This window comes from Schinkia azotoformans (assembly GCF_035811335.1).
GTDB lineage: Bacteria > Bacillota > Bacilli > Bacillales > Bacillaceae_J > Schinkia > Schinkia azotoformans.
Map to the genome: position 1 here is coordinate 57,672 of NZ_JARSMD010000029.1, position 57,671 is coordinate 115,342.

General features: G+C 37.5%; 48 protein-coding genes and 2 riboswitches (2 of these 50 cut by a window edge). Of the genes, 28 read left to right on the forward strand and 20 right to left on the reverse strand.

Going from position 1 to position 57,671, the window contains the following annotated elements; all coding sequences use genetic code 11:
• The 3 genes from P9E47_RS18420 to P9E47_RS18430 all read right to left on the reverse strand — a co-directional run.
• Window positions 1-1,421, reverse strand: partial view of a glycoside hydrolase family 31 protein gene (locus tag P9E47_RS18420; RefSeq protein ID WP_326164295.1) — the 5' portion only. Its footprint begins 961 nt before the window's first position; the window shows 1,421 of its 2,382 coding nt (coding positions 1-1,421); the start codon lies at window positions 1,419-1,421; the stop codon falls past the left edge of the window.
• A gap of 120 nt (window positions 1,422-1,541) precedes the next feature.
• Window positions 1,542-2,135, reverse strand: coding sequence for an energy-coupled thiamine transporter ThiT (gene thiT / locus P9E47_RS18425; protein ID WP_326164296.1), 594 nt, complete (start codon window positions 2,133-2,135; stop codon window positions 1,542-1,544).
• 88 nt (window positions 2,136-2,223) lie between these two features.
• Window positions 2,224-2,333: riboswitch (TPP riboswitch) on the reverse strand.
• Between the two features lie 35 nt (window positions 2,334-2,368).
• The gene (locus P9E47_RS18430) at window positions 2,369-2,638 is read right to left on the reverse strand and encodes a hypothetical protein (protein ID WP_003331486.1); all 270 of its coding nucleotides are present in this window, start codon (window positions 2,636-2,638) and stop codon (window positions 2,369-2,371) included.
• A 143-nt stretch (window positions 2,639-2,781) separates the two neighbouring features.
• On the opposite strand from P9E47_RS18430, the gene P9E47_RS18435 reads away from it, so the two are divergent.
• The 7 genes from P9E47_RS18435 to P9E47_RS18465 all read left to right on the forward strand — a co-directional run bounded on the left by P9E47_RS18435 (window position 2,782) and on the right by P9E47_RS18465 (window position 13,474).
• On the forward strand, window positions 2,782-3,213 hold the full coding sequence (locus P9E47_RS18435; RefSeq protein ID WP_003331485.1) for a rhodanese-like domain-containing protein: 432 nt from the start codon (window positions 2,782-2,784) through the stop codon (window positions 3,211-3,213).
• Window positions 3,214-3,316: 103 nt separating this feature from the next.
• On the forward strand, window positions 3,317-4,072 hold the full coding sequence (map, locus tag P9E47_RS18440; RefSeq protein ID WP_003331484.1) for a type I methionyl aminopeptidase: 756 nt from the start codon (window positions 3,317-3,319) through the stop codon (window positions 4,070-4,072).
• 102 nt (window positions 4,073-4,174) lie between these two features.
• Window positions 4,175-5,461 (forward strand): efflux RND transporter periplasmic adaptor subunit, encoded by a 1,287-nt coding sequence (locus P9E47_RS18445; RefSeq protein WP_326164298.1) that lies wholly within the window; start codon window positions 4,175-4,177, stop codon window positions 5,459-5,461.
• 8 nt (window positions 5,462-5,469) lie between these two features.
• Window positions 5,470-8,577 (forward strand): efflux RND transporter permease subunit, encoded by a 3,108-nt coding sequence (locus P9E47_RS18450; protein ID WP_326164333.1) that lies wholly within the window; start codon window positions 5,470-5,472, stop codon window positions 8,575-8,577.
• Window positions 8,578-8,831: 254 nt separating this feature from the next.
• Window positions 8,832-9,293: a chemotaxis protein CheW gene (locus tag P9E47_RS18455; RefSeq protein ID WP_003332986.1), complete on the forward strand. Its 462-nt coding sequence runs from the start codon at window positions 8,832-8,834 to the stop codon at window positions 9,291-9,293.
• Between the two features lie 5 nt (window positions 9,294-9,298).
• Complete coding sequence (locus tag P9E47_RS18460) at window positions 9,299-11,869, forward strand: chemotaxis protein CheW (RefSeq protein WP_326164300.1); 2,571 nt, start codon at window positions 9,299-9,301, stop codon at window positions 11,867-11,869.
• Window positions 11,870-11,887: 18 nt separating this feature from the next.
• On the forward strand, window positions 11,888-13,474 hold the full coding sequence (locus tag P9E47_RS18465) for a methyl-accepting chemotaxis protein (protein WP_326164301.1): 1,587 nt from the start codon (window positions 11,888-11,890) through the stop codon (window positions 13,472-13,474).
• A 58-nt stretch (window positions 13,475-13,532) separates the two neighbouring features.
• On the opposite strand, the gene P9E47_RS18470 is transcribed toward P9E47_RS18465, so the two are convergent.
• The 5 genes from P9E47_RS18470 to P9E47_RS18490 all read right to left on the reverse strand — a co-directional run bounded on the left by P9E47_RS18470 (window position 13,533) and on the right by P9E47_RS18490 (window position 18,064).
• Window positions 13,533-14,417, reverse strand: a complete 885-nt coding sequence (locus P9E47_RS18470; RefSeq protein ID WP_326164302.1) for a DUF1002 domain-containing protein — start codon at window positions 14,415-14,417, stop codon at window positions 13,533-13,535.
• A 336-nt stretch (window positions 14,418-14,753) separates the two neighbouring features.
• Window positions 14,754-15,884, reverse strand: a complete 1,131-nt coding sequence (locus P9E47_RS18475) for a bifunctional cystathionine gamma-lyase/homocysteine desulfhydrase (RefSeq protein ID WP_326164304.1) — start codon at window positions 15,882-15,884, stop codon at window positions 14,754-14,756.
• The gene (locus P9E47_RS18480; protein WP_003332981.1) at window positions 15,877-16,821 is read right to left on the reverse strand and encodes a PLP-dependent cysteine synthase family protein; all 945 of its coding nucleotides are present in this window, start codon (window positions 16,819-16,821) and stop codon (window positions 15,877-15,879) included. The genes P9E47_RS18475 and P9E47_RS18480 overlap by 8 nt, the downstream gene beginning before the upstream one ends.
• A gap of 124 nt (window positions 16,822-16,945) precedes the next feature.
• Window positions 16,946-17,407, reverse strand: a complete 462-nt coding sequence (locus tag P9E47_RS18485) for an S-ribosylhomocysteine lyase (RefSeq protein WP_003332980.1) — start codon at window positions 17,405-17,407, stop codon at window positions 16,946-16,948.
• 18 nt (window positions 17,408-17,425) lie between these two features.
• A complete protein-coding gene (locus tag P9E47_RS18490) occupies window positions 17,426-18,064 on the reverse strand; it encodes a class I SAM-dependent DNA methyltransferase (RefSeq protein ID WP_326164306.1) in 639 nt (212 codons plus the stop codon).
• Between the two features lie 168 nt (window positions 18,065-18,232).
• Here P9E47_RS18490 and P9E47_RS18495 point away from each other — a divergent pair, with 168 nt between their 5' ends.
• Window positions 18,233-19,006 carry a glycerophosphodiester phosphodiesterase gene (locus P9E47_RS18495; protein WP_003332978.1) on the forward strand — a complete coding sequence of 258 codons (774 nt, stop codon included), beginning with the start codon at window positions 18,233-18,235 and terminating at the stop codon, window positions 19,004-19,006.
• On the opposite strand, the gene P9E47_RS18500 is transcribed toward P9E47_RS18495, so the two are convergent.
• A complete protein-coding gene (locus tag P9E47_RS18500; protein ID WP_003332977.1) occupies window positions 19,003-19,935 on the reverse strand; it encodes a DMT family transporter in 933 nt (310 codons plus the stop codon). The two genes, P9E47_RS18495 and P9E47_RS18500, sit on opposite strands and share 4 nt — an antisense overlap.
• A gap of 180 nt (window positions 19,936-20,115) precedes the next feature.
• Between P9E47_RS18500 and P9E47_RS18505 the strand changes: the two genes are divergently transcribed.
• Window positions 20,116-21,858 carry a phospho-sugar mutase gene (locus P9E47_RS18505; protein WP_326164307.1) on the forward strand — a complete coding sequence of 581 codons (1,743 nt, stop codon included), beginning with the start codon at window positions 20,116-20,118 and terminating at the stop codon, window positions 21,856-21,858.
• A 57-nt stretch (window positions 21,859-21,915) separates the two neighbouring features.
• On the opposite strand, the gene P9E47_RS18510 is transcribed toward P9E47_RS18505, so the two are convergent.
• Window positions 21,916-22,266, reverse strand: a complete 351-nt coding sequence (locus tag P9E47_RS18510) for a hypothetical protein (protein WP_003332974.1) — start codon at window positions 22,264-22,266, stop codon at window positions 21,916-21,918.
• Window positions 22,267-22,373: 107 nt separating this feature from the next.
• On the reverse strand, window positions 22,374-22,613 hold the full coding sequence (locus tag P9E47_RS18515; RefSeq protein ID WP_003332973.1) for a YhdB family protein: 240 nt from the start codon (window positions 22,611-22,613) through the stop codon (window positions 22,374-22,376).
• A 178-nt stretch (window positions 22,614-22,791) separates the two neighbouring features.
• Here P9E47_RS18515 and P9E47_RS18520 point away from each other — a divergent pair, with 178 nt between their 5' ends.
• The 6 genes from P9E47_RS18520 (at window position 22,792) to P9E47_RS18545 (ending at window position 29,732) form a co-directional block, all read left to right on the forward strand.
• Entirely contained in the window at window positions 22,792-23,007 is a 216-nt protein-coding gene (locus P9E47_RS18520) for a DUF5370 family protein (RefSeq protein ID WP_003332972.1), read from the forward strand.
• 329 nt (window positions 23,008-23,336) lie between these two features.
• On the forward strand, window positions 23,337-24,995 hold the full coding sequence (locus P9E47_RS18525) for a spore germination protein (protein ID WP_326164309.1): 1,659 nt from the start codon (window positions 23,337-23,339) through the stop codon (window positions 24,993-24,995).
• Window positions 24,992-26,206 carry a Ger(x)C family spore germination protein gene (locus P9E47_RS18530; protein ID WP_003332969.1) on the forward strand — a complete coding sequence of 405 codons (1,215 nt, stop codon included), beginning with the start codon at window positions 24,992-24,994 and terminating at the stop codon, window positions 26,204-26,206. The genes P9E47_RS18525 and P9E47_RS18530 overlap by 4 nt, the downstream gene beginning before the upstream one ends.
• A gap of 13 nt (window positions 26,207-26,219) precedes the next feature.
• Window positions 26,220-27,314 carry a GerAB/ArcD/ProY family transporter gene (locus tag P9E47_RS18535; RefSeq protein ID WP_003332968.1) on the forward strand — a complete coding sequence of 365 codons (1,095 nt, stop codon included), beginning with the start codon at window positions 26,220-26,222 and terminating at the stop codon, window positions 27,312-27,314.
• Window positions 27,315-27,470: 156 nt separating this feature from the next.
• Window positions 27,471-28,892, forward strand: coding sequence for a SpoVR family protein (locus P9E47_RS18540; protein WP_326164311.1), 1,422 nt, complete (start codon window positions 27,471-27,473; stop codon window positions 28,890-28,892).
• Window positions 28,893-29,015: 123 nt separating this feature from the next.
• Window positions 29,016-29,732, forward strand: a complete 717-nt coding sequence (locus P9E47_RS18545; protein WP_326164313.1) for a hypothetical protein — start codon at window positions 29,016-29,018, stop codon at window positions 29,730-29,732.
• A gap of 60 nt (window positions 29,733-29,792) precedes the next feature.
• Here P9E47_RS18545 and P9E47_RS18550 read toward each other — a convergent pair whose 3' ends face one another.
• A complete protein-coding gene (locus P9E47_RS18550) occupies window positions 29,793-30,494 on the reverse strand; it encodes a DsbA family oxidoreductase (RefSeq protein ID WP_326164335.1) in 702 nt (233 codons plus the stop codon).
• A 244-nt stretch (window positions 30,495-30,738) separates the two neighbouring features.
• Here P9E47_RS18550 and P9E47_RS18555 point away from each other — a divergent pair, with 244 nt between their 5' ends.
• Window positions 30,739-31,497: an NRDE family protein gene (locus P9E47_RS18555; protein ID WP_003332947.1), complete on the forward strand. Its 759-nt coding sequence runs from the start codon at window positions 30,739-30,741 to the stop codon at window positions 31,495-31,497.
• Here the strand turns inward: P9E47_RS18555 and P9E47_RS18560 are convergent, their stop codons facing one another.
• The gene (locus P9E47_RS18560) at window positions 31,498-32,376 is read right to left on the reverse strand and encodes a cation diffusion facilitator family transporter (protein ID WP_326164315.1); all 879 of its coding nucleotides are present in this window, start codon (window positions 32,374-32,376) and stop codon (window positions 31,498-31,500) included. It abuts the gene before it with no gap.
• A 140-nt stretch (window positions 32,377-32,516) separates the two neighbouring features.
• A riboswitch (cobalamin riboswitch) is annotated at window positions 32,517-32,703 on the forward strand.
• Between the two features lie 133 nt (window positions 32,704-32,836).
• On the opposite strand from P9E47_RS18560, the gene P9E47_RS18565 reads away from it, so the two are divergent.
• The 5 genes from P9E47_RS18565 (at window position 32,837) to P9E47_RS18585 (ending at window position 40,904) form a co-directional block, all read left to right on the forward strand.
• On the forward strand, window positions 32,837-36,778 hold the full coding sequence (locus P9E47_RS18565; RefSeq protein ID WP_326164316.1) for a DUF4430 domain-containing protein: 3,942 nt from the start codon (window positions 32,837-32,839) through the stop codon (window positions 36,776-36,778).
• Window positions 36,779-36,861: 83 nt separating this feature from the next.
• Window positions 36,862-37,674 (forward strand): DUF4430 domain-containing protein, encoded by an 813-nt coding sequence (locus tag P9E47_RS18570; RefSeq protein ID WP_326164318.1) that lies wholly within the window; start codon window positions 36,862-36,864, stop codon window positions 37,672-37,674.
• Window positions 37,667-38,551 carry an energy-coupling factor transporter transmembrane component T gene (locus tag P9E47_RS18575; protein ID WP_003332942.1) on the forward strand — a complete coding sequence of 295 codons (885 nt, stop codon included), beginning with the start codon at window positions 37,667-37,669 and terminating at the stop codon, window positions 38,549-38,551. The genes P9E47_RS18570 and P9E47_RS18575 overlap by 8 nt, the downstream gene beginning before the upstream one ends.
• On the forward strand, window positions 38,533-40,215 hold the full coding sequence (locus P9E47_RS18580) for an ABC transporter ATP-binding protein (protein ID WP_003332941.1): 1,683 nt from the start codon (window positions 38,533-38,535) through the stop codon (window positions 40,213-40,215). The genes P9E47_RS18575 and P9E47_RS18580 overlap by 19 nt, the downstream gene beginning before the upstream one ends.
• Window positions 40,191-40,904: an ECF transporter S component gene (locus tag P9E47_RS18585; protein WP_051015830.1), complete on the forward strand. Its 714-nt coding sequence runs from the start codon at window positions 40,191-40,193 to the stop codon at window positions 40,902-40,904. Before P9E47_RS18580 ends, P9E47_RS18585 begins: the two co-directional genes overlap by 25 nt.
• Window positions 40,905-40,941: 37 nt before the next feature.
• Here the strand turns inward: P9E47_RS18585 and P9E47_RS18590 are convergent, their stop codons facing one another.
• Window positions 40,942-42,060 carry a TIGR04053 family radical SAM/SPASM domain-containing protein gene (locus tag P9E47_RS18590; RefSeq protein ID WP_326164337.1) on the reverse strand — a complete coding sequence of 373 codons (1,119 nt, stop codon included), beginning with the start codon at window positions 42,058-42,060 and terminating at the stop codon, window positions 40,942-40,944.
• 243 nt (window positions 42,061-42,303) lie between these two features.
• Between P9E47_RS18590 and P9E47_RS18595 the strand changes: the two genes are divergently transcribed.
• The 4 genes from P9E47_RS18595 (at window position 42,304) to P9E47_RS18610 (ending at window position 47,301) form a co-directional block, all read left to right on the forward strand.
• Window positions 42,304-44,340: a sensor domain-containing diguanylate cyclase gene (locus tag P9E47_RS18595; protein WP_003332938.1), complete on the forward strand. Its 2,037-nt coding sequence runs from the start codon at window positions 42,304-42,306 to the stop codon at window positions 44,338-44,340.
• Window positions 44,341-44,438: 98 nt separating this feature from the next.
• Window positions 44,439-45,257, forward strand: a complete 819-nt coding sequence (locus P9E47_RS18600) for a tyrosine-type recombinase/integrase (RefSeq protein ID WP_407697206.1) — start codon at window positions 44,439-44,441, stop codon at window positions 45,255-45,257.
• 178 nt (window positions 45,258-45,435) lie between these two features.
• Window positions 45,436-46,395, forward strand: coding sequence for an alpha/beta hydrolase (locus P9E47_RS18605; protein ID WP_003332936.1), 960 nt, complete (start codon window positions 45,436-45,438; stop codon window positions 46,393-46,395).
• 15 nt (window positions 46,396-46,410) lie between these two features.
• Window positions 46,411-47,301: a LysR family transcriptional regulator gene (locus tag P9E47_RS18610; protein WP_326164319.1), complete on the forward strand. Its 891-nt coding sequence runs from the start codon at window positions 46,411-46,413 to the stop codon at window positions 47,299-47,301.
• A gap of 80 nt (window positions 47,302-47,381) precedes the next feature.
• Here the strand turns inward: P9E47_RS18610 and P9E47_RS18615 are convergent, their stop codons facing one another.
• From P9E47_RS18615 to P9E47_RS18635, 5 genes are all read right to left on the reverse strand, one after another.
• Window positions 47,382-49,562: a malate synthase G gene (locus tag P9E47_RS18615; RefSeq protein ID WP_003332934.1), complete on the reverse strand. Its 2,181-nt coding sequence runs from the start codon at window positions 49,560-49,562 to the stop codon at window positions 47,382-47,384.
• Between the two features lie 214 nt (window positions 49,563-49,776).
• Window positions 49,777-50,004 carry a hypothetical protein gene (locus P9E47_RS18620; protein ID WP_003332933.1) on the reverse strand — a complete coding sequence of 76 codons (228 nt, stop codon included), beginning with the start codon at window positions 50,002-50,004 and terminating at the stop codon, window positions 49,777-49,779.
• A 95-nt stretch (window positions 50,005-50,099) separates the two neighbouring features.
• Complete coding sequence (locus P9E47_RS18625) at window positions 50,100-52,622, reverse strand: EAL domain-containing protein (protein WP_003332931.1); 2,523 nt, start codon at window positions 52,620-52,622, stop codon at window positions 50,100-50,102.
• The gene (locus tag P9E47_RS18630; RefSeq protein WP_326164320.1) at window positions 52,603-54,048 is read right to left on the reverse strand and encodes an extracellular solute-binding protein; all 1,446 of its coding nucleotides are present in this window, start codon (window positions 54,046-54,048) and stop codon (window positions 52,603-52,605) included. The genes P9E47_RS18625 and P9E47_RS18630 overlap by 20 nt, the downstream gene beginning before the upstream one ends.
• Before the next feature lie 100 nt (window positions 54,049-54,148).
• Window positions 54,149-54,901 carry a YkgJ family cysteine cluster protein gene (locus tag P9E47_RS18635; protein ID WP_003332929.1) on the reverse strand — a complete coding sequence of 251 codons (753 nt, stop codon included), beginning with the start codon at window positions 54,899-54,901 and terminating at the stop codon, window positions 54,149-54,151.
• Between the two features lie 131 nt (window positions 54,902-55,032).
• Between P9E47_RS18635 and rarD the strand changes: the two genes are divergently transcribed.
• Window positions 55,033-55,971 carry an EamA family transporter RarD gene (gene rarD / locus P9E47_RS18640; RefSeq protein WP_326164321.1) on the forward strand — a complete coding sequence of 313 codons (939 nt, stop codon included), beginning with the start codon at window positions 55,033-55,035 and terminating at the stop codon, window positions 55,969-55,971.
• A 128-nt stretch (window positions 55,972-56,099) separates the two neighbouring features.
• On the forward strand, window positions 56,100-56,873 hold the full coding sequence (locus tag P9E47_RS18645; RefSeq protein WP_326164323.1) for a CPBP family intramembrane glutamic endopeptidase: 774 nt from the start codon (window positions 56,100-56,102) through the stop codon (window positions 56,871-56,873).
• Between the two features lie 46 nt (window positions 56,874-56,919).
• Here P9E47_RS18645 and P9E47_RS18650 read toward each other — a convergent pair whose 3' ends face one another.
• Window positions 56,920-57,066 (reverse strand): FbpB family small basic protein, encoded by a 147-nt coding sequence (locus tag P9E47_RS18650; RefSeq protein ID WP_081585771.1) that lies wholly within the window; start codon window positions 57,064-57,066, stop codon window positions 56,920-56,922.
• Window positions 57,067-57,480: 414 nt separating this feature from the next.
• Between P9E47_RS18650 and P9E47_RS18655 the strand changes: the two genes are divergently transcribed.
• A protein-coding gene (locus tag P9E47_RS18655; protein WP_326164339.1) for a TetR/AcrR family transcriptional regulator crosses the window boundary here: on the forward strand, window positions 57,481-57,671 show its 5' portion. It continues 364 nt past the right edge of the window; the window shows 191 of its 555 coding nt (coding positions 1-191); the start codon lies at window positions 57,481-57,483; its stop codon lies beyond the right edge, outside the window.

The following is a 57,671-nucleotide window of genomic DNA, read 5'->3' on the forward strand; positions in this document are numbered from 1 at the left end:
ATGCCGGCAAAGCCTGCACGGGTGAGCAGGAAGGGCCGCTTGCCATTTAGCTGCTGCTCTAAGCCCTCATATGTGGCCTTTCCCATTAATAAACCATATACATTGTGAAGTTCATGATGAGTTTTTAAGTCACCATCATTATTGTGAATCACATCAAGATCCATCGTTTTTGTTTTGTTAAAAACAGCAGGTTCATTCATATCATTCCAAATTCCTTCAATTCCTAAATCGGTGTAAAAGGAATGCTTTTCCCCCCACCATTTTTGCGTTTCAGTATTTGTGAAATCAGGAAAGGCACTTATTCCCGGCCAAACTTCATCGAGGTAAAGATCGCCTTCCAGGTACTTGCAGAAATGGTTTTCGAGGACACCTTCTTTATAAATATAGTAATTTGGATCTTTTTTGACACCTGGGTCAACGATTGGTACAACATGGATACCTTCTTGTTTTAAATCATGTATGAGTTGTTTTGGATCTGGAAAGGCAGCACGATCGAACGTAAAAACTCGATAGCCGTCCATATAATGAATATCTAAATAAATCGCGTCAATTGGGATTTGCTTTTCGGCAAATTTACTAGCAAGCTCTCTAACTTCTTGCTCCGATTTATAGCTATATTTGGACTGATGGTAGCCTAGTGCCCATTTAGGAGGAAGAGGCATCCGCCCTGTTAAATCGGTATATTGCTCGATCACATCTTTAGGCGATGGACCTGCCAAAATGTAATAATCAAGCTGCCCATCCTCGGCTAAAAATGAATAAGCATCATTGTTTGATTTGAAGTCAAATGTTGTTTTAAATGTATTATCAAAGAAAATCCCGTGGGCTTTCCCGTCTCTTATAGTCATGAAGTAGGGAATTGATTGATATAACGCATCAGTTTCAGGATTGTGCGGGGCATAGACATCTGAATTCCACATCGTCATTTTTTCTCCCCGCTTATCAAGAAAACCCGTTTTTTCACCAAAACCGTAAAAATGGTCATCCGCATCCATATCTTTAAAACAAAATACAGCATTCGTACTTGTACACCCCATTCCCAAATTGGATTCGGTAACAAGGATATTTTCATTTTTATCTTTGACGCAAACACGTAGCGGTGATTTTTGAAGTTCGACAGTAAGTTTAGGCGACGCTATGATGATCTTTTCATCAAGCTCTTCTAGTTGGACTTTTACAGGATCTGGCTGTTTAACCAAAGCAACACTGCTCTTTAAGGAAGGCTCTGAAGAAGGGTCCATGATTATTCTTACAATATCATCGCTATAAAAAAGTAAACTAACAAATCCGTGTTGACAGTGAAAAGTGAATATTGATTCGTTTTGCTGCAAAGTGAGGAGCGACCCAATATCGAAATACTTAATCTTCGTCAGGTTCTTTGTAGAATCAGGACGTATCGCAAAGCTTGAATCTTCTAACATAAATAAACCCTCCCTCAAATTTATTTTCTCTATGTAGAATATTTTACCATAATGGGAGGGAGGGGGCACCAAAACAAAACAGCCATCCCCAAGGGGACGGCCATTACCAAGCAAGCATAATTAATAATTGAACTTTGCATTTGTAACATCGAAATACTTCGGAGCAGTGTTAATAAGCAATGACACAAAAATGGCACTTAAAATAAAGGCTGGAAGCATATAAGTGCCATTATATAAAAGTGAGTATAGGGCTACAGGAGTTCCTGATGGTGCGTATTCACCGAAGAAGACAATCCCGCCGATAACATGGGCTGCATACCGCAAAACGCTTCCTAATAGTGTTCCGGCAATAACATAGGTAGTAACTTTACTTTTTGAGTGCTCATTAATAGCATGCTGTATTTGTTTCATGAACACACCAGCGAGTCCAATAACGATAAAAGCAATGAAGTAATCTAATAGACCTTGGATAGGGTGTACAATATACGCTTGCCCGGTTAAAACCTGAAGCCCACCAAGTAAGAGACCCGAAAGCATGCCACCTTTAATCCCCCATCTGAAAGCAATTAGGAAAACGGGAACCATGGCAATGGAGATAGAACCACCTTGTGGCCAAATTCTTAATGAAACCATATTTGCTAATAAATCAAAAACATAAGCCAATGCTGAAAATAAGGCAACTTCGACTAAAAATAACGTTTTACTCCTCTTCATAAGTAAAAATCCTCCCCAAAAAAATAAAATAAAATAAAAAAAGCTACCCACAGGGTAGCCAGCTAAAAGCGTAAAAAGTATGAAAACATTCAAAGTAAATGTTCATTCCTACGCTGGCATTACCCAGATCAGGTTAAACGGGTCGATACGGACTAGTATCCTCTCAGCCAAGTTCCCTTAGCTCCCCTTACATTTTCACTATAACAGTAGTGACATCGTTTGTAAATTTTAAATTAATCAAGATGAATTGCGATTGATTCTGCTTGCGTCTGAGCAGTCTGATTTATTAGCATTTCATTTGATCTAAATTTAATTAGTTCGATTGATATTTGGTGAATGAGCTTTTCGTAGCTGGAAAGTTCCATCATAATGGTAGAATAAAAATCGGACTTTATACTGTATAAAGTACACACAGCCTTATTTTCTTCTACTTCCAAACTTTTATAAAAAGGAAATTCACAGTCTAAAAATGCCTTTTTTACATCATCAAGATTAAGGCTCAAGAGCAATCACTCCCTCATGAGTATCACGTCAAATGTTAACATAATTCACCGAGAAACAACAGTGATAGTGAAAAATACTTATATTCGTATTACTATTATCGTGTAAAATTAAAGTTGTACAGCAAAACAAAAGGAGACTTTTTATGAAGAAATTACTAACTATATTCGTTCTGGCAGCAGCCATCACAACAGCCGGTTGTTCCGGAGCAGGAAATACTCAAACAGAAACATCATCACAGCCTCCACGAAATGCAGAAAGCGTTGAAGAAGGCGCGTATACTAATGTTGATGTAAATGAGGCGGAAAAGCTGATTGAACAAGGGATCACAGTTATTGACGTGCGAACTCCGCAAGAATATGAAGAGGGCCATATTCCTGATGCGAATTTAATTCCGCTACAGGAAATGGAGTCACGTCTAAATGAATTTTCCGAAGATGAGCAATACTTAATTGTCTGCCGTTCCGGAAATCGTTCCGCTCAAGCTAGTGAAATCTTAGTGCAAAATGGAATGAAGCAAATTTATAATATGACCGGGGGCATGAATGAGTGGACTGGGGAAGTAGTCACAAAATAATAATAGAGCACCTTTGTAATTTGCATAATATGGATATATGGATTACAAAGGATTTTTAGATTAAAATAGTAATATTAGAAATAATATTGAAAAGAGGCATACAATGATTACTTTAAAATCACAAAGAGAAATTGAATTAATGCATGAGGCTGGAAAATTATTAGCGAAAGTCCACCTTGAAATTGCAAACATGATTAAACCGGGAATTACAACGAGTGAAATAGATAGTTTTGTTGAAGATTTTCTTGCAAAGCACGGTGCTACACCTGAACAAAAAGGGTATCAAGGCTACCAATTTGCAACCTGCGCATCAGTTAATGATGAAATTTGCCATGGCTTTCCGAGAAATGAACCATTAAAAAATGGTGATATTGTAACCATTGATATGGTTGTAAATTTAAATGGAGCACTTGCGGATTCGGCTTGGACATATCAAGTGGGCGAGGCAACTGAAGAAACAACAAAATTGCTTGATGTAACGAAAAAAGCCCTTTACCTTGGAATCGAACAAGCAGTTGTTGGAAATCGGGTTGGAGACATTGGTCATGCCATTCAAAAGTATGTTGAAGGGGAAGGCTTCTCGGTTGTTCGTGAATTTACAGGACATGGCATTGGCCCAACGATCCACGAGGAACCGATGATTCTTCATTATGGTCAACCTGGAAAAGGCACAAGACTTAAAGAAGGTATGGTCATCACAATCGAGCCAATGGTTAACGTTGGTGAATGGAAAAGTACAATGGATGATAACAAATGGACGGCCCGCACCATTGACGGAAAACTTTCTGCTCAATATGAGCATACCATTGCCATTACAAAAGATGGTCCAGTTATTTTAACTGACCAAGATAATCTATAAAAAGAAATGGCGGGGACTATGTTCCCGCTATTTTTTTTACAAAAATTATAATATTATAAGTAGTGGATTTTCCATTTTTAAGAAAAACGGGGGAAGAAAGGTATGCGTTCAAATAGGCACAACGCTTTTGCTTCAATTGCTTTTTCGCTTTTGTTATTAACCGGTTGTAATGCAGAACCAGCCGTGACGAAGGAAGAGATAAAGGTTGTCGCGGTAGAAGCTGTGAAAAAAGAAAAAGGGGTGGAGTATTCAAGGCTATCTGGAACACTTACACCCAAGGAAGAAACAATCATTTCTTTTGAGATTGGTGGAAATATTAAGTCCCTTCAATTTGATGAGGGCCAATTTGTAAATTCAGGAGATGTCCTAGCAAACTTGGACAGGCGGGATTATGAGCTTCAGCTCGAGAAGGCAAATGCAGCCATTCAGTCATCCAATGCCAGTTTATCGGCTGCTGAAGCAAGTTTAGAAGAGGCAACGAACGGAGCCCGCAGTCAAGAAAGGTCACAGATTAAGCTCAATGTCGATCGGGCTGAAGAGGCTTATAAAAATGCCACCGCAGATTATGAACGAATGAAAAACCTGTTTGAAGCGGGGGCCATTTCCGCACAGGCACTTGAAGGTGCCAAACTTAATTATATAAATGCACAAAATAGCTATGAAAGTGCTAAACTAGCATACTCGTTAATCGAGGAAGGAGTTCGTCCAGAGAAAGAAAAACAAATAAAAGCTGGAGTGAATCAAGCGCAAGCGGGACTCTTAAACGCACAAGTTTCAAAAGAACAAGCCCAGTTAGCGCTGGCGAAAACATCCTTAAAAGCGCCGTTTTCAGGTGTGATTACGGCAAAGCTAGCATCAAGGGGACAATTAATCGGCCCGGGAGTCCCGATATATAAACTTTCACAAATGGATACATTGAAGGTGCTACTCCCGGTTCCTGATTATCAAATTGCTGACTGGGAAAAAGAGAAAGAGGTAACAGTCGATCTATATGGTGAGAAAAAACAAGGAAAAGTGATCAATGTTTTCCCGTCCACTAATCAAAACACCGGAACTATTAGTGTTGAAGTAGAGGTTCCAAATCAGGATCATAAGTGGTTCCCCGGTCAGGTTGTGAAAGCTGAAGCAAAACTTAAGGAACAACTCGGACTTTTTGTGCCTGTTGAAGCAGTCATAAGCACAGGGACCAATAACAAGCCTTATGTATTTTTACTCCAGGATGGAAAGGCAGTAAAAACAGAAGTAACGGTAGGAAAGTTATTTGAAAATAAGTTAGAAATTACTTCAGGTCTTTCAGAACAGGACCAAGTGATCACGAAAGGTGCTGACCGTTTATTTGATGGGGACTCGGTTACTGCCCTCCAGAATGAAGGGACGAATAAGCCATGATTGCAGCCATGATTGCCTATACAATTAAGAAGCAAAAAATCACATTGCTGTTTTTTGCAATGGTTGTTATTATTGGTTTTTTCAGTTTCTTTCAGTTACCAAAACAGGAGATGCCGGACATCATTGTAAACGTCGCCACGGTAACAACGATTTATCCCGGAGCCTCTCCGGAAAAGGTTGAGCAAAATGTTACTAATATTCTTGAAGAAAAAATAAATGAAATTGAAGATTTAAAATCGATCGAATCAACGTCATCATTAGGACGTTCCGTACTTGTTATTGAAGCAAATGCCGACGTCGATCCAAAACAAAAATGGGATGAGCTGCGAAAAAAGGTAAAAGATGCTGAAAAAGACCTTCCCGAAGATGCCATCCTTCCATTCATCAACGATGATTTAAATAGATCGTTTATTCAATCCTTCAATATAACAGCGCCAACGATAAATGATCTTTATAGTTTGCGAGATAAAGTGGAGGATTGGAAGCAGCAATTAAGGGCGATACCAAATGTTGCCGAGGTGCAGATTCAAGGTCTTCCGGAAAAAGAAGTGCGGATTGAAATTGACCTTGAAAGGTTATCAGCCTATCATTTGTCTTGGACACAAGTATTACATGCAATCAAACAAGAAAATGAGAAGATTCCATTAGGCAACTTGGATATTAATGAGCGTACCTATCAATTAAAGCTTCCAGAATTATATCCAGTAGAGAACCTTGAAAATGTAATTATTACAAGGACCGTCCAAGGCTTTCCTGTCTATCTGCGGGATATTGGTAAAGTCGAATTAACAACTGAAAAAGCTGATTATTTTGCTTATCATAACGGAGTTCCGGCGATTTCTATTAATATCAATGGAGAAGTCGGCAGTGACGTACCATCAATACAAAGAGAAATAGATCCTCTAATCGATCGATTATCGAAGGATTTACCGGAATGGGCTGAGGTGCACCCTTTATTTTCACAGAATGAGAGAGTAAAAGAACTATTCGGTGAACTTGGAAGAGAGATGGTAATTGCGATTGCTGCCGTTTTGTTTGTCTGTACGCTTGGCTTAAATTTATCATCATCCCTTGTTGTCGCTCTAGCTATACCGATCTCACTGGCATTAGGATTAATGTTTTTACCATCCTTAGGCATTACCCTTAATCAAATGTCACTTGTCGGTTTAATCATCGTTCTCGGGATTTTAGTGGATGATGCTGTTGTTGTGAACGATAATATTGAACGAAGACTTCGGGTACTTGGGGAAACGCCGGAACAGGCAGCCGTTAATGGTGCGAAAGAGGTTTCTATTTCGATCATTACAGCCACCTTGGCAACGATCGCTTCGTTTGCCCCATTATTATTTTTAAAAGGAAATGTTGGTTTTTTCATCAAGCCGGTTCCAACGATCATTTCGATGACAATGCTGGCATCAATGGTGATGTCATTAACAATCGTTCCGATTTATCGACGCTGGCGAGAAACTAGAAATCTTCAATTCAATAAAACTCAAAAAGAAAAGCGGTATGCAGGGTTATTAGGAAAACAATTATCTTCTTTAACGAATTGGTATTCAAAGCGGTTAATGCCCAAAATTCTTAACCGCCCGAAACAGGCAAGTATCGTTGGTGTGTTAATTGGTACATGCGCCTATGTTTTAATACCATTTATCCCGATTGATCTTTTTCCAGTTGATGACCGCCCTGAATTTCTCGTTGATATTAGGGTGCCGACAGGACAAAACATTAGAGCGACAAATGAGGTTGTTCATAATGTAACGGAATTTCTGCTAAGAAAAGAAGAGGTTAAAACTGTATCCTCCTATGCAGGTGGTAGTGCACCTAAAATGTTCTTGGGAGACACTGGTGCCGGTGAAGGGATAGAAGTGGGCCAGCTCGTTGTCATTCTAGATAAAAATAAAAAACTGCCGATAGAAATTGAACATGAATGGTCAGAGGAGTTTAAAAAACAGTTTCCAGGTGTACTGATTACGCCAAAGGTTCTTGTTACTGGACCACCGGTTGGAAAGCCGATTGAAATCGAAGTATACGGTGAGGACATTGACGAACTCCGAAATTTATCGCAGCAAATTAAGGAACAAATTGCAGCACTCCAAGGAACTTACAATATCAATGATAATTTTGGTATTGATCGCTATGCGCTTGATTTTAATGTGAATAAGGAATTAATGGATCAAAAATTAGTAAGCTATAATGATTTATCGAAAACACTTCGACTTGTAGGTGAAGGGATTACCATTTCTAAATTTGACGATGGAAAAGATCTTGTCGACATGCAGTTATATGCAAATAATGGAGGGGATGATCCACTTGCTATTTTTGATAAATTATCGGTGCCCAATATAGCGGGTCAACAGATCCCATTATCTGAACTTGTTGAGATTGAACCATCTTTTGCTGCCAGGGCGATTGCCCATAAGAATATGGCTCGAGTTGTTACAATAACGAGTGAGATTCGAGACCGGACAGCAACAGAGGTCATTAAAGAAGTAAGGCCACACTTGGAAAAAATGATACTACCGGAAGGTTATAGTTGGAAAATAGGTGGGGAGACCTCTGAACAAACCGATATTTTCATTGATATGGGAAAACTCTCCGTTGCTGTTTTATTTATCATCATTATTTTAATTGCGATGCAGTTCTACTCATTGTCGTTGCCACTCTTAGTTATGAGTACGGTTTACTTAGCGTTTGCGGGCAGTTTAATCGGACTGTTCATTACGCAAACGCCACTCGGTTTTATGACGATGATGGGCGCCATTTCTTTATCGGGCATTGTAGTTCGTAATGGGATTGTTCTTATTGAATTCATTGAAGAGGCACGCCGGGAGGGTGTTGGCTTGAAAGAAGCGGTCATCAATGCCGGGGAAGCACGTTTTCGCCCAATTTTACTGACATCGGCAACTGCAGTTGCAGGTCTGTCACCATTGGCGATTTCAAGGGACCCATTATTTTCACCGATGGCTATGACAATCATATCTGGATTAATTTTTTCAACGATCTTAACCCTTGTATTAGTGCCATCACTTTATATGGTACTGGCAGGATTTAAGGAAAGAAGAGCGATCAAGAAAATGAAAAGATTAGAAAATGTAATTACTTTAGAAAAATAATAAAAATGGCGGGGGACATTCCTTCGCTATTTTTTTATTTAAGAATGGACTGTGGCGCTTTGGAGTAACGTATAATTCACATTTTGTTTAGAAATGCCAATAAAAACCGTGATATTTTTCACGGTTTACTTTATATCTTTATTAATATAATTTCTTTAACAACATTGGTATGTTGTTACATAATGTATATTTTAAGCATTTCAAAATAAGTAAAATATGCCTTTAGAGTTTTCTAGTTTTGTAAGGAGGGAGACATGGTGAAACAGATAGAAAATACGCCTGAACTTCAACAATATACAGTGTTTTCAATTGGAGAGCAGCTTTGCGCATTATTAATCGAAGAAGTCGTTGAGATTATTCGTGTTCATCCAATTACAGAGGTTCCTGGTGTTAAGGACTTTATCTCAGGAATGATTAATTTACGTGGAAGCATCATCCCGGTTATTGATCTGCGAAAACGATTTCGTATGAATGTCCCTCCATTCCATAAAAAGACACGCATAATTATCATACATAATCAGGGTGAAAATATTGGACTAATTGTCGATGGGGTAACGATGGTCACATATGTTGAGCGGAAAAATGTGGAGCCTCCTCTAGAGATGTTTAATACGCTTGAAAAAGATTGTTTTAAAGGATTTGCGAAAATAAACGAACAATTTATTGGTATTTTAAATCTAGAAAAAGTTTTATTTCCCTATGATGAGGAGGTGTAGTTAAGATGGATTTGGATTTATCTGTGTATTTAGGGGTCTTTTTAGATGAGGTGGATGAGCAGCTAGAAATTTTGGAAAAAGAAGTATTAAATCTAGAGCAGGATCCAAAAAATGCCGAAACTATTCAAAGTATTTTTCGAGCTGCCCATACCCTTAAAGGCTCCTCTGCAGCAATGGGTATTGAAAAAATGAAAGAATTAACCCATAAAATCGAAAATGTCTTCGATTCCATTCGTAATCAACAACTCCATGTAGATGCAGCGATCATTAATGTTATTTTTGAATCGATTGACCTAATAAAACGCTTAAAAGAAGCAATCATTGATGGCGCGATTGACTCTATCGATATATCCGACCTTATTGCAAAACTAGAATGGACCAAAAACAATAAACTAGATGATGGAAATCATTCAGTCCATGAAATAGAAGTGGTCAAGAACGATTCAGCTGACACGGCGGATTTCCCTGAAGTGATTCTAGATGAATACCAAAAGGATATGGTAGAAAAAGCATTCGAACTTGGCATGAATGCAATTGTTGTCTATGTTGTTTTGAATGACAAATCGCTGTTGAAATCGGTTAGGGCCTTTTTGATTCACAACAACTTAAAGGAATTAGGGGAGATTATCGCTTCCTTTCCAGCGCCAGAAGTCATTGAAGCTGAGGAAAAGTTCGCGGGCAGTTTGGCCTTCATTATTGTTACTAATGCCCAAAATAAAGAGGTATTCAATGTTGTCAATAGTATCTCAGATATCCAAGCGATTCATTTAACCATACTTACTTCTTCCAATCTTGCAAGCTATTGTGTAGGAAAAAAGATGGGAATTGTTGAACAAAGTTCATTAGAAACCGAAGAGAATGGCAAAAAGTCTACATCGCAGGTGAAGGTGAACCCAACTGTTCGGATTGATGTGGAACGGTTAGAGGAATTGATGAACCTCGTTGGGGAATTGGTCATTAGTCAAACGAGACTAACGGATGTTCGAGGAAGATTAGCGGAACGATATTCAAGTGATCCTGATATTGAAGGGTTCCAAGAGGTAGAAAATAATTTTGGACAAATCATTAGTGAGCTTCAAGAAAGGATCATGAAGACAAGAATGCTGCCAATTGAGCAGCTATTCAATCGTTTTCCACGAATGGTTCGCGATCTTGCCCAAAAGTCATCAAAAGAAGTCAACTTTATAATAGAGGGAAAAGAAACAGAGCTTGACCGCAATTTAATTGAGGAAATTGCAGATCCGATCATTCATTTACTGAGAAATTCACTTGATCACGGGATCGAACCCCCAGAAGAACGAGAAGGATTGGGGAAAAATCGTCAAGGTACGGTGATGTTAAAAGCTGCTCATGAAGAAAATCATATTGTGGTCACCATTTCAGATGATGGCAAAGGCATTGATACGGAAAAAATTAAACAGTCGGCCATTAAAAAACATCTGATTAAGGAAGATGAAGCGGAACAAATGACGGAAAAGGATTTAGTTTTCCTCATTTTTAAATCAGGTGTATCAACTGCCAAAACCATTACTGACATATCCGGTCGCGGTGTTGGCATGGATATTGTACGCAGTCATATTGAAAAATTAAATGGAATGATTGACATACAAACAAAAGTCGGGGCAGGGACGACTTTTACAATCAAGCTGCCATTAACATTGGCGATTATCCGCTCACTTCTTGTCCAAATAGGTGAAAAACAATTTGCAATTCCACTAGTGAATGTTCAGGAGATTATTCGATTAAGCAAAGAGGAGATCAAAACCATTCAAAACCAAGAGGTTGGAATTGTTCGTGATCGAGTCCTCCCGCTTGTTAGACTACATAAACGGCTCGACGTAAGTGAGGATAACATCCTGAATAAAAAACGAATATTTGTTGTTGTACTTGGGTTAGCAGAAAAGAGAGTCGGAGTCATTATTGACAAAACACTTGGGAATCAAGAAATTGTCATTAAATCACTAGGGAAATATATCGGAACACCCAAATATATTGCAGGTGCCACGATTATGGGGGACGGCAATGTCACCCTTATTTTAGATGTTGGTTCCATCGTCAATGAAGAAGGTACAAAAGATGTCACTAATAATCTTCCAAGCAATGAAACAAGAAGAAATGAAAAGACATTACAGTTGACAACCTTCAGGCTGGGAGATGAAGAGTATGGAATAGTGATTGATAAAGTGAAAGATATAATAACAGTACCAACCATTACCCCTGTCATTAATTCTCCGTTTTCCATTATAGGAATGATGAATTTACGGGGAAAGCTCATTCCGGTCATGGATTTACGAGAGCGGTTTGGAATATGTCAACAACAACGAACTAGAAAGTCTCGAGTGATGGTAGTTCAGGTTCAGAATGAACTGATAGGTTTATTAGTCGACCAAGTAACACAGGTATTAAAAGTAAATGAAGAGTTAATGGAACATGCTCCGAGGTACGAAAGCCAAATAGAAGAAGCCTATATACAAGGAATCTGCCATTTAGAAGAGAGACTTATTATTCTGCTTAATATTGATAGAGTGATAGGAATAGAAAGGCTACTTCAATTAAAGCAGTTGGCTGATCAATAACAACTGGAGGAAATAGAAATGAGCTGGTTAAAAAACATATCTGTAGCAAGAAAGTTTCTCTTGTTAATCATAAGTAGTTTACTATTTATTGTACTTGTCGGGGGGGTTGGTTTTTATAATTTAAACCAAATGGTCAGCCGTTCGAATGATATGTACGAAAATAATTTATTACCTATCAAATGGATCAATGACTTAAGAGCGCAAACACGTGCGAATGAGGCATTAATGAAAGAAATGATGATCACCAAGGATAAAACAAAAATCAGCGAAATGATTAGAGAGATTGAAGAACGAGGGAAAGTATCGGTTAATGACGTCAATGACTATAAAGGAACAAAACTGTCTGATTTCGAAAGTGAACGACTTCCGCAGGTTGAAGACCTTTTAAAGGAAATTCAAACAGAACGCGAACAATTATTTTCTATTATTGATAATGGAAATACGGAAGAAGCACATGAAATTTTTGAATCAAGATTAGCACAGCCTATTAATGAACTAAATGTCATGCTGCAGGAACTAGCTGATTATAATGCAAAAGTAGCAGACGAGCTGCAAAATGAAATAAATAGTCAGGAAACAACAACCACTATTTTTATGACAGTTATCATTGTTCTTGCTGCTGTCCTTTCTATCCTTTTAGGAATGGTCATTTCTCGCATTATTACAAATCCAATAAAAGGGCTTGTTGGTGAAATGGCGAAGGCCGGGGAAGGAGATTTAACGGTTCATATTGACTACACTTCAAAAGACGAAATAGGAGTATTAGTAACTTCCTTTAATCAAATGATTTCTAATATGAATAGGGCGATTGCCGAAGTAACAGAAAATGCAACGAGTCTCGCTGCTAGTGCTGAAGAAATTTCAGCAAGTACGGAAGAGATTGCGTCTGGTAGTGCTCAGCAGGCGCAAGATACTAACACTTCTATGGATATGGTGACAGAAATGACGAATGCCATTCAAGCAGTTTCAGAAAATGCACAAAATGCAGCTAGTCTGGCAGACCAAACTGTGGGAGCAGCTGAACAAGGAGGTTTAGTCCTAAATGATACCATTGTTGGCATGGAACAAATTAGTACAAGTATTCATGATTTAGCAGATAAATCTGTCCAAATAGGTGAAATTATTGAAGTGATCGATGATATTGCGGAGCAAACAAATCTACTTGCCTTAAATGCGGCAATAGAGGCTGCACGTGCAGGTGAAGCAGGAAAAGGCTTTGCCGTAGTAGCTGATGAGGTGCGAAAGCTTGCCGAACGAAGCAGTAAAGCAACGAAAGAGATTTCTGAACTAATTACGATTATTCAAGAAAACACGAAACGGTCTGTAGATTCAGTTGCAATCGGAAATCAAAGAGTCGAGAAGGCTGGCTCAACATTTAAAGATATTGTAAAGCTTGTAAAAGACTCCTCTGCAAAAGTAACGGAAATTGCAGCAGCAAGTGAAGAGGAAGCGGCCCAAGCACAAGAGGTACTACTTTCCGTCCAAAATATTGCATCTGTAACGGAGGAAACAGCGGCAGGCATTGAAGAAACAGCTTCAACAGCTACAGACTTGGCGGGTATGGCAGAGGCCTTAAGTCAGTTGGCATTAAGATTTAAGATTTAACAATCAAAGGGGGAGTTTCTAATATAGGAAACTCTCCCTTATGATTATGCTATTATTTTTAAGCTTCAGCTGCTCCAAAAAGTCCTTTTAACCAATTTAGAAATGCAATCAGACCATCAATAATATTTTTCATAATTCCTTGTGTTCTTTCATCCTTCATAAAATCTTGAAGGCGTTCAGATACATATACTAAATCATTTTTTACCTGATTCCAGTCGATGTTCATATTTTTCATTTTATTAAATAAATCTATTAACCCTTGTTTTTCAGCATCGGTTAGTTGGATGCCTAGTTCGGCTGCAATACGGTCAATTAATGCTGATACCTGTTCATCTGTTAAGTTCGGATTATTCGCAATCTCCTCTTTAATTCGTGTGAACAATGCCGTTGCTGCGTCCGCTCCGATACGCTCGCCTAATTGTGCTGTTTTCACCATTTCCTCATTTGCAATTTGCTTTTGCTCTTCTGGAATCACTTTTTCACCAGATACTTCATAAGCCTTGAGGATGCCTGTTAATCCGGCTGTTCCTGAAACTTCAAAAGGTGCTGTTACATAGATGTCTGCATCTTTTACACCAGCGGTAATCAATGAATTGGAGTACATATCCTCTGTAACCCAACTGATATTTTTGGTTTCTACATTAAGACCTGAACCAGCCTCTTTTAAAGTAATTTTGGCTGATGAAATGGCTTTTGAGCCAATTTGGGCTTTATTTATGTATTGACCTAAGTATTTGTGTTCTTCTGCATTGCTGACCGTGACAATGGTATCTCCTTCTTGATAGCCCATCTCCTGTTTTATCGCTTCTTGTTGTTCAGGCGTTAAATTTTCTCCAAGCGTAATAATGACATCACCAGGCTGAGCGTCGGCATAACTTATTTGCGCCGGAAGTGCAAAACTAAACAGTAATAGCAACCATCCAACGATGATTTGTTTTTTCATTTGTAAAAAATCCTCCTTCGATTCTGAACACAAAATCTATTGCAATTCATAATAAACCATTTTAGCACAGAAACCTAATTTGAAAAGAAAAAAGAAGCCCTTTACATATAGGGCTCCTAGGTATTTGTGCATTATTGTCTAACTCCAGCGCCCAGTAAACTTCGCTAAACGGGCGCTTCCGCTTTTCTATGTCCAGCTCCAGCGCCCCGCGACTCGTAAACTTCGCCCACCTCCCTACGATAAGTCAACATCGAATCGCTATTGCTCTTCGTGTTTCCTTTATCTCAGTCGATGGGCTCCAGTTTATACGTCGCTAAACGGGCACTTCCGCTTTTCTTATTTCAATGCTTGTGCTAAATCTTCGATTAAATCCTCTACATCTTCCAGTCCGACAGAGATACGAACAAGGCCGTCGGTAATGCCAAGTTCTGCACGGCGTTCAGCAGGGATGGAGGCATGAGTCATTTTGGCAGGAAGTGAAATCAAGCTTTCAACTGCACCTAAGCTTTCTGCAAGTGTAAAGTATTTCGTACGGCGCAAAAGGTCTTCGGCTTTTTCAGTACTGCCGACATCAAAGGAGATCATGCCACCAAAGCCTCTAGCTTGTTTTTTATGAATATCATGACCTTTATGGTTAACGAGTCCTGGGTAGTAAACTTTAGAAACAGCATCATGCTGTAGTAAAAAGTCAACAATGTGCTTCGTGTTTTCTTCAATTTCTTCCATGCGGATACCTAAAGTTCTTATCCCTCTAATTAATAACCAAGAATCCTGTGGACCAAGAATGCCACCAACAGAGTTTTGGATGAAGTGGAGCTGTTGACCAAGCTCTTCAGAATCTACTACTACCAATCCTGCTACAACATCACTGTGTCCACCAAGATATTTGGTCGCACTGTGGAGAACGATATTGGCTCCAAGCTCAATCGGATTTTGCCAGTAAGGTGTGCTGAATGTGTTATCCACGATAAATAATAGTTCATGTGCCTTAGCCATTGTAGAAACAGCTTCGATATCTGTAATTTTTAATAATGGATTAGTTGGTGTTTCAACATAAATCGCTTTTGTATTTGGTTGAATCGCTTTTTTAATTTCTTCACCGGAACTTGTATCTACAAATGTAAATTCAAGATTGAAGCGAGTTAGTACTTTAGACATTACACGGAAAGTTCCACCGTATACGTCATCTGTAATAATGACATGATCACCAGCAGATAAAAGCATCATCACAGAAGTTATGGCAGCCATTCCGGAACCAAAAGCAAAGCCGCGAGAGCCGCCCTCGATATCACGGATCAAAGCTTCAACCGCTTCACGTGTCGGATTTCCTGTTCTAGCATATTCATAAACGAAATTTCCTACGCCTTCTTGTTTAAACGTACTTGAATGATAAATGGGTACAGACACGGCACCTGTATGTTTGTCTCTGGCTATGCCACCATGAATGAGTTGAGTTTTTTTACGCATATTTTTCACTCCAAAATTCTTGTTTTTTATATATACCTGAACTTAAATAACGTTCACTGCTATCTGGAAAGATTGTAACAATATTTGTACCAGGTTTTGCCGCTTGTGCTTCACGCAAGCTTGCTTCAAACGCTGCTCCTGAAGAACTTCCCACTAACAGACCGCATTTTTGTGATAGTTCACTCACACGATTAAAAGCAGCATCATCACTTATCGTATGAATCGCATCAAAAAGATTAGTGTTCACAAAAAGCGGGATAAATTCCATGCCGATACCTTCGGTTCGATGCGGCCCTGATTCACCGCCGTTTAGAATTGAGCCTTCAGGCTCAACAATTACGGTTTTAATAGCAGGATTTTGTTCTTTTAAATATTGTGCTGTGCCCGTGAAGGTACCACCTGACCCAGCTCCTGCAACAAAGACGTTAACTTGGCCCTCTAATGCATTCCAAATTTCAGGACCTAATGTTTCAAAATAGGTTTCCGGATTAGCCGGATTTTCAAATTGCTGGGGGCAATAAGAATTGGGGATTTCATTTAAAAGTTCCTTTGTTTTAGCGATGGCTCCTGTCATCCCATCCTTTGTTGGCGTGTTGACTACAGTAGCTCCTAGAGCACGCATGAGCTCCTGCTTTTCAACGCTGAATTTCTCTGGAACGACAAACATAACGTTAATCCCTGTACCAACAGCTGCTAGGGCAAGTCCAATTCCGGTATTACCCGCGGTAGGTTCAATAATCGTACCGCCAGCAGCAATATAGCCTTTTTCAAGGGCTGTTTGCAACAGCTTTTTACCAAGACGATCTTTAACGCTTCCGCCTGGATTTAAATATTCAAGCTTTGCAAAAAGGCGGACACCTTCAGGTAGTTCAAATTGTGTTATTTCAACTAAAGGTGTATTCCCTATTAGTTCATGCACATGTTTATAATATTTCATTTATAGCACCTCAAGAATTTAAGTTGAATGCACCTTACAATTATAGTGTTTTCCGAGATGAATAGTTGGTTTTGATGAAGTTTTTTGGCGTTGCCTATATACGGCAACGCCTTTAAAGGATATTTTACGCGAACACTTCTGTCCATTCCTCTTTATGGGCAAGCATGTTTTTAGCAACTTCCTTCGCACCTTCTAAGCTGTGGCTCGCAGCCCATCCACATTGGATTTCATTGCAAGCAGGCACCTCTGTTGCCGTTAAAACATCATTTAATGTTTTTTCTAATACATCTAGGATTTCTTCATAATTTGAATGGTTGATCACTTGAAGATAAAAACCAGTTTGGCATCCCATTGGTCCAATATCTAGAACACAGTCCAAGTGATTACGAATAAATTCAGCCATCATATGCTCCAAAGAGTGAAGAGAAGGCATCTCCATATGCTCTTTATTAGGCTGGCAAAAACGAATATCGTATTTGTATACTTTATCGCCATTAACACCTTCGGTTGTTCCGACTAATCGTACATAGGGTGCTTTCACTTTTGTGTGATCAAGATTAAAGCTTTCCACATTCATTTTTTGCATCTAAAACAGACCTCCAACTTATTGTTTTTCGGCCTCTATTAACCAAACGAATTTGTTTAATTGTTTGAAAGTTACATAGAAACCGTGCTCGGTAAATTGTTCACGGAGTACATCTTGCATTGTATAATATTCGCGATTTAAGTCATCAACCAAATTCTTGTAGCCTTTTTGTTCCGCGTCCTCTATTATAGCATGTTTTGCATCTGAATTTTCATATACAGTATCTGCAAATACAACTTTTCCACCTTTTTCAAGTAAGTGGCTGTACTTTCCAATCGCTACGTTTTTTTCTTCATCAGTAAGGTGGTGGAAAGCCCAAGTACTTACAATTGCATCAATTTTAATATTTAATTCTGGTAAGTTTAAAAAATCGCCGTCAAGCAGGGAAAGAGTTGGCACTTTTTGCTTTGCCATTGCTCGCATTTCTTTAGATGGCTCGATACCTATTACATTATGGCCTTTTTCAAGCAGTTTTTTAGACAGGTTGCCTGTCCCAACACCAAATTCAATGACCGTTCCGTTCACTTTAGAAGCAACCTCTTCTAAAATTTCATCGTAGCCTTCAAATACTTCTTTATATTCTTCATCATGACCTACTACTGTATTGTCATAGCTTTCTGCCCATTCATCAAATAACTTAATAAATTCACGTCCCATATGGTACACTCTCCCTAAATCGAATAAAAATACATAATTCCTATCAATATACTATGTTTAATTTGATTTAATGACACTATACCATGATTATCAATGAAAAACAATGAAAAATTGTTACTTTGTTTAGTGTATTAGGCATAAATTAAAATGAAGGGAAGGATCATTTCAATGGAAAAAATCAGGCCATTAATTATTGCACATCGCGGAGCATCGGGGGAGGCACCGGAAAATACATTGGCTGCCTTTCAATTAGGTTTAGAGCAGGGATGCGAAGGCATTGAATTGGATATTCATTTAACAAAAGATGGACATTTAGCCGTTATCCACGATGAAAATATTAAAAGGACTACAAACGGCGAAGGGATCATTGGTGAAATGACAACGGCAGAGCTAAAAAAATATGATGCAGGCAGCTGGTTTTCAAATAAATATAAAGGTGAGAAAATACCACTTTTAGAGGAAGTTCTCGATCTTGTACCGAAAGAGATAGTAATCAATATTGAAATAAAAAACATTCCCTCCTTCTATGTGGGAATTGAAGAAAAACTGTTAGATTTACTGCAGCGATATGACCGAATTGATCAAGTAATTGTCTCTTCTTTTGACCATCAGTGCTTGTATCGCTTAAAAAAACAAAACGGAAATATTAAAATCGGCTTGTTATATTTTGAGAATGTAGTGGATCATGTAGGTTTTGCAAAACTGTTCGGACTTCCGGTGGAGTCATTACACCCTGACCAGAGAGCGCTTCGAGCCGATGATGTCCGGAAAGCAATTGAAAATGGATTAAAGGTGTTCGCCTGGACATGTAATTCGGAAGAATGTATGAAAAGAATGATTGATTATGGGGTTAGCGGGATTATTACAAATTACCCAGCCAGATTAAAATCGTTAATCGAAGGAAAACAAAAGGTTAAAAAGAAAAAGTGGGGCTTGTTTTAACCCCCACTTTTGGCTTGATTTTGAATAGCTGTGATAGGTGTTTTTCTAATAAATATACCTGTTGTAATTAAAACTCCGAATATCGTTATCGCACCGCCAATTAATTGGGCGGATGTAAGTGTTTCTCCGATAAATGAAATTGCAAATATAGATGCAAAAACAGGGATTAGGTTTAAAAATGGGGCAGCCTTCCCTGGACCAAGATCAGCCACCGCTTTATTCCAGCTTAAAAATGCACCAATGGAAGCAAAAATCCCAATATATAGAAATCCTAAAATGGAGGTAAAGGTTATCGTCATTGGTTTATCTACGATCCATTCATATACAGCAAATGGTGCCAGAATTATCATGCCGATGATAATTGTAACTAGGAACGAACCAGCAGCCGGTAGCCTGCCTGTATTTTTCTTAACGATGACTGAATAAATGGACCAGGAAGTAATCGCAACAAGCATCCAAAGCTCTCCTTTATTAATGGAGAAGGATAGAAGCGCTTCAAGTGAACCACGGCTAACAATCCAAGTTACACCAATAATTGAAAAAACAATCCCGATCATATGTCTTGTATAGACTTTTTCTTTTAAAAATAAAAATGACAAGAGTCCGATTAAGGCTGGTGTTGGCGCGTTAATAAGAGCTGCATTAATAGATGTTGTATAGTGGACGGCAATATACAAAAGCGTGTTGAACCCAACGATTCCTGTTAGTGACATCCAAAACAATGTTTTCCATTCCCTTTTCCATAAAGGAATGTTCGCCACGAGCTCGTTTTTGGCGAAGGGCAAAAAGAATAAAAAAGCGACTACCCAGCGGATAAAAGCTAATGTAAAGGGCGGCATTGTGGCAGCAAATCCTCTTCCAATCACAAAGTTACCGCCCCATAATAAGGCTGCAATGACTAGTAATATATATGGTGATCTCCAGTTCAATTTAGTTAGTCCTCCTGCAGTAAAAATATTCAGAACATACCGCTTATTTAAGACCTAAGTATACCACCTAAAAAATTCCTTGTGAATTTATTGTTAAAAATAAAGAAATTAAAAGGAGAATGAAGTGAGAAAATATAAATACTATTAGGAGAGGTAAAGTAAAAAATGGGAGGAAGTTGAATGAACTGGAAAGAGCAGTATGAACGATGGGCTACCTATGAAAATTTAGAAGAGGAGCTAAAACTAATTTTACAAGATAAAAAAGACGATGAAAAATGGCTAGAGGATAGCTTTTATAAAAATTTAGAATTTGGAACCGGTGGAATGCGCGGGGAGATGGGACCTGGTACAAATCGGATGAATGTGTATACAATTCGAAAAGCTGCAGAGGGACTGGCAAGATACATAGAAGCAAATGGTGAGGAAGCGAAAGCCCGAGGAGTGGTGATTGCATATGACTGTCGCCATAAATCACCTGAATTTGCGATGGAGGCTGCCAAAACTTTAGGTTTCCACGGTATTCAAACCTATATTTTCGATGAATTAAGACCGACTCCGGAGCTCTCATTTGCAGTGCGATACTTACATGCTTATTCCGGAATCGTCATTACGGCTAGCCATAACCCGCCAGAATATAACGGTTTTAAAGTGTACGGAAACGATGGATGTCAATTACCACCGGCTGCTGCTGATAGAGTGATCGAAAAAGTCAATGAAGTTGAAAATGAATTAACGATTGAAGTGGCAAGGGAAGAAGATTTAAAGGCGAAAGGTCTGTTACATATCATTGGTGAAAATATCGATAAAGCTTATATTGAGCAAGTGAAGACCATTTCCCTTAATCCACAATTGTTTGAAGAAAATAATGTCAAGGTTGTCTTTACACCTTTACATGGTACTGCCAACAAACCTGTGCGTGCGGGACTGGAAGCATTAGGCTTTAAAAATGTGACAATTGTGAAAGAGCAGGAGCTCCCCGACCCTAATTTTTCAACTGTGAAATCTCCAAATCCGGAAGAGCATGCGGCCTTTGAATTAGCGATTAAAGAAGGTATGAAGGTTGATGCTGATTTGTTAATTGGAACCGACCCGGATGCCGACCGCCTTGGAATTGCAGTGAGAAACGGCTCTGGTGATTATGAGATTTTAACGGGAAATCAAACTGGAGGAATCCTTCTTCATTATTTGTTATCAGCGAAGAAAACAAAGGGTATCTTACCTTCCAACGGTGTAGTCTTGAAAACGATCGTAACGTCTGAATTCGGTCGTGCGATTGCAGAAGATTTTGGTTTGGATACAATTGATACGTTAACCGGATTTAAATTCATCGGTGAAAAAATTAAAGAATATGAACAAAGCGGAGAATACATATTCCAATTTGGCTACGAAGAAAGCTATGGCTATTTAATCGGTGATTTTGCAAGGGATAAGGATGCTGTTCAAGCAGCAATATTGGCAGTAGAAGTTGCTGCATACTATAAAAAACAAGGCATGACATTATATGATGCTCTTCTTGATCTGTATGCCAAGTATGGTTTTTACCGTGAAGGATTAAAATCATTGACGTTAAAAGGAAAAGAAGGGGCCGAGAAAATTCAAGAAATATTAACGACATTCCGCAAGAATCCGCCAGCCGAAATGGGCCATTTACAGGTTGTTCAAATTGAGGATTATTTAACAAGCGAGAAAAAGAGTGTGGCAAATGAAAAGTCCGGGAAGGCTGAAAAAATCGATTTGCCAAAATCAAATGTACTAAAATACATTCTTGAAGACGGTTCTTGGTTCTGCTTACGTCCATCCGGCACCGAACCAAAAGTGAAATTCTATTTTGGTGTTAGAGGCAACTCACTTGACAACAGTATCGCAAAATTAGATGAAATCAGCACAGATCTAATGAATAAAATTGATCAATTGCTTAATTAACAAAAAGCCCACATTGTGGGCTTTATTGCTTTGGTGCCTGTCCCCATACTGCGGTTTTTAATGGTACGTAATCGTATATGTGCCGTCCTCCGTTTTGATCGATATATGGTTTGGCTGTACATGAGTATGGAGTTTATTCGTTAAAGGAATTTCGTATATCTCATAGGGTATTTGTTCGTATTGGGCGGACGATGTACCGATTCTTCCTTTTCCATGTATCTGTAAAACGTAAGGCGATACATAACCGTCAATTGTGGGAGGCCGTTCATGCAGGTTAGCCCTAGATAGAGTCATCGTTGTTTCATCCGTATCACGATTCAGCTCCTTTGTAATGTGAATTAATTTTCCATTTAAATTATTTAACGTATCTTGCAGTTGAATATCATCTTCAGTTGGTCTAATGTCCATTTTCTTTCACCTCAGGTACTATGTTTTCCAAAAAGGAAGGCTGTCAGAAATGACACCTTCCTTAATTTTACTCGTATATATTAAAATTTATTTAATCATACTAACAATTAGCCATAAACGGAAGCGGAAGACGGAACAGATGATAAGGCATGGTCCACATACGTAAGAAGATGATACGCTTTATTCTCGATGACTGAATAATCTCGACTGAAATTACAGGCATGGAGGAATTGTTCAATCTTTTTTGATAAAAAATCATCCTTTGTACGCACCATTAATATCAGTAAATTATCCCATTCTCCCCTATTCATATAAAACAATGCTTTGTCATAATCCACAGCACTCATATTCACATTCCCCTTTCGAAGAATTGAATATAGTTTATGATAAAAAAAAAGTTTTACACTCCGACGATTTCAGTAAATGTTGACATGGGAATACAAAACTAATCAAATAAGAAATATAAATAATTCATTATGGTTAAAATAATCGACAGGACAATGAATCAATAAAGGTGGTAATTTCATGGGTGCGATTGAACGAGAAGGCTACGTTTTTCATGTTGAATATAGCCAAATTGCCAAAACAGTGGCAATACATGTAACTAAAAAAGGACAGTTCGTTAGAGAATTGACATTCCCATTTGCAGGCATAGAACCAACCCAAGAGCAAATTGAGAACAAAATTGAAGAATATTTAGGTATGCCAACTAAAGATGAAGAACCAGAGTCCACCTGTTAACCAGTAGGCTCTTTTTCTTTTTTCTGAGTGAACGTATTTAATATTGGAATACTTTTACTATTCATCACAAACCAAATTAGCAAAGGGCCTAAAAAATTAAAGGTAAATACTGCAATTACCACTGTCCACAAAAACGGGGTTGTATTTAAAACATTTACATATATCCAAGAATGATACAAATCCACACTAATAACGCCCTTTCATAAAAAAATTATTCGGAATTTCACTCACTATTTTTTCCGTCCCGTACTAGATTTAACCAAAAATTGAATAAAACCTTGTCGAAAAGGAAAGAAAATAATAGGCATGCCGTGTGAAGGGGTACTTATATGGACAACAATTCAATTAAAGAAAAACTCCAGCAACAATTTGCAGAAAATATAGATGAGAATGTAAAGATTATTAAAGACATTCTAGAAGACAGTGTCGATCTCGCAAAAAGGGAATTCATTTTTCATGCACATACTGATATTCGGATGGTCTGTTTTTATACGGATGGTCTTGTCAATACACAAGAAATTCAAAACGTTATAGAAGTGATGTTTTTCAAAACCTCAGAATTAATTGTAAATAGTGAAGTTGGTCCTATTAAAGATGATATTACAAAAAAAATGATTGAAAATTTGATTCTACATCCTTCAACAAAGCCTTTAACAAAGCTAGAAGAGGCTATTGATGAAATCTTAAGCGGTAATACCGTTTTTTTTATAAATGGTAGTAAAGAAGCTTTTACTGTTTCAACAAGAGGTTGGAATACGCGCTCCGTAGATGAACCTGTCGCAGAACAGGTTGTTAGAGGACCACGTGATGGGTTTACTGAAAACGTCCGTTCGAATACGGCTTTAGTTCGTCGCCGTATACGTGACCCGTTATTCAGAATAGAGGCAATGAAAATCGGAACAAAAACTAAAACAGATATAAATATCGCTTATTTGAAAGGTACTGTAAAAGAGGAAGTATTAAAAGAGATAAGGAGCAGACTGCAAAAGATAAAAATTGATTCAGTTTTAGAAAGTGGCTATATAGAAGAATTGATTGAGGACGCACCGCTCTCACCATTCCCAACGATTCAAAGCACAGAACGACCTGATAAGGTAGCAGCATCTATTCTTGAGGGCAGAGTTGCCATCTTTGTTGATAATTCACCATTTGTGTTGGTTGCACCGACCTACTTTTGGCAATTCTTACAGGCAAGTGATGATTATTATTCCAGATACTATACAGCTACTTTTTATAGAATAGTTCGCTACATTGCTTTTCTGATAAGCCTAACTTTGCCATCGTTCTATGTTATGTTGGCAAGCTTCCATCAAGAGATGATTCCTACTTCGTTGGCGTTAACAATTGCTTCTGGTCGTGAGATTGTACCATATCCAGTATTGTTAGAGGCCCTTATTATGGAAACGGCTTTCGAACTCATGCGCGAAGCTGGTTTACGAATGCCTAAGCCAGTTGGGCAGGCTGTAAGTATCGTTGGATCATTAATTATAGGACAGGCTGCTGTTCAAGCAGGACTAGTGTCACCTTTTATGGTCATTGTTGTAGCGTTGACTGGTATTGCCTCATTTGCAATTCCAAACTATGCGGCATCCTTTTCCATTCGGCTTATCCGATTTCCACTGCTAATTGCGTCAGGAACGATGGGGTTGTTAGGATTTGCTGCTTGCTTTTCCCTACTGGCCATCCATGCCATTTCCATTCGTTCCTTTGGTGAACCTTATTTAGCACCTGCCACGCCCTTTAAACCATCAGATCAAAAAGATGCACTCATCCGTTTCCCATGGTGGAAAATGATAAGTCAACCTGAACTAGCTGAAGGGCAGGAAGACCGGGTAAAAGAGAACCAAATACCGCAGCCACCGGAAATTCAACCAGGTAAAAAGAACGAAAAAACGGATGATAAGGCTGATAAGGCTGATAAAGACGTTCAAGAATCTAAGAAAGGCTTTAGAAAACCAAAAAAACTGAAAGGAGAGAAAAATGAATGACAAAGCCGATCTACTTATCATTTGTTATTCTGATCATTATCCTTTCAGGTTGCAGTGGGAAAAGAGAAATTAATGATTTGGCAATAGTTATGGCCGTAGGCATTGATAAAATTGAGAACCCTACAGAGGGAAATTCTGAAGATAAAGGGTATGAAGTAACGATAGAAGTTGCCCGCCCTGCAGATTCAAGGGGACAAACGGGAGCACCTTCTGGTGGTACAGGTGATCCAATTTGGTCCGCATCTTCCCAAGGTGAAACATTATTTGAAGCAATTCGGCATTTGGCATCATTTTCAACACGGAGGGTGTTTTGGGCCCATAACTATATCATCGTAATAAATGAAGATGTAGCAAGGGAAGGAATTAAGGATGTTATTGATTTTTTTACAAGAAATCCCGAGCTGCGTATGCGGACTTGGGTAGCCATAACACCGAATAAGGCAAAAGACGTAATTTCTACTGTGACTGGGTTGGAGGTTATTCCCGGGGAAGCACTTGACAAGCTTTATCGTTACACAGATATTTCAGGGGCATCCCCAAGGACGGAATTACTTGACGTCCAATCGGCCTACTTAAGTGAAACAACCCAGCCGGTTATTGCAAGAGTTCGTTTGATTGAACGCGGGGTTTCTAATAAAAAAGTAGGTCAAGCAGGGGCCTATAAACAAGTTGAGTTAGAAGGAGCCGGTGTATTTAAGGGAGACAAACTTGTTGGTATTTTGGACAGGGATGATTCTAAAGCAGCTGTATTATTTATTGAAAAGGTAAGATCGCAAATAGTTGTACTATCATGTCCGAAAAATCCAGAGGATGTACTAACAGCGGAAATTGTTCATGATAGATTCGATGTGACTCCAGCGTATAAAAATGGGAAGCCTTCTTTTACTGTTAATTTTAAAGCATTTGTGAATGTTGTCGAAGCAGGTTGTCCTTTTACCATTGAAGATGAGGAAGATGTAAGAACGATAGAAAAAGAACTAGAGAGAACCGTTAAGGGGAATATCGAAAAATTACTAACAAAAGCTCAAAAAGAGTATAAATCGGATTTTCTAGAATTGGGTCAAAGATTTAATAATAAGTTTCCCAGTGAGTGGAAAACCATTAAAAAGTCATGGAATTCAACTTTTTCAGATGTGGAGTTTACAGTAAATGTCGACGCAAAGGTAAAAGGTGGAGTTTTATTATACAGTCCAACCCGTTCCGGAAAATGATGAGGGATGAGCGATGAGAGTTCAAATTACAAATGGAATGTTAATGGGATTAATCATTAACATGGTTTATGCAAAAGCGATTGGTCTAACACAGGGAAGTATGGCACGTGAAGTTGGGCGGGATATTTGGCTTTCAACCATTATTGCGAATATGGTCGCTGCCGCTTTTATAGTTTTCGTTGTTTTGGTTATACAGCGGATGCCAAAGGGAGACCTAATTGAACAAGGTAAAAAGATGATTGGAGCTTGGTTTGGAAAGTTGTTGGCGATTATCTTTTTTATTTATTTTCTTTGTTCAATGGGACCCATTATGGCAACATTTGTCTACCATTTAAAAGACTACTTTTTGCCTGATGCACATACAATGGTATTTATTATTGTTGCGATGGTAGTCGGGTGTTATGCAATATATTTTGGCATAGAGGTCATTGCAAGAATGGCACTAGTTGGTGTTTTTTCAGTCCTAAGCTTAAATATATTATTGCTGCTTGGATCGATAGCGAAGTTTGATATACGCGAGCTTTTGCCAATTTTCGAATCAGGTGTAGTAAATACAGCATGGGCGGGGCGCCATTTATTTGCTGACTGGACAATGGTGTTTATGATGATTGCGCTGATCTTGCCAAATGTTAAGCAAATCAAGGTATGGAAACGGTCAAATCTGGCCGGTGTTTTATATGGAGCAGGATTTATATTAATGTGGCCAATTGTTGAAACGGGTGTACTGTCAGCACGTGTGGCCGGAGAATATATTGTTTCTTGTATGCAGATGGCGAGAAGTGCACAAATTGGAGTTTACATACATCGATATGAAATGATTATGGTTGCATTTTTCGCAGTATCACTTTTAACACAAAGTATGATGAGTCTATATTGTGCTTCGATTTCCCTACAAAAAGTCTTTGGACTTAAAAGCTATCGTCCGCTAATAATCCCGGTCGGGCTTTTGTTTGGTGGATTCGGCTATTGGATCGTTTTTGACCATGCACGGGCAATGCGATTTATTGAACACGAATGGATCGGCATTTCCCTATCTATTGCAATTTGTGTGCCGCTATTTATTTGGCTTGTTGGTTTTGCTTTAAAGGATAAATTAAAGAATGAATAATGCTAATCGCAGGTGAGTTTTTATTACACCTGTTTTTTTCTTGCTAATCTTTTTCATTAAAACTAGGTATAACACATAAATTTACATAAAGAGAAGTTGTTTTCAAGTTTTTTGAACATACAGAGTAAAACAGCTTGACTAAAAGGGGAGATGAAAATGGCGAGAAATGAACATCAAGCATTACAATATGCTATAGAGGAAATTACCGAAATTGCGAAAGGCTTTGGTCTAGACTTTTATCCAATGCGTTATGAAATATGTCCTGCCGATATTATATATACATTCGGTTCTTACGGTATGCCAACACGATTTTCGCATTGGAGCTTCGGAAAGCAATTTCATAAAATGAAGCTTCATTATGACTTAGGATTAAGTAAAATATATGAACTCGTTATTAACTCCAACCCATGTTATGCTTTTTTGCTCAATACTAACAGTTTAATTCAAAATAAATTAATCGTTGCTCATGTTTTAGCACATTGTGATTTTTTCAAAAACAATGTTCGCTTTAGTAATACGAAGCGGGATATGGTTGAAAGCATGGCGGCAACAGCTGATCGAATTAAGAAATATGAACATGATCATGGGAAGCTTGAGGTTGAGAAATTTTTAGATGCGGTGCTTGCGATTCAAGAGCATATTGATCCTTCAATATTAAGACCACAGCTTTCTTGGTCGATTGAGGATATATTTGTTGATGAAGAAGAGGATGAACAGACCAATGTCACACCATATGATGATTTGTGGCGGATGGATGATCGGAATGTAAAAAAAGATCAGCCCAAAAAGAAAAGAAAAAGATTTCCACCGCAGCCTGAAAAAGATATCCTCTTATTTATTCAAGAATATAGCCGCGAACTAGATGAATGGCAAAGGGATATTTTAACGATGATGCGTGAGGAAATGTTGTATTTCTGGCCACAGTTGGAAACGAAAATCATGAACGAAGGCTGGGCATCCTACTGGCATGCCCGCATTATCCGGGAATTGGAACTTACTTCGGATGAAGCAATTGAATTTGCGAAACTGAATGCAGGTGTTGTTCAGCCTTCCAGGACATCAATTAATCCGTATTACCTCGGTTTGAAAATATTCGAAGACATTGAGGAGCGTTACAATAACCCGACAGATGAAATGAAAAAGCTCGGTGTGGAATCTGGTTCAGGACGTGAAAAATTATTCGAGGTTCGAGAAGTCGAATCGGATATTTCGTTTATTCGTAACTATCTAACAAAAGACTTAGTTTACCGTGAGGATATGTATTTGTTCCAAAAACAAGGGAAAGACTATAAAATTATTGATAAAGAATGGGAGAGCGTCCGTGATCAACTAGTAAATATGCGTGTAAATGGCGGGTTTCCGTATATTACCGTAAATGACGGTGATTATTTAAAAAACGGGGAATTGTATCTGAAGCATTGGTACGAAGGAATTGAACTTGATATTAAATATCTGGAAAAAGTAATGCCGTACATTTATCAGCTATGGGGACGCCCTGTCCATATGGAAACGATTGTTGAGAGTAAAGGTGCATTATTTACCTATGATGGAAAGGCAATGCATCGGAAGTATATATAGTGTTTTTTGGGGGAGCTGCTGGGTGTTCAGTAGCTCCTTTATTTTAAAGGAAGGATTATTTTTTGAAACAGCTTGAATATGGTTTATTAGGGCAAAAAGTGAATAAGTAGAAGGTGATGAAAAATGAGGATCAAGCTAATAGTAGTAGGTGTCATCATACTCTTTTTCCTAACGGGGTGTGTGAGTGGTGTATTTCATGTCACAGTAAATAAAGATGGCAGCGGTGAATTAAATTATCGGTTAGCGATCGATTCCGATTTATTATCCACTTTTAATGATAAAAACAATCCCCTTGAGAAATTTAGAGAAATTGCTCAAAAGGATGGATTCATAGTTTCCAATTTTAAAGATAACGGATATTTTGGTGTTGAAGCGAAAAAGCATGTTAATAAAATCTCTGAAGGGATTGGCGGAGAGTTAATTACATACATATCATCCGTTAATTCTTCGAAGGATCATTTAAATTTTACTGTTGACAAAGGCTTCTTTTTTAATATTTATACTATAGAAACTAATGTTGATTTAATGAGTTTTGCTAAAGGTAATAATGCTTTGTTTCAGATGTTTTTAGATAAAATGGATTTGCGGATATTATTGACACTTCCTTTTGATGTAGAGGGGCATAATGCCAGTAGGGTGATTGATGGGGAAACTGATGATATCAAAACTTTTGAGTGGGATCTTTTGCCTGGACAAAATAATGAAATATACTTGCAGGCTAAAGTGTTAAATGTTTTGAATGTTGTTACGTTGGTATTACTTGCTGTTGGGCTAATTGTTTTTGTAACGGTATTTATGGCAATTAAGCGGAGGAAAAGTGCCGATGTAGAAGAGGATTAGTTTGTATGATAATTTGGAAACGGGCTTCACCAACAGGTTGAAGCCCGGAAAATCGGTAAGCTATTTCTTCGGTATTTCACAACCGTTTTCGTCGCATACCAAGCTTTCATCCGAACCGGTAGCTACAGCTTTATCCGTGTTAACATTCGAATCTTCACTTGCATCTATCTTATATGGTCCATCCTGCGAATAGACCTGTTGAAGGGCTTGCACGAATACATCTGTCGGTTGGGCCCCTGTCAGCGAATATTTTCTATTGATTAGGAAGAACGGAACGCTTCTAATTCCAAGCGTGACAGCTTCTTGTTGATCAGCCCGAACTTCATCGCTCCTATCATCACTAGCAAGCATTGCTGCAACTTCATCATGATTTAACCCAACTTCCACCGCTAACTCAGTTAAAGTGGCATGGTCACCAATATGCTTTGATTCTGAAAAATAAGCACGCAAAATTCGTTCTGTCATATCCTGCATTAATCCATGCGATTTAGCAAGCATTGTGAGTCGGTGTGCATCAAATGTATTTGTTAAAATGAGTGTATCGAATTGATAGTCCAAGCCAATCTCTGCCGCCATTCGTTCGATATTTCGGCAATTTGATTTTGCTTGTTCTAAGCTCATTCCATACTTTTCAGCCAGTTTTTCATACATATTTTGGTCAACTTCACGTTCCATCGTAGGGTCTAGCTCAAAACTACGGTATTCTACCTTAACAGGATGATCGATCTTCTGAAGAGCGTCCTCCAGACGCTTTTTACCAATGTAGCAAAATGGTCAAGCAAAATCGGTCCACATTTCAATTAACATTCATGAAAACCTCCTTTTCTTTTTAGTATATCGATAGCAACTTCACCTAGTCTATTTTTCAGCTCATTATTTTCAATACACTTGCTATCTACGACACTAAATAAGTAAATTATAAAGAACTTAAGAAGAACAATTAATTAGTGATTGATCGTTCAAAATGATAAAATTGACAAAGTAAATATGAAGGTTGTGTTAAATCATGTGTTTAATTTTATTCGCCTATAATGTCCATCCAACATACAAGTTGATTGTTGCAGCCAATCGCGATGAATTTTACAGAAGAAAGACGGCACCTGCTCATTTTTGGGAGGATCATCCTGAAATATTGGCAGGCCGGGATTTAGAAAAAATGGGAACATGGATGGGGGTAACAAAAAACGGCCGATTTGCAGCCGTTACGAACTATCGTGATCCTAAAGAGGTTACCGACGGAAAACTTTCACGTGGAGAGCTTATATTAAACTATTTAAAAAGTAGTAAGATGCCAGAAAATTATATGAAGGTAATGGAGGAAAACTCCGAATTGTATCCTGGCTATAATCTGTTAGTTGGGAGCCCTGATGAGCTTTACTACTTTTCAAACATTACAAAAAAATCCATGAAAATAGAGCCAGGCATTCATGGTGTCAGCAATCATCTGCTTAATACTGAATGGCCCAAGGTTGTACATGGTAAAGAAAGCCTATTCAACATTTTGACTCAAAAAGATGATGCAATGATTGAATCACTTTTCAAAATTCTCCAAAATAATGATGTTGCTCCAGACGACAGACTGCCTAAAACAGGTGTAACCATCGAATTGGAGCGGTTGCTATCATCCATTTTTATTAAAAGCGAAGGCTATGGCACAAGAAGCTCAACAGTTTTATTCATGAATGATGATGAAATTATTTTTAACGAACGTGTTTATAACGGAGCGGATAGTAAAGACCAGCAATTTATTATCGAAATAAGCTAATCAAATCGGCTCCACATGAACATGCACATTAAATACATCATGTTCCACCATTAAAATGTTTTCTACTGCTGTAGAAATATCATGGGCTTTTTTTAGCGGCAGATTAGAGTCTACTAGGATGACAATATCAACAACGGTATTATTACCGTAATTCCTTGCTCTAATCTCCTTTACATCCTTTACGCCTAAAACATGTACAATCGTGTCTTTATAGTCTTCAATCAGCTTTTCGTCAAAGCCATCTGTTAAGCTATGGGATGCCGTACAGAAAATATCCCAAGCCGTTTTACAAATAAGGAAACCAACAACGATAGCTGCAACTGGGTCCAACCAAGGAAGGTTAAATTGAGAGCCGATAATACCAACAGCTGCACCAATACTCACCCAGGCATCTGATAAATTATCCTTCGCGGCAGCCATAACCGCTTGACTATTGATTTTCTTTGCCAACTTCCTATTGTAAAAATAAACGATAAACATAATGGCAGCACAGAAAATTCCAGTCCAAGCAGAGATGATATCCGGGGGTTCTTCCTTTCCCCCAAAGGCAGATGTAATGGCAGCAAATAATACTTGAAGACCGACTGCCATCATAATAAAGGAAGCAACCATGGAGGCAACATTCTCGGATTTCCAATGTCCATATAGATGGTCTTTGTCTGCTGGTTTTTGAGATATTTTTAATCCGATTAAAACAGCGACGGAGGAGATGATATCGGTACTATTATTAAATCCGTCTGCTTTCAAGGCTTCTGAGTTTGTCATAAATCCTATGAACAACTTCAATACAGCTAAAATAATATAAGCGAAAATACTAATATATGCGCCGCGTTCTCCTAATTTTAAGTCGTCATATCTTTGTTGGCTTAGCTGCTCCATAATGAACCCTCCAGTATGCATTCATTAATAATAGTACATTTTTTGATAGTAATGGTCTAGCCGAATTAAAAATTCAGACAAAAGTTGTCGATTGAATGATAGACAATTCGCATAAATAGGTGTAATATGATTTTTAATAATTAAAAAAGTTTTGATTAGGCGCAAATTAGTTGCTTAATAGGGAAGTTCGGTGAAAATCCGATACGGTCCCGCCACTGTAAATGCTAAGAATCTCACATTCTAGTAAAGCCACTGTTAAGAAATGGGAAGGCTATGAGATTCGTTTGAGGCATGAGTCAGGAGACCTACCTAATCGAGAACACCCAATACCCCTACGAGGAATAGGGAGGTGTAGTGAGCGAATAAAAATGTGTTTTTGATTATATTTTTGTTACCAGCAACCACCTTCCCAATTAGGGCGAGGTGGTTTTTTGTTGGATAAAAAGACAGGAGGAGAAGCATGAAGAAGTTTTTGAGAATGACAGTTTTGATAGTTGTGTTGATGGCGCAGTTGTTGGCTGGGGTTAATGTTGGAGTTTCTGCAGAAACGATACAAGATACAGTTGACAAGATAACGGCTTTAACGCTCATTGATGCGGCAGAAAAAGTTGAAATTGATGAAACAGACTGGGGCCCAATGATTACTTCAATTAATGGGCTTGCCGCTGAAGGTACATACTATTGGGCTTTTTACGTTAATGGTGAAGAGGCATCAGAAGGAGCAGGCACATATATACCAAAAGTTGATGATACTCTTTCATATAGGTATATATCATGGGAAGACGATTCAAAAACATTTACAACCGAGGAAACAATAAAAATAGTAGGGTTGACATCTGAATCAACTGCCTTATCATTGCTACAAGAATCTGAAACAATAGAGATAGAGGAAACAGACTGGGGTCCAATGCTCACTTCAATTAATGGTCTTGCCGCTAAAGGAACCTTTTATTGGGCTTTTTATGTTAACGGTGAGGAAGCATCGGTAGGAGCAGGAGCTTATAAACCAAAAGCGGGTGATGCTCTGACCTTCATATATAAGTCTTGGGCAGAGGAGTCAGATGAAATACTACCTGGCGGTAAATACACAATTGCAGGGATACCAATAAGCAATAATCCACCAGATGGAGGGACTACGCCTGAAAAACCAGATGAGCAATTTCCTGAAGGAACTCCTGTAGAAAAAGCGGTCCAATGGATTCAAAACAATGACGAGCCTCCGACATTTGAGGGAGCACTTGCTTTAAGACAAATAGGAAAAGTGATTCCTAAAGCATATATTGCTAGTCTTGAAAAGAGTGTCGGAGCAAATAGCGGTAATTTTACTAAGGTCACGGACCTTGAAAAGTCTGTCATTGGCTTAATTATTGTAGACAAAGACCCATCGAATTTTAATGAAATTAATTTAATAGAAAAAATCTATAACCATGGCAATTTAACTATGCAAGGGTTGAATGGGGTAGTTTATGGATTACTTGCACTTGATAGCAAGAACTATAGTATTCCAGAAACTGCAAAATGGACAAGAGAAAAATTAATTCAATACATTTTAGATAATCAATTAAGCAGTGGTGGTTGGTCATTAGACAATTCTACATCTGACGTAGATATGACAGCAATGACCCTAAGCAGCTTAGTTAAGTATCAAGATCAACCAAAAGTAAAACTCGCCATTGATAAAGCAATGGCTTGGCTAAGACATTCACAGCAACCTAGCGGTGGGTTTTTGTCAATTAAGGGAGAAGAAAATAGTCAGAGTATCGCACAGGTCATTATCGCCTTATCTACACTTGGTATAAATCCTGAAGAAGCAGGGTTTATAAATGAAAATAAAGATATATTCGATGCCTTACTATCATTTCAAAATAAAGATGGCGGCTTCTTAAATCTCAAAGACAGAAACTCAGAGTTAGTTCCTACGGGTCAGAGTTTACTTGCGCTTGTTTCATATGAGCGATTTTTAGAAGGAAAAGGCTCGATTTATGACTTATCGAATTTACCACCATTAGTTATAGATGAAACAGGTGGAAACGATAATAATCAAGGTGGCTCTACTACTCCCGGAGAAAATAAGAAACAATCGATTACAATTTCAGTTAGAACTCATGAATCAACTATTCTATCTTCAAAAACATTGGAAGTTAATGAAGGTGCAACTGCATTAAGTGCTTTAGTGGATGAACTGGGAGGTAGGGTTGAAACAAGTGGCTCTGGATCATCAGGATATGTAATCGCAATTGACGGATTAGCCGAATTTGACCATGGTCCAACAAGTGGTTGGAAGTATTCGGTTAATGGTTATTTTCCAAGTGGTGGTGCTGGATCATACAAATTAAGCAATGGAGACCAACTTGAATGGGTTTATGTAACAGAGGATAAGGATGCGGCGAAAGAAAAAGCGGCTATGGGGGGCAGCGCAGCAACTGCTAAGCCGGATGGAGTTACTGTTGCAGTCTTTGAATCTTTTGAAAAAATAAAATCAGATTCACAAAAACAAAATGCAGTTTTAAATAAAGAACAAAAAATGTCATCTATAGAAGCACAAAAATTAAAAGAGGCCCTTAACGCAAATGCTGTTAAGATCGAAAGGACGGTCGTACCAACTGAAGAAACAGTAATTGCTAGTCCTAAGGTTGATGAAGCAAAAATCGTCATTCCAAAAGACGCACTAAAAGAGCAAAAAACAATCAAAATAGAAGAATTAGCTCCTTCTACTACAAATATAGAAGGAAATCTTAAGTCTTCTGTTTATCAATTTTTGCCAAAGGGTACGAAATTTGAGAAGCCAGTCTATATTTCTATCAATATCCCAATTGAAGATGATGATTTAGACCATCTTGTAATGGCATGGTTTGACGAAGCGAAAAATCAATGGATTCCAATTCCGACTGTTATTGATGCCAAGACTGGAACGATAACTGGTCAAGTAGACCACTTTACGAAATTTGCAGTAATTGCTAATAAACAGCAAAATAAGTTAGATATGACGGTTGAGTTGGAAAAACTAGTTCAACACCTTCAAACTGATAAAACCCAGTCTGAATGGGAAGACTTTGGTATGGCGCGTCTTGGAAAAGCTGATAACCAAGCTGTATTAAATGAGATTAGTAAGGTGATAAAAGAAGCAAACGGATATTTCCGTAAAATCACTGATTACGAACGCTATGTGTTAACAGTTAAAGCGCTTGGGGGTGACCCAACGAATATTGGCGGTTATGATTTAATCGAAAAAATCTACAACAATGAACGAATGACAATGCAAGGAACGAATGGTTTGATTTTCGCACTGATTGCCTTAGATAGTGGAAATTATCAAGTTCCAAGCACTGCGAAATGGAATCGAGAAAAAGTCTTGGCTAATATTTTAACAAACCAAAACAAAGATGGCGGATTTTCATTAGTAAATGGTGATGCTTCAGATGTTGACATTACAGCGATGGCTATTAGCAGTTTAGTAAACTACAAAGACATCCGGCCAGAAGTAAAAACTGCTATTGATAAAGCTGTCAATTGGTTAAGCAGTGTTCAACAGGCTAGTGGGGGCTTTATTGCAGATGGGAAAGAAAATAGTGAAAGTGCCTCACAAGTCATTATTGCCTTAGCTTCTGCTAGTATCGATCCACAAGGGCCATCATTTACAAAAGCGAACGGTAATGTAGTCGAAAATTTACTTTCATATCAGTCAAAAGATGGTGGCTTTGCAAATCTGAAGAATGAAAAGTCAAACCAAATTGCGTCAGAGCAGGCATTGTTAGCTTTGATGGCACTAGATCATTATAGTAAAAACTTACCGTCCATTTATCAATTTGCAAATCAAGAGATTGAGAAGGAAGTCGCAACTAGTATTCCTGATTTTGCTGACGTTGATCAAATCTCAGATTATGCCCATCAATCTATTTATGATGTATTTGATAAAGGGGTTATGGTTGGTGTAGAGAAAAGTCCACTTCGTTTTGCGCCAAAACAAAATTTAACAAGAGCACAATTTACAGCGATCCTAGTTCATTTATTGGAAGGGGAAGTTTCCGAACAAAGTAACATTGTATTTAAGGATGTTTTGCCTGGACAATGGTATTACAATGTTGTTATGAAGGCGAATGAGCTTGGAATCGTGAGAGGTACATCCGATACGACTTTTAGTCCGAACGATCCAATTACAAGAGAGCAGGTTGCGGTTATCCTTGCCCGAGCGTTTGATTTAATGGCAAACGAGAATGAACCGAAGACAGCGGTCTATAACGATATCGCAAGTTTGAGTCCATATAATCAGGCTGCAATTCAAGCCCTTTACGATCATAATCTTATGAAGGGCTATGAAGGTGGTCAATTTAAACCGAAAAATTATGTAACGCGAGAAATGGGTGCAGTGATTGCCGTCCGCTTAAGTGAAAAAGCTAATTGATGGCAGAATCAAGAGTCATAAAATAGGTAATGGAGAACGGTATTTTCGTTCTCCTTTAGCTATTTAAATGGAGGGGTTTTTGGATGAAGCAAATTATTAGATTACTAGCTATGATGTTAATAATAACGGCGTTTCTTGTAGGCTGTGGAGCAAACAATGCCAGTCAGTCTAATAGCAATAGTGAAAATACCGAGCAGGAACTATCTAAGGAAGATCTTCTCCAGGTAGAGGGTAAAACAGACAATAGTCAGAATTCAACAACTGAAAAAGCAGCTTCACCAACGGATGAAGCTGCAGGTAAGGAAGAGCCGCAAAAACCAACAGATACGAAAGAAGCTGTAGTAACAAAGCAACAAAGTGAACCACAAGTAAAAAAACAACAGGAAGCTGTGACTAATCCTAAAAATGATACACCAAAACAAGCAAATGAAACGGCTGATAAACCACAAGAAAAAGAACAGACAAAACAAGTAGCAACGAACAATCCAAGCAATGTGCCAACCACTAGTCAAAAGGTTGAGCAGGAATCAAAACCAAATACGCCAATAACTGAGGCGACCATTGCAATTAGAGCTGATGCTGAAACAGGGGTCATTTTGAAAGCAACGAAGGTTTCGATTAATGAGGGTGATACAGTCCTGGACGTACTGAAAAAAGTGACAAAACAAAATCGAATCCAAATGGAATATAGAGGCACCAGTGCAACAGCCTACATCGAAGGTATTCAGAATCTATATGAATTTGATAAAGGGCCGAAAAGTGGATGGATGTACAGTGTTAATGGCGCTTTTATGAAAAAAGGTGCAGGGACTACTGAAGTAAAACCCGGAGATAAAATTGAATGGGCTTATACGCTAGACCTTGGAAAAGATTTAGGGGCTACTGTGAATGAATAATTCCTTTGGGTTTAATAGTCTACACCCAGCTATATGTTTTTTATATTACATTGGATTATTTTTAATCAGCATGCTGTTTATACACCCTTATTTTTTACTTGCAGCCTTAGTATCTGTAATCCTATTAAATTTTTTCCATAATCGTGGAAAAGAAATACGAAAAGGTGCTAAATTTTATATTTTTATTGGTGTTGTCATCTTACTCATAAATCCTTTGTTTTCACACCGCGGGGCTACTATTTTATTTTACTTATTTGATCAGCCCATCACTTTAGAAAGTATGATGTTTGGCTTTTTAATGATGTTATCGATCGTTACGATTATAATTACTTTTTTATCTTTTAATTTCATCATTACAGAGGATAAATTTATTTATTTATTTTCATCCTTTGCACCGAAAACAGCGCTTTTAATTATGATGGCATTTCGTTTCGTGCCATTATTAAAACGAAGATTAATAGAAATTGCAAATGTCCAAAAAACTAGAGGAATCAGTATAAAGTCAGGCACAATTAAACAAAGGGCGAAAGCTGGAATGAGCATCCTGTTTATATTGATGACATGGTCAATGGAAGAAGCGTTGCAAACAGCTGATTCGATGAAGGCGCGAGGATATGGACTAGGAAAACGAAGTTCATTTAATGTATATCGTTTCTATAAGCAGGATGTTTTTTTTCTTATTTGGTTCAGTCTGCTTATGGTTATTTTCATTATCCAAGGAATATCAGGCTATGGGAAACTGGAAATCTACCCACAGCTAGAAGCACTGCCCCTTTCAAATCGTGAAAATAATTTATTTGTTTTAGTTCTATTGTTTTTATTCACACCTCATTTTATTGAAGGGAGAGAGTACTGTAAATGGCGCTTATCGAAATAAGAAACTTTTCCTTTACGTATGCGGGTGAGGATAAGCGATTATTAAAAGATATATCCCTACTAGTTGAAGAAGGTGAAATGGTGTTACTTTGCGGTCCAACGGGATGTGGAAAGACTACCCTTCTAAGGCAAATGAAAAAAGAGATTGCCCCTATTGGAACGAGATCTGGCAGTATTTATTTTGATCAAAAAGAAATGGACTCCATTCCATCCGTTATTACCGCAAAAGAAATCGGGATTGTTTTTCAAGACCCGGAAAATCAAATTGTGACTAGTACAGTTTGGCATGAGCTTGCTTTTTCATTAGAGAACTTTGGTTATTCAACCTTTGATATTCGAAAAAAAGTGGCAGAAATGGCTTCGTTTTTTGGCATTGAAGCTTGGTTGAACCTATCCATTCATGAGCTCTCTGGCGGACAAAAGCAGCTTGTAAATTTAGCTTCAGTCTTGCTTTTACAGCCACGGGTTTTGCTCTTAGATGAACCAACAGCTCAGCTTGATCCAATTGCTGCGCGGGAATTTTTGCAAATGATTCATCGCATCAATCAGGAGTTTAATACGACCATTGTCATTATTGAACATCGATTAGAGGAAGTTTTTCCGATTGTTGACCGTGTTGTCATTTTAGAGGATGGAAAAATAAAGCTACAGGGCACACCACAACAAGTTATTAAGCAAATTGACAAAAATGATGCTTACTTTCAATATTTACCTGAAATTACGAAGCTATTTCTGATCAGTGACGAAAACTGGCTGTTACAGGATCAAGTTCCGATTACTGTTAGAGAGGGGCGAAAATGGCTTTCAAAGCAAAATGATCGGCATTTTCCAAAAGGGGTGCAAGGGAATTTATTAATTAATAAAAAAGAAGTAACAGGGACTTCGATTCTTGAATGTAAGGATGTTTTTTTTCAATATGATCGAAGTGGCAAGATGGTGCTGGAAGGTGTTCAGTATGGAATGACGAAGGGGATGTTTTCAGCGATTATCGGTGGAAATGGTGCTGGGAAGTCGACGTTGCTTAAGATTTTAGCCGGTATAGAGAATCCGAGACGTGGAAAGGTTTTGATCGAGGGTCACCCCCTACATAAAATGAAAGTACGAGAACGTTATAACAAAATAGGCTATCTATCACAAAATCCACTGGCCCTTTTTACGCAAGACACCGTAAAAGAAGAGTTAACTGTTGCTGAAGAATTGGTTGATGGAAAACGTTCCACTAATGCTTTGGCCGAAGCGATTGAATTTTTTGGGTTAGAGAGGGCGTTGCATAAACACCCTTATGATTTGAGCGGGGGAGAAAGACAAAAGCTGGCGCTGGCTAGTGTTTTATTGAAAAATCCAGAGATTTTATTAATTGATGAGCCGACAAAGGGACTTGACCCGATATTGAAGTTGGATGTTGGTAATTTATTAAAGGAGCTGCAACGAAAGGGGATCTCCATATTAATGGTTACACATGATATTGAATTTGCTGCAAAATACGCGGATCATTGTTCACTTTTGTTTGCAGGTTCGATTGTGGCCGAAGGTACGGCGAAAGAGATGTTTAGCGACAATTATTTTTATACAACAGCTATTAATCGGCTGGTGCGAGGCGATCTCCCTCAAGCACTAAATTATGAGGATGTGTTAAAGGCATGGGACGCAGTAGGCTGCTATTAATTATTTCCACATTATTAGTCGTTCTTTTATTGTTTGTAATGGTGCTCCTAGAAGGAGACCATTATATGCTTCTTAGTTTTTTGACCTTGTTTGTTATCATGTTTCCTTTTTTTGCTCGGTTTGAAAGGAAAGAGCTTGATTCAAGAGGAATTGTGTTAATTGCCATTTTAGCTGCAATTGCTGCTGTTAGCCGTGTCCCCTTTGCCGCCATACCTAGCGTTCAGCCCACTTCGTTTGTAATTATTATCGCGGCTATTGTATTTGGTGCAGAAACGGGCTTCTTAGTTGGGGCAATTGCAGCGTTAGTATCTAATTTATTTCTTGGGCAAGGGCCGTGGACGCCTTGGCAAATGTTTTCATGGGGGATGATGGGGCTTTCGGCTGGACTATTAAAGGATTGGCTCTGGCCTCGGAGAAGGCTATTATTACTCCCATTTGGCTTTATCTGGGGCTTTCTATTCGGCTGGATTATGGATTTATGGTATCTTGTCGGGTTTGGGGAGAATATAACGCTGGGTATGGTGGTAGCTGGTATGGTATCAAGCTTTTATTTTGATTTAGCCCATGCCCTATCCAATCTATTTTTCCTGTACGTCTTTAGTACAAGGTGGAAAACCATCCTTGAGCGCTTTAAAGTGAAGTACGGACTGCTGGGTGGTGCCTGTCCCCATGTCGCAAAAATAAAATAGCTGTCAACGATTTGACAGCTATTTAATAACTAACTCTCTATACCGATGGCTGGGCCTTTTTCCGTAAGGCTTCCGGTATATAGACACAGAAAGGTTCGCTTTCTAAGTAATCACCGGTGATTGCATATGTTCTGGAACGGGAGCCACCACATACATTTCGGAACTCACATACACCGCATTTTCCTTTATAAAGGTCTGGATTCCGCAATTCTTTTAATATTGGTGCTTCACGATAAATTTCCTTTAAAGAAGTTTCCCGCACATTTCCCACCACAAGCGGCAATAATCCACTTGGCATAACATCGCCGGTATGAGAAACAAAGATGAAGCCATTACCGTCATTTACCCCTTTAGGTGCACGTTTTAGGCCATCTACTAGAGAGGCAGCATCTGTCGTAATACTATCTTCATAGTGAATTTCACCTTTGGCAATTTTATGTTCTTTTGCTTTTTGTTGAATAACTACGCGACGATAATGTTGGGCAGCGGTAGTCTTAATATCATAGGGTGCTGTTTTACTCAATTCATATAGCCATAAAAATACCTTTTCATGTTCAGCCGATGTTAGGCAATCTTCGAGTTGACCTCGACCAGTCGGAACAAGTAAGAATATATACCACATCACTGCTTTTAAATCTTTGACAAGCTCGGCCATTTGTTCGAGATGATGATAATTGTAGCGGGAAATGACCGTATTTATTTGCAGTGGCATTTCAAGTTCATTTAAATATTTAATTTTTTCTAAAGTAAGCTTGAATGAACCAGGTGTGCCTCGGAAATGGTCATGGATTTCAGGTGTTGGTCCATCGAGGCTGAAGCCCCAGCGGGAAAGACCGACAGATTTTGCCTTTTCCATTTTTTCCTTAGTAACATTATCAGTGGCACTAGGTACCATAGAAACTCGCATTCCTTTTTTAACTGCATAATCAGCAAGTTCGAATAGGTCCTCCCGCATCATACAGTCTCCACCTGTAAATACAAGCATTGGATTATCCATTTCATAAATTTGATCAATTAGTTTAATTCCTTCATCATGGCTTAATTCATTCGGGTCTGGTGTCGTTTGTGCATCAGCACGGCAATGAACACATTTTAATTGGCAGGCTCTTGTAACCTCCCAAATTACTATAAATGGATTCAAATTATAATCGATCATCGTTCCATGTCCCATTCCATGTGGATGTCCTTTTTTTTCCACTCTTAATCACCTATCCTGTCCCATAATCAAATGCAATCCATTATTATAATTATAAAATTTTGAAAGGCTTAATGATTAGGCAGTCTGTTACAAATTAAGGAACAAAGAATAAAAGTATTATATAGAGACAAATCTTATATTAAAATGTAAAGAAGGATATTTTTCTCAAAAGTGGAGTCTTCCAAAAGGAGCGAGAATGAAATGGAATTTAATTTTTTAAATGCATCTCCAGTTCCAATGGTTTTATATAAAGAAAAATTCATATATGCGAATGAAGCATTTTTTACAATGAGCGGATATAACGAGGAAGATCTTGAAAATAAATACGTTTGGGATTTCTTTGAAGAGGATGCAAAAGAGCCTTTTATGACCGGCATTCATAATAGATTGATAAATAAAATGCCTACTAAAGAGTATACGTATAAATTTTATACAAAAAGTAATGAAGTTCGTTGGCTAAAAGTAGGAACAACCACTGTTAATCAAAATGGTGAGTATATTGGTTTTGCTACATTATTCGATATAACGAGTACTAAGCTTTTTGAAGAGGCATTACTATACAAAAATGATCTATGGACCGATATCTTTAACTCCCATAGTGCGATCATGCTATTAATTGACCCTGAAAATGACGGAAGAATAATAGACGCCAATCCGGCGGCTAGCAAATTTTATGGTTACCCAATTGAAATTTTAAAAGAAATGAAAATAAAGGATATAAATAGTTTAACCAATGGGGAGCTGTTCAAAAGAATGGAGCAAGTTCAACGTGGTGAAAATAAAGAATTTATATTTAAACATAGATTAGTTGACGGAACAATTAGGGATGTAGGAGTATTTTCATCGGTTGTTAATATTAGAGGAAGAAAACTATTATTCTCAATCATAACCGATAAAACGAATGAAATTAATTTTAAGGATCAATTAATCAAGCTAAATACGGAATTAAAAGAAAGTAAGCTACGCTATCAATCATTATTTGAGAATAATCCAGAAATTTGCTTTTCATTAGATCTTTATGGGCATTTTCATAAGTTAAATAAAGTTACGGAAACAGTTTCTGGTTATAAGGTAGTGGACCTTATTGGAAAACCAATCTATAGTTTTATTGATAAAAACCAATATCCCATTATTAATGAGCAATTTTCAAAAGTACTACAAGGGAATTCCGTTAGTTTTTACACGAAGATTGTTCATAAGGATGGGCATTTACTCGATATGAATGTAACGGCTGTTCCAATCATTGTTGATCATGTGGTAGTCGGAATTATTGGATATGCGATCGATATTACAAAACAAAAACAGGTTGAGATGGATTTGATTGAAAGCGAAAAACGTTATCGATTTATCACAGAAAACTCAACAGATATCATTTCACGCCATAACGCAGACGGTTCGATTGTGTATATTTCGCCTATAGTTGAAAACATCCTCGGCTATACACCCAATGAATTAATGAAAAGCTTCGTTGAAAATCCGCCGAAAACAAGAAGCATTATTAATTTAGTGGATCATCGGGTGTTAAATTTGAAAAAAGGTGAAATATATACCTTTAGCTATGAAATGCAAACGAAAAATGGGAACTTTATTTTTTTGGAAAGCACGATAAAAGCCTTTTATGACCAAGAAGAAAATAAAATTGCTGGATTCATCGCTGTTTCCCGAGATATTACAGAGCGAAAATTATTTGAAGAAAAGCTTCAGCGAACCAATGAATTCCTTAAACAGTTATCAACAATGGATGGGCTGACGGGAATTGCGAACCGACGGAGGTTCGATGAGTTCATGGAAGTTGAATGTGCGCGATCCATAGATAGCGGTCTGCCCATCTCACTTATTTTATTCGATATTGATTTCTTTAAATTATACAATGATACGTATGGTCATCAGGCAGGCGATGATTGTTTGAAGCTTATTGCCAGCACGATAAGCCCGAAAATTAATCGTTCAAGTGATTTGTTTGCAAGATATGGGGGAGAAGAATTCGCCATTGTTCTTCCTGGAACAGACCTGAAAGGTGCTGCCAAGGTCGCTGAGAAAGTTAGAAAGGCCGTTGAAGATATAAAGATCCTTCATAGCCAATCAAAAGTTAGTAAATATGTAACCATTAGTGTCGGGGTTGTGTCCAGTGAAACTGTAAATCCGGAGCCCAAATTAATGATTGTAAAAGCAGATGATGCTCTATATTGTGCGAAAAATTTAGGAAGAAACCGCACGGTTAAGGTTGAAAAGGTTTAACTTCATTGGCGTATTTGATTAAAGAATTCCGATAATTCCATGTTATTATTTTACTTCCACGAATAATAAGAGTATAATGGTAATAGTCTGGTAATGGGGTGATCAATTTGAATTCAGATGCTAGTCTAATAGATGGTTTTGAAGAATGGCTATTTCATCAAGAGAAATCTCCTAATACAATTCATACTTACAAAAGTGCTATTCAAAAATTGAGTTATTGGTTGGAAGAAAGAAATTTAAGTTTAGGGAAGCTTAATCATAGCAGTATTCAAAACTATATGAATGAGCTTGAGGCAGAAGGAAAAAGTGCATCAACAATTGACAAAATTTATGCTACTATTCGTGTATTTGCCCAATTCCTGGAGCATCCTGCAATGGCGGATAATATTAAACGTAAGGAAAAAGAAAAAAATATTTATCAAACTATCCCTGAGTTTTTAAAAGAAGATGAACGGATAAAGCTTTTAAAAGATGTAGAAAAAGATAAAGATATTCGAAATACTACAATCGTGCACATGCTTTTGTATACGGGGGTACGGTTAACTGAATTATGTAATTTAGATCGCAGTGATATTAATATAAATGGACAAATAGGAACAGTAACGATTACGAATCCCCAGGGGGATAAGAAACGAATAGTCCCGATTCCAAAGGATGCGCTGAAAGTTTTGAAGAATTATTTGGAAACGCTACCGAAGGATTATGAAGGACCGTTATTTATTTCAAAACAGAATAATCGATTAACGACAAGATCTATTCAATATATGTTAGAAAAATATGAAATTAATCCTCATAAATTGCGTCATACATTTTGCAGGGATTTAATTGAAAAAGGGTTAGATATTGCAGTAGTGGCCCAGCTTGCTGGACATAATGATATTAATATAACAAAAAGATATCTAATAAATGTTGAGTAATTTTTATTATAAGCGATACGCACGGTTGCATTGTCTTATAATTTGTGAATATTATAACATTATATAGCGTCTCCAATTTTTAAAATTGAGACGCTTTTTTGCTTGTTTTTAACTCATTTTTCTGAAAATATATTATAATAATAAATATAAAAGATGAAAGCAGAATTGGTGAGCCATCATGAGATCAATCTTTATTTTAACAAAGGATCAAAGAAGAGCCCTATTATTAGACGTTTTAATAGTCTTTTTAGTATTAATTATCGTTGTAACCGGGGTATCGGTATATACAGGTTATAAGGTCATGAACCCGATGAAACTTGCCATCTTGCAGCTACCTTCTAAATATGATTTAGAATATGAGAATGTAACCTTTCCTAATATTTATGATGATGTCCGATTAAAAGGTTGGTGGATTCCAAGTACTAATCATGATTTTATTAGCCAGAAGGCTGTGATTTTTTCCCACAGCTATGGAGATAACAGAGAAAATATGCCGATTGATACGCTTAAACTTGCAAAAAGGTTTTCAACTGAAGGCTTTCATGTGTTTATGTATGATTTCCGCAATAGCGGTGAGTCGGAGAAAAGCTACACAACGATCGGAGCAAAAGAAAGAACGGATTTAATGTCAGCTATTCAATATGTAAAAGAAACAAAAGGAATTCATAATATTGCCCTTATCGGTTGGTCAATGGGAGCAGCCACTTCGATCATAGTCGGAAGCGAGTCAGATGATGTGAAGGCTGTTATCGCTGACAGCCCATTCGCGGACTTGGAGGAATACACGAAGAAAAACTTTACGTACTGGACAGGTCTTCCCAATCCGATTGGCAAGTATATGATCGATATTGCGGAAAATGTTTTTCTTGATTTAGATTTAAAAGAGGTTAAACCGTACGTTGCAGCTAAAGCCTATAAGGACAAGGGCTTAATGCTCATTCATAGCAAAAAGGACGGGGCTATTTCGTACAAAGAAAGTGAGCAAATCTATCATAATGCTCCTAATGCGGAATTATGGATTACAAAAAAAGGTGGACATATTCGAAATTACAAACATCAAAAGAAAGCTTATGAGGACCGAATTATTCACTTTATAGGTAAGTATATAAAAGATGATTATAGGTTTGACAGAGCTTAAAACGGGGTGAATGAATTGGATATTCGGCATTTAGAATACTTTGCTGAGGTAGCCAAACACTTAAGCTTTACAAAGGCAGCATCAACACTACATGTATCCCAGCCATCTTTAAGTAAGGCAATTCAAAATTTAGAAGGTGAGTTGGGGGTTCCTTTATTTTATCGTTCGCCAAAACAACTTGAGCTTACAGATGCTGGGAAGGCTGTCTTAATTAATACAAAAAATGTATTAGATGCCTTTCATAATTTGACATCGGAATTGAATAATATTGCTGAATTAAAGAAAGGTGAAGTTAAAATTGGGATCCCACCAATCATGGGAGCGGCTTTTTTCTCCGCTTTAATCAGTCAATATAAAGAAACTTCCCCTTTAATTGACATACATCTTACTGAAGTTGGTTCAAAGGTAATAAAAGAGGGAGTAGAGGATGGAAATTTAGATATTGGATTAATTTGTAATATCCCGATTAAAAATGATAGCTTTGAAGTTATTAAACTTTTAAAAGATCCCTTAATGGTTATCGTTCACAAAGAAAACCCGTTAGCCGCTAATCAAGTTATCAGTTTTTCTCAGTTAGAAAACGAACCGTTTATCCTATATCGAAAAGATTTTTCACTTCATGATCGAATCCTAGATGTTTGTTTGAAAAATGAATTTACACCAAATGTTGTCTGTGAAACCTCTCAGAAGGACTTTATTGTTGAGATGGTCGGAGCAAAACTAGGGATTGCATTGTTGCCAAGCAAGATTTGTCAGGAATTAAAAAATGATATTGTTGCCATCCCTTTTGAACATCCGGAAATTTATTTAGAGCTAGGGATGATTTGGAAGAAAAATAAATACCAGTCCTTTGCTGTTCAAGAATTTATAGATATAGCAAAAAAGTTTACGGGTAATCAACATTAATTGGACATGAAGGCACTTAAATGCCCTCATGTCTTTTTTACTTGTCTAGCTCCAGCCCCCAGCGGGTGCTTCCGCTTTTCTTAATTTTGAACGGCAAATTTAGCTTTTGCCTCCGCACGTCTTTGATGTAGAATCGGCTCAGTGTAACCGCTTGGTTGATCATAGCCTTTAAAGATAAGGTCATAAGCAGCTTGAAAGCCTACAGAGCTGTCATAATCAGGTGCCATTGGACGATAGGCAGAATCGCCTGCATTTTGCTCATCAACAACTTTTGCCATTCGCTTCAATGTTTCTTCCACCTGTTCCTTCGTACAAATTCCATGGTGTAACCAGTTCGCAACATGTTGGCTGGAAATACGAAGTGTTGCTCTGTCTTCCATTAATCCGATATTGTTGATATCCGGTACTTTAGAACACCCAACACCTTGTTCTACCCAACGAATAACATAGCCGAGAATACCCTGGCAGTTATTATCAAGCTCTTGTTGGATTTCCTCAGGTGACCAATTTGGATTTTCTGCGACAGGCAATTGTAGAATATCATCACGCAGGTCCGTAATGTTTTTAGCAATTTCATTTTGAATATCAATTACATTTACTTGATGATAGTGCAATGCATGTAGTGTGGCAGCCGTTGGTGATGGTACCCATGCTGTATTACCGCCTGCTTTTAGATGGCCGATCTTTTGCTTTAGCATTTCGGCCATTAAATCTGGCATAGCCCACATTCCTTTACCGATTTGGGCGTGGCCTTGAAGTCCACAAGTTAAGCCCACATTTACATTTGATTTTTCATAAGAGCCAAGCCATGTAGCAGACTTCATATCACCTTTACGAATCATTGGACCAGCTTCCATTGATGTATGCATTTCATCACCTGTACGGTCAAGGAATCCTGTATTAATGAATACGATCCGGTCTTTAACTTCATAAATGCAATTTTTCAAATTTAATGAAGTGCGGCGCTCTTCGTCCATAACACCGATTTTAATGGTGTTGCGTTCCAGCTGAAGGATATCTTCAACACGTTCAAACAGCTTGTTGGCAAAGGCAACTTCCTCGGAACCGTGCATTTTTGGTTTAACGATATAGATTGAACCCTTTTGTGAATTTACATGTTTAGAATTTCCGATCAACTCATGTGTTGAAATTAAACTGCTAATCGCTGCATCTAAAATTCCTTCTGGAACTTCTTCTCCATTTTGATCTAAAACAGCATTGCTTGTCATCAAATGTCCTACATTACGGCAAAACATTAATGATCTTCCAGACAGCGTAATAGTATCACCAGTTAGGGATGTATAAGTGCGGTCAGAATTCATAACCCGTGTCATTGTTTTAGTGCCTTTTTGGAAAGTAGCTGCGAGGTCTCCTTTAATAAGACCCAACCAATTGCGATACACGCCTACTTTATCTTCAGCATCAACAGCTGCGATGGAATCTTCAAAATCCATAATCGTTGTCGTTGCAGCTTCCATAAGCACATCTTTTACGCCTGCTTGATCGGTTTTACCAATGGGATGCTCTCGATCGATTTGAATTTCAAAATGAAGGCGGTTATTTTTAAATAATACTGCGGAAGGGTTTTGGGCTTCCCCTTGATACCCAATCACTTTTTCTTTGTCTTTAAGAGTTGTAGTTTCTCCATTAGTAAGAAGCACATATAATTGATTATCTACGATTTGGTATGCTGCAGCTTCCTTATGGGACCCATTGTTTAAAGGAATTGTTTGATCAAGGAAATCTTTAGCGAAATTAATAACAAGCTCACCACGTAGAGGGTTATAAGCACCGCTTCTATCTGCTCCATTTTCTTCACTAATGGCATCTGTCCCATAAAGCGCATCATAAAGACTTCCCCAACGTGCATTGGCTGCATTGATTGCATAGCGGGCATTATCAACTGGCACTACAAGCTGAGGGCCGCCCTGGATAGCAATCTCATCATCTACATTTTGAGTAGCAATCTCGAAATCTTCCACGTCTTGTTCAAGATAATTAATTTCTTGTAAAAAGGATTTGTACTTTTCAAATTCAAACGAATCCTTATTTTTCAAATGCCATTCATTAATTCTTCTTTGCAGCTCGTCCCGACGGGATAACAATGCTTTATTTTCGGGTGATAAATCCTTTATTAGTGATTCTAAGCCGTTCCAAAATTGTTCAGAGGTGACCCGTGTTCCAGGAAGGGCCTCATGATTAATAAAGTCTTGAAGGATCGAAGCTACCTGTAAATTACCGATTTTTACATATTTAGTCATTTTCTATTTCCTCCTAAATTAAATCGTTTCTAAATAAGATAGTTCTCTCCTGAACATAAAAATATTTTTTTATCTCTATTTTTCTTTAATATTTTCATTATAAGAGTTGTCAGCCTATTTTGAAAATATATATTTTGAATAATGGGTATGCAATAATGTTATAGACGAAAAAAGAGACCGTTCTTATTGAACAGCCCCCGAAAATATCATGTTATTAAAGTTCGTGTTGTAAATCTGTATTATCGCGCTTGGACAACCATTGTTTGATGTCTGTCAAAATCGCGAAAGCCAATAAAGAATTAATAACCCACACAGTTAAGAATTGCCCAATAGTACCCAGTCTGACCGCACTGTAATCTTTAATGACCATAACAATATACGCTTCAACTAAAATTAAACCTAACCCAAGTAATAAAGCAGTCCCAGCACGATACAAATCCAAATACTTCCCTTCTGTTTCATCTTATCTGAATATTTTAATTATAACATCTCTGTGTCTATTTTTAAACAACTTTGTGTCTAGTTCGGTTTTTTATATTAGTCAATAACCTTAGTCCAAAGCTTAGCTTTGTCGTAAATTTCAGGAAATTTTTGCTCCAGTTCGTCGGCTGGAAGTGGATGACCGAAATAATAACCTTGGACTTCATCACAATTTATTTTTTGAAGGAAGTCCACTTGATTTTCCTCCTCAACACCTTCAGCAATAACATCCAATTTCAAGTTATAAGCCATCGTTAAGATCGTCGAGACAATGGCAGCATTTTCAGCATTTGTCGTAATATCACTAATGAAAGAACGATCAATTTTTAGGCGGTCGATTGGCAGCATTCTTAAATAATTAAGCGAGCTATAGCCTGTACCGAAATCATCAACACTAATTTGGATCCCTAATTGTTTTAAATGATTAAGTGTAGTAATGGCTTGATTAAAGTCCACTGTCATACTCTCTGTTATTTCAAGCTCAAGCTGGCTCGGGGCAAGTCCGGTTTCATATAAGATTTCTTCGACCATTTTAACCAGATTTGTTTGTAAAAACTGTTTGGTCGATAAATTGACTGAGACAATGATAGGATGCATTCCATTCTTCTGCCACTCTACCACTTGCCTACAGGCAGTTCTTAGAACAAATTCTCCGATTTGAATAATCAGCCCAGTTTCTTCTGCAATGGAGATGAATTTGCCAGGAGGGATAATTCCTTTTTCCGGATGAATCCATCTAACAAGTGCTTCAATGCCACTAATTTTTCCAGTTTGGATATTCACCTTTGGCTGATAATAGACTGTAAATTCATTTCGCTCCAATGCTTTTCTTAAATCATTTTCGAAAATAAGCTGTTCATAAGTGGAGTCCTTTTCCAATGGCGAATAAATACTATAATTATTTCGTCCTAACTCCTTCACCCTGTACATCGCAATATCAGCATGCTTGATAAGTGTATCGGCATCCTCGCCGTCAGTCGGATAGATAGCAATACCGATACTGCATGTAATGTGCACTTCATACCCCGATATCGTAATCGGATGATTGATCACATTGGTAATTGTTTCAGCAAGCTGTATCGCTTCATTGCCATCTTTAATTTTAGGCAGGAGGATAATAAATTCATCTCCGCCAATTCTACCAACAGTATGATCAGGTTCAACACATGAATCAATAAGATGAGCAACATGTTTTAATAGAAGGTCGCCAAATTCATGTCCAAGTGAATCATTAATAATTTTAAAACGATCTAGGTCTAGAAACATGACTCCAAGCATATAGGAATTACTTTGATTTTTAATCGACGTTAAAGCTCTGTTCAAACTTGCTTTAAAATAGCGATAGTTTGGCAAATCTGTTAGATAATCGTGATAAGCAGAAATTTTTAATGATTCATATGCTGAAACTCGATCTATCGCAATTGCAATCTGATTTGCGAAAACGGTGAGTGTATCTTCCTTGCCATTTTCGTTAAAAAAGTTTTTTTGTAGGCTTCCTATATTTAATGTTCCGATAACTCTTTCGTTAATAATTAATGGCAATGAAATCGTTGATTTGATGCCCTGTCTTAATGGAACTTGTTCACAAGGTAATATTTTGTTCATTGAAAGGTCATTCCGAACAAAGGGCTTGTGTGTTTTTGCTACGATTTCAAAGGGGGTATCAGTATACGGGACTTCACCTATCGTAATACTGTTATTATGTGTAATATAGTAAATATAAACAATATCTTTATTGTCCTCGAATAATGAGATTGAAAGTCTGTCGGGATTAATAAACGCTTTTATTTCTTTTAATATAATACTTACAACATCATAGTGACTTAAATTTTGTTTTAGTACAGCTTGAGAAATATTACCGAGCGTTTTTAATTGCTTCACTTTTTCAGAGAGTCTAGTAGTCGCCCGTAATACTTCCTTTTTCAAATTATCCTCATTTTGCTCAATCGTTGTTGCCATTTGATTGAAGACGACAGATAAGGAATGGACTTCATTCGTACCCACTTCTTTTACCTGTATATGGCGTTTTCCTTCACTCATAGCTTTTGTTGCAGCCATGAGTTCCTTTAATGGTAAAGTCAATTTTCTGCTCAAAATAATGGAAATGAACATGGAACAAGCAGAAACAATTAACATAATCAAGATTGTATATGTGTATAAATCCCTTTGTTTTGACAATAAATTATCTTTTTTAAGGGCGATTTCAATTTCACCCAAATCCGAATTAAAATAAACTAATGGCACGGTTTCAATAAATAGTTCCTTATTTGTAAATGTTTCTCCTTTTTGATTCACAACTGTCCCAGCCTGATCTCTTACGATAACATACTGAATATTTGGCTGATCCAATAGTGAGTAAGCAAGGGGAGAGATGCTGCTATAATCTTCATTAAGCATTGAAAGAGAAATGGCTGAACGTAAAGTAGTTGCTGCTGTACGTCCTTCACTTCTTAACCCATCTTCTAAATTATCGGCTTCATGATAAAGATACATGGAGCCAAGTGAAACAATACATATTAGAAGAAGGGCGTTCATCGTTAGCCATATTCGAAATGTAATGCTATTTCTCTTTGCTAACATTTTTTATTTCCTCCAGTTTTTGTAACCATTCTTTATAAAATCTTTTTTGTTCTTCTCGACCGAACTTGTCGGTAATTTTCTCCCACTCACCAGCTGTGCTTTGAAGTGCTTCTTCTGGAGTAATTTTGCCAATCATCGCAAGATTTAAGTAGTGGTCTAACACTTGCATATACTCCCAACCGCCTGGGATCATTAAATCGACATTCGGATTTTCTAGGCTTTCTTTTACCGTATCCAGAAAGTTTTGATTCATTTTTTCACTAGGGAAAGGGCCCTTCCCACTTGCTGTTAAATGACTATTAAGATAAGGGTCATTGATTGTTTCAAATGATCCAATTGCATCCTTACTAGCATCAAATGATGTGATATGTTCAATAACCTGCCAAGCTTGATCCGGGTGTTTGGAGTCTTTTGATATGGAAAGGACACGACCGATCCAGGTACCACCTCTAGATGATTCTGGGGTTTCTCCTGGAACTAATGACCATCCAACCTTACCGGGTATTTTTGAATTCCAAGTTTCTTCATGTTCATCAAATGAAAACCTTGCCGTATCACTGAACTGAACAACCATAGCAATATTGCCCTGAAGAAAAGCGTTGTTCAGATCGACCCAGTCAAACATCGATTGCGGTGGTGTTGCTCCACTGTTTTCTAATGCCATCTGCTCCTCGATGGAACGAATCCCTTCTTTAGATGTGATCAGCGGATGCATGTCTTCATCGAAATATTTGCCGCCCATTGAAATGAAACGTTCAGCAAACCAAATGTACCGCTTCGAATCGGCATTAAGCGTTGCCGTACCATATATATCTATTTTTCCATCCCCATCGATGTCACGGGTTAGAAATTTTGCAACCTGTTCATATTCCTCCCATGTCTCAGGAGGAGTAAGGTCAACTCCAAATTGTTGCTTATATTCATTATTATACTTCTCAAATAAGTCTTTTCGATAAAACAGTAGGCGGGTGTCGCCGTCATAAACCACGCCATAATCATGGTTGTCATAATTCATATAAAGTTTTCGATATACAGGGATAATTTCATTATCGAATTCTTTGTTTTTAGCCATATATGAATCTAGTGGGAGGAGCATATTTCTTTCAATATATAAAGGTATTTTCGCTGGAAAAACAACAAATATATCATACGTATCGTCTGTTGAGAAAAGATAGTCTTCTAAACGATCTGTAATCCTTTGCGGATAATTATAAACGAGCTTAATATGATACTTTTCTAAAATTTCTTGTTCTTCCATCCGAAATAAAGTGATTGCTTCAGGAGATTCCGCAATGATGTGAATAGTCGTTAAATCTGGGTTACTTTGTTCAACTTTCTTGTTTGTTTGCTCAGAAGTACAACCAAGTAGTGATAATAAAAGAGAAGCTGAAATTATAGTATTTACCACAAATCTTCCTTTTTTCACAAAAATCACCCACCTTATATGACAAGTTTCACCATTATTATACCTTATATTGCCAAACAAATATTGATTAAAAAATAAAAAAAGCGAAATAGATCAGTACCTATTTCGCTTTTTTCATAAATTGTTCATTTTTTAACAAAGTAGGCAAATAGTCTACTTGGAATACATCATCTGGATATTGAATTCCATAATCATCATGATCTTCATAAAGTATAGTTTGAACGAGTTCATTTAAAGCTTCTATATAATAGTCACGTAAAAATTCGTAGCTAAAAGGTTCACTTGGAATGAAATCATCTTTACAAACGATAGGGTTACAATAATTTAAATATGTTCGACAAGGCAGTGGACGAATTTCATAAGCGATACATTCATTCGTTTCCACATTCAGCAAAGGGCATGGCAGCTGACTTGAAATATATTGAAGCTTAAAGTCGCTTATTTCTTCAAAATTAATAGAACAAAGTTTATTAATAGCATCATGATGTTTGGTAAAATATGTTTGTAAATGGTTCATGATTTGGTTTCTTCGTTCATCAGGCATACGATTAATCACGCCAATCATAAGCTTAGCCTCTAATTTTGTCGTAATAATTGGGAAATAACAGCAATTGGCGCAGCCTTTTTCGCAGCTTGGAGAAATATTCACTTTCTTTTCTATATTATTGATCTCAGAATCGACGACCTTTAACAATTCTTTGAAGGAGTAAAGAATTAGCTCCTTTCCTTCTAAATTTGTATGTTCGAATAACTCATCAATTTTATTTAAAAAAGCATCCTCGGCTGGAATATGTTGTTCATTTATTTCGTTGCAAATATCAACCATATCTTTGTAGTTAAGATAGTTTTTCAAGCCTCTCCACTCCTTACATGAATTAGAGCCTACCTTTTTATATTTTATAGAAATAATTTAAACTAGCAATAACTAAACAGCAGTCATATAATTACTTTATTATTTTTTTTTTTGGAATCGGAGGATTTTAAATGGAAGAGGAACAAAAACAACAAACGATAGGTGTGTTAAATGGGGTTTTTGCCTATATGATTTGGGGGGTCCTCCCAATATACTGGAAAGCATTAGATACTATCGTTGCAGAAGAAATATTAGCCCACCGTATTTTTTGGTCGTTTGCCCTTATGATCTTAGTATTACTATGTTTCAAAAAGGGGAAGCAGTTTCTAACAGAATTAAAAGTTATTATTTCAAAGCCTATATTGGCATTATCTGTTATTATGTCTGGAATTCTTATAAGCGGCAACTGGCTTATTTATATTTGGGCTGTAAATAACAATCATGTCCTTGAAACTAGCCTTGGATACTATATTAATCCATTAATTAGTGTGTTATTAGGGGTCATTGTTCTTAAAGAGAGGCTTAGCTTCATTCAAGTGCTATCTTTTATCTTGGCGGCAATTGGTGTCTTGGTGCTGACGTTCCAATACGGGAAAATTCCTTGGGCTGCATTATTATTGGCATTAAGCTTTGGCTTATATGGTTTAGTTAAAAAGAAAGCAAACTTAAGTTCAACTACTGGATTGACAGTTGAAACTATGGTAGTAACTCCAATAGCCGTAGTTTATTTAATTAGTCTTTATTTAGATGGAAAAGGAGAATTTGCACTTCTCTCTTTTAATACTACTAATTTATTATTAATTGGCACAGGAATTGTGACTGCTATCCCACTATTATTATTTGCGGAAGCTGCAAAAAGGGTACCTTTATCAATGATTGGTTTTATTCAGTACATTTCACCAACGATAACATTGTGTTTAGGCATATTTGTTTACCATGAACAATTTACGAAGATCGACTTTATTGCTTTTGCTTTTATTTGGCTTGCACTTGTCATTTATTCTTTATCTAATGCGAAACGAATTAGAATATTTCAACCAAAGCTGCGTAAACATAATACAAGCGTGTAAGGAGTATAGGGGGGATTATAATTATTTTTAGAAATCGATTCGGATTAGTACGGTCGGGGTGGCTTATATTTTTAGCTAGTATGATGCTAATTGTTTTTCAAGTGCTTTTCTCCTTGCCGGGGATATTTTTGCATAGGGAGATTTTCGATCCAGGATATTACCCATGGATCGAGCTTTTAATGAATGGCGGTGGGGTAGTAGGTGCTATTTTTAGCAGTTTGCTAATTTGGAGATATATTAATAAAAAGAAAATTGTAGCGCTTGGTTTAGAACTTAATAGTTTAAATATGAAGGATTTTGTGTTCGGGTTATTTTTAGGTGGGGCCTCGATGACGCTTATTTTTATCCTATTGTTATTGACGGGGCAGCTATCGTTAAAAGTGAGTCTATTTGCACCAGACTTTTCTATTTATTCGTTAACTTTTCTAATTTTATTTATTGCCGTCGGCTTTTCCGAGGAAATATTTTTTCGCGGCTATATCATGAAAACGATGGAAGATCGTCATAATTCGAAATGGCTCCTATATGTAATGTCAGCTCTAATTTTCTCTTTATTCCATGGTATGAATCCCAATGTCTCGGTTTTTGGATTGATTAACATTGGTCTTGTAGGGCTGTTATTTTCTTATATGTATGATGCTACAAAAAGTCTATGGATGCCAATTGGGTATCATATTACATGGAATTATTTTCAAGGGAATGTGTTTGGTTTTCCGGTTAGCGGTACAGACCCGCATGGGCTATATCAAATAACTACAGAAAGTAGTGCGAAGCTCTTGACAGGGGGAAACTTTGGTCCTGAAGGTGGATTATTAGCAACGTTTTTTATCATTGCAGGTGTATTTGCTACTAATATGTACTCTAAAAAAAGAGGGTCTGGCTCCTTTGAATCGAAATATTAGAAAGATTCTAACATTTTAATTCGTAGTAAGGTGCCTGACCCTTACTTTATCTTCTTGATGTAGCTGCAACTAGTTGTTTTTCGCGTTTCTTTTCTAATTTCATTTCAATGCGATCTATTTCTTTTTCATCACGCATTAATTCTAATTTGTTCTCCCTTACTAGCTCCTCGAAAGATGGAATTCTTTTTTTCATTATTCATGATCCTCCATAGTAATTTATTCTAATTTCTTTATACTATCAGAATTTATATTTTTATTTGTCGATAGTATAAGAAAATACATCGCAATTTGCCATTGTGGGCAAATTACGTGTTTTTCTAATATTTTGTTTATGCCTTTATTATAATGTCTGCTTAATTCGACAATATATGATATTTATCACATTTTCAACTATTTTGGTGATAATTTCACAATATCTTAACAATTTTCTGAAAAATATTCATAATTCTGTCTTTAAATGGATATTTACGGAAGCCTGAGCGATTCAGTTGAATGAAGTTAAAACTTGTCGAGGTGTATTAAATATGGTAAATTATTTCTTGAAAAACTGACCAAAAAACTAAAACGGTCAATCGGTGGTGAGAAAGTGGATAAAAGAGAAAAAATCATGCAAGCGGCAACTCAATCTTTTTCAATGTTTGGTTTTAAAGGGACTACGGTAGACCATATAGCTAAGATTGCAGGGGTAGGTAAAGGTACGATTTATACATATTTTGAAAATAAAGAGGTCATTCTTCAGGAAATCATCCAAGCCCTTATTCGCGAAATGAAGGAAAATGCCGAAAACGCTATAAGAAT

What these genes read in the sequence shown, in the direction of transcription:
- P9E47_RS18540 (WP_326164311.1), top strand. Translation starts at nt 27,471, where the DNA reads ATGGCGAGAAATGAACATCAAGCATTACAATATGCTATAGAGGAAATT.
- P9E47_RS18485 (WP_003332980.1), bottom strand. Translation starts at nt 17,407, where the DNA reads ATGCAAAAAATGAATGTGGAAAGCTTTAATCTTGATCACACAAAAGTG.
- P9E47_RS18575 (WP_003332942.1), top strand. Translation starts at nt 37,667, where the DNA reads ATGAATAATTCCTTTGGGTTTAATAGTCTACACCCAGCTATATGTTTT.
- P9E47_RS18510 (WP_003332974.1), bottom strand. Translation starts at nt 22,266, where the DNA reads ATGGACATTAGACCAACTGAAGATGATATTCAACTGCAAGATACGTTA.
- P9E47_RS18570 (WP_326164318.1), top strand. Translation starts at nt 36,862, where the DNA reads ATGAAGCAAATTATTAGATTACTAGCTATGATGTTAATAATAACGGCG.
- P9E47_RS18535 (WP_003332968.1), top strand. Translation starts at nt 26,220, where the DNA reads ATGAGAGTTCAAATTACAAATGGAATGTTAATGGGATTAATCATTAAC.
- P9E47_RS18475 (WP_326164304.1), bottom strand. Translation starts at nt 15,884, where the DNA reads ATGCGTAAAAAAACTCAACTCATTCATGGTGGCATAGCCAGAGACAAA.
- P9E47_RS18450 (WP_326164333.1), top strand. Translation starts at nt 5,470, where the DNA reads ATGATTGCCTATACAATTAAGAAGCAAAAAATCACATTGCTGTTTTTT.
- P9E47_RS18470 (WP_326164302.1), bottom strand. Translation starts at nt 14,417, where the DNA reads ATGAAAAAACAAATCATCGTTGGATGGTTGCTATTACTGTTTAGTTTT.
- map (WP_003331484.1), top strand. Translation starts at nt 3,317, where the DNA reads ATGATTACTTTAAAATCACAAAGAGAAATTGAATTAATGCATGAGGCT.
- rarD (WP_326164321.1), top strand. Translation starts at nt 55,033, where the DNA reads ATGGAAGAGGAACAAAAACAACAAACGATAGGTGTGTTAAATGGGGTT.
- P9E47_RS18555 (WP_003332947.1), top strand. Translation starts at nt 30,739, where the DNA reads ATGTGTTTAATTTTATTCGCCTATAATGTCCATCCAACATACAAGTTG.
- P9E47_RS18580 (WP_003332941.1), top strand. Translation starts at nt 38,533, where the DNA reads ATGGCGCTTATCGAAATAAGAAACTTTTCCTTTACGTATGCGGGTGAG.
- P9E47_RS18590 (WP_326164337.1), bottom strand. Translation starts at nt 42,060, where the DNA reads ATGATCGATTATAATTTGAATCCATTTATAGTAATTTGGGAGGTTACA.
- P9E47_RS18545 (WP_326164313.1), top strand. Translation starts at nt 29,016, where the DNA reads ATGAGGATCAAGCTAATAGTAGTAGGTGTCATCATACTCTTTTTCCTA.
- P9E47_RS18595 (WP_003332938.1), top strand. Translation starts at nt 42,304, where the DNA reads ATGGAATTTAATTTTTTAAATGCATCTCCAGTTCCAATGGTTTTATAT.
- P9E47_RS18490 (WP_326164306.1), bottom strand. Translation starts at nt 18,064, where the DNA reads ATGGGACGTGAATTTATTAAGTTATTTGATGAATGGGCAGAAAGCTAT.
- P9E47_RS18520 (WP_003332972.1), top strand. Translation starts at nt 22,792, where the DNA reads ATGGGTGCGATTGAACGAGAAGGCTACGTTTTTCATGTTGAATATAGC.
- P9E47_RS18560 (WP_326164315.1), bottom strand. Translation starts at nt 32,376, where the DNA reads ATGGAGCAGCTAAGCCAACAAAGATATGACGACTTAAAATTAGGAGAA.
- P9E47_RS18515 (WP_003332973.1), bottom strand. Translation starts at nt 22,613, where the DNA reads ATGAGTGCTGTGGATTATGACAAAGCATTGTTTTATATGAATAGGGGA.
- P9E47_RS18505 (WP_326164307.1), top strand. Translation starts at nt 20,116, where the DNA reads ATGAACTGGAAAGAGCAGTATGAACGATGGGCTACCTATGAAAATTTA.
- P9E47_RS18605 (WP_003332936.1), top strand. Translation starts at nt 45,436, where the DNA reads ATGAGATCAATCTTTATTTTAACAAAGGATCAAAGAAGAGCCCTATTA.
- P9E47_RS18565 (WP_326164316.1), top strand. Translation starts at nt 32,837, where the DNA reads ATGAAGAAGTTTTTGAGAATGACAGTTTTGATAGTTGTGTTGATGGCG.
- P9E47_RS18585 (WP_051015830.1), top strand. Translation starts at nt 40,191, where the DNA reads ATGGGACGCAGTAGGCTGCTATTAATTATTTCCACATTATTAGTCGTT.
- P9E47_RS18495 (WP_003332978.1), top strand. Translation starts at nt 18,233, where the DNA reads ATGGAAAAAATCAGGCCATTAATTATTGCACATCGCGGAGCATCGGGG.
- P9E47_RS18525 (WP_326164309.1), top strand. Translation starts at nt 23,337, where the DNA reads ATGGACAACAATTCAATTAAAGAAAAACTCCAGCAACAATTTGCAGAA.
- P9E47_RS18445 (WP_326164298.1), top strand. Translation starts at nt 4,175, where the DNA reads ATGCGTTCAAATAGGCACAACGCTTTTGCTTCAATTGCTTTTTCGCTT.
- P9E47_RS18460 (WP_326164300.1), top strand. Translation starts at nt 9,299, where the DNA reads ATGGATTTGGATTTATCTGTGTATTTAGGGGTCTTTTTAGATGAGGTG.
- P9E47_RS18480 (WP_003332981.1), bottom strand. Translation starts at nt 16,821, where the DNA reads ATGAAATATTATAAACATGTGCATGAACTAATAGGGAATACACCTTTA.
- P9E47_RS18530 (WP_003332969.1), top strand. Translation starts at nt 24,992, where the DNA reads ATGACAAAGCCGATCTACTTATCATTTGTTATTCTGATCATTATCCTT.
- P9E47_RS18650 (WP_081585771.1), bottom strand. Translation starts at nt 57,066, where the DNA reads ATGAAAAAAAGAATTCCATCTTTCGAGGAGCTAGTAAGGGAGAACAAA.
- P9E47_RS18455 (WP_003332986.1), top strand. Translation starts at nt 8,832, where the DNA reads ATGGTGAAACAGATAGAAAATACGCCTGAACTTCAACAATATACAGTG.
- P9E47_RS18615 (WP_003332934.1), bottom strand. Translation starts at nt 49,562, where the DNA reads ATGACTAAATATGTAAAAATCGGTAATTTACAGGTAGCTTCGATCCTT.
- P9E47_RS18465 (WP_326164301.1), top strand. Translation starts at nt 11,888, where the DNA reads ATGAGCTGGTTAAAAAACATATCTGTAGCAAGAAAGTTTCTCTTGTTA.
- P9E47_RS18625 (WP_003332931.1), bottom strand. Translation starts at nt 52,622, where the DNA reads ATGTTAGCAAAGAGAAATAGCATTACATTTCGAATATGGCTAACGATG.
- P9E47_RS18435 (WP_003331485.1), top strand. Translation starts at nt 2,782, where the DNA reads ATGAAGAAATTACTAACTATATTCGTTCTGGCAGCAGCCATCACAACA.
- thiT (WP_326164296.1), bottom strand. Translation starts at nt 2,135, where the DNA reads ATGAAGAGGAGTAAAACGTTATTTTTAGTCGAAGTTGCCTTATTTTCA.